The organism is Pedobacter sp. Leaf194 (assembly GCF_001423945.1).
Lineage (GTDB): Bacteria > Bacteroidota > Bacteroidia > Sphingobacteriales > Sphingobacteriaceae > Pedobacter.
This window is the reverse complement of the sequence record NZ_LMPU01000008.1, coordinates 519,045-576,715: the sequence shown is the minus strand read 5'-3', so window position 1 is coordinate 576,715 and position 57,671 is coordinate 519,045. Positions and strand designations below refer to the sequence as shown.

The following is a 57,671-nucleotide window of genomic DNA, read 5'->3' as shown; positions in this document are numbered from 1 at the left end:
GACAAGGCTGGTGCAATTCATTTGTCGTGGGTTTGGCGGGAAAGCCCTGATGTAGCCAGCAACCACGACCTTTGTTATGCGAAATCTTTAGACGGTGGCCTTACCTGGCAAAAATCTACAGGAGAAAAGTATCGTCTTCCAATTGTTGAATCCAATGCCGAATACGCCTTAAAAATTCCGCAAAAAAGTGAATTGATAAACCAGACTTCGATGTATGCCGATGCCGAGGGTAACGTTTCTATTGCCGGTTATTGGCGAGACTTGCCGAGCGAAATTCCGCAATATCATATCGTTTTTAACAACGGAAATGGCTGGAAGGTGAATGCGTTGACTTTCAGAAAAACTGCATTTAGCTTAAGCGGTGGTGGCACGAAGAAAATTCCGATTTCCAGGCCGCAGATTATCGTTTGGCCCAATGGTAAGCAATATGCTGCCGGAATTATATTCAGAGATGAGGAACGTGGCAGCAAAGCTTCAATCGCGATAAATAAAAATATTGCAGGAAATAATTGGGAGATAGAAGATTTAACCCATAAAAGCGTAGGCGATTGGGAACCAAGCTACGATACAGCGCTTTGGAAAGATAAAAAAATACTAAACCTTTATTTGCAAAATGTAATACAGGTAGATGGCGAGGGGAAAGCCGAATCAAAACCGACAGCAGTTAAGGTTTTGCAATGGGTACCAAAATTTAAAAAGTAGCATGAAGAACTTTAACATAAAAACGCAGCTTATAATCATAACTTGTTTGTGCATTTGCATGGGCTTGTTTTCAACCAAACTGATTGCGCAAACAATTAAAACGGCTACACAAAAAAATGCTGGTTATTTGTTTGTGTATTTTACCGGTAACGATAAAAAAGAGGAAGCGATTCATTATGCGTTAAGTAAAAACGGATACAGTTTTAATGCACTAAACAATGATGAACCAATAATTTCCTCGCAAAAAATAAGCTCAACAGGAGGTGTTCGCGATCCGCACATTTTGCGTGGCGCTGATGGAAAAACTTTTTATATGGTCGTTACCGATATGGTTTCGGCGAAAGGCTGGGATTCTAACCGGGCTATGGTTTTGTTAAAGTCGAAAGATTTAATAAACTGGTCTTCATCCGTTGTCAATATTCAAAATCGGTTTCCGGGTAATGAAACGCTGCTACGCGTTTGGGCTCCACAAACTATCTACGATAATGTAAAAAAGAAGTATATGGTTTACTGGTCTATGAAACATGGCACAGCGCCTGATAAAATATATTACGTCTACGCCAATGCCGATTTTACAGATTTGGAAACTGAACCCAAACAGTTGTTTTTTAGTCCTACAAACGGCTCTTGCATCGATGGAGATATCATTTACCATAACGGAAAATACAATTTGTTTTTTAAAACCGAAGGCAATGGAAACGGTATCAAAAAGGCGGTATCTAATAAGTTAACGGAGGGCTATAAGCTGGAAGATAAATACCTTCAGCAAACCACAGAAGCTGTAGAAGGGGCAGGAGTATTTAAGTTAAATAACAGTGATGACTATATCCTGATGTATGATGTTTACATGAAAGGGAAATATCAGTTTACGCGAAGCAAGGACTTAAAAAGCTTTAAAGTGGTAGACCAGGACGTTTCAATGGACTTTCATCCGAGGCATGGAACGGTTTTACCTATAACACAAGCTGAAATGGAACGATTGGTAGCGAAGTGGTACAGTGCAGAATCTGTTTTGAAATCTGCCAAGTCTAAATTCATCAAACAGCATAATATTGTTTTAGAAACCAGTAGCAAAACACTTTTCCTTCCGGTTGAATATGGCACAAACTTAAAAGCCTTCGACCCGGAATTTGCGGATTATCCTGGTGTGATGATTGCGCCAAAAGGTAAGCTGGATTTTTCTGGCGGACCCAAAAAAATAACCATTACGGTTGCTGGCAAACAACCGGTTGCCTACCATGTAGATGTAAAAGTAAATAACAATCCTGTTTTGAAAGGTTACTACGCTGACCCCGAAATATTATTCTCCAACAAAACCAAAAAATACTATCTGTACCCAACAAGCGATGGCTTTACGGGCTGGAGCGGTAATTATTTCAAAAGTTTTTCTTCAACTGATTTAGTAAACTGGAAAGATGAAGGGATAATACTCGATTTGCCAAAAGATGTAAGCTGGGCTAAGAGAAATGCCTGGGCGCCAACTATTGCGGAGAAGAAGTTAAACGGAGAATATAAATATTTCTATTATTTCACAGCGGCGCAGAAGGTTGGTGTTGCTGTCGCAGACAACCCGCAAGGGCCATTTAAAGATAGCGGGAAGGCGCTAATCGCTACAAAACCTTTAGGCGTTAAAGGCGGACAAGAGATAGATCCGGATGTTTTTACGGATCCAAAAACAGGTAAAAGTTATTTGTATTGGGGAAATGGCTACATGGCGGTTGCACCATTGAATCCGGACATGGTTTCAATTGATACAAATTTGATAAAAGTGATTACACCCGGTAAAGATTTTAGAGAAGGTACCGAGGTGTTTTATCGCAACGGTAAATATTATTTTTTGTGGTCTGAAGATGATACACGAAGCGAAAACTATCGGGTAAAATATGGCACATCAGATTCGCCTACAGGAAAAATAGCTGTTTCCGAAAATAATTTGATTCTGGCAAAAGATGCGCAACATGGTATTTACGGAACCGGACACAACAGCGTAATCCAAATTCCCGGAAAGGATGAATGGTATATTGTTTACCATCGCTTTACACGGCCAAAAGGCATAACAATGGGCGATGCTGCTGGCTACAACCGTGAAGTTTGCATCGATAAGCTGGAATTTGACGCCGATGGAAACATCAAAAAAGTGACACCAACCTTAAAGGGAATAAAACCTGTTAAATAATGAGAAAGCAAATCTATTTTAGTTTCCTGATGGTATTTTTTATAACAGGAACGGTGAATGCGCAAAAATTGCCCTTAAAAAAAGACGTTCTGGGCATCATCAACAAAGCGAATACATATTGGCAAACAAACAATAAGCCTCAGGTTCGGTCTTTTTGGGACAATGCTGCATACCATACCGGAAATATGGAGGTTGTCGCCCTCACGAAGAACGAAAGCTATCTCAAATATTCAGAAGATTGGGCAAGTCATAATCAGTGGATGGGTGCAAAATCTACGAATAAAAGTGATTGGAAATACAAGTATGGAGAAACTGACGACCACGTTTTGTTCGGCGATTGGCAGATATGTTTTCAAACTTATATCGATTTGTACCATTTAAAACCCGAAGCCTATAAAATTGCCCGGGCTAAAGAGGTTATGGAGTTTGAAATGAGTACCAGCCAAAACGATTATTGGTGGTGGGCAGATGGTTTGTATATGGTGATGCCTGTTATGACAAAACTTTATAAAACAACCGGCAATCAAAAATATCTGGATAAGCTTTATGATTATTTTAGCTATGCCAATAGCATTATGTACGATAGCGAAGCAAAACTGTATTATCGCGACGCAAAATATGTGTATCCGCAACACAAGAGTGTAAATGGCAAAAAGGATTTTTGGGCCAGGGGCGATGGTTGGGTTTTCGCCGGCTTGGCGAAAGTGCTTAAAGACCTCCCAAAAAGTGATAAACACAGAAACGAATACATTGCGAAATTTAAAGGTATGGCAGAGGCCATACACAAAAGCCAGCAACAAGAAGGCTACTGGACCCGAAGTATGCTTGATGCGGACCATGCACCCGGACCCGAAACCAGCGGAACAGCATTTTTTACTTATGGTATACTCTGGGGAATTAATAACGGATATTTAAGTAAGAAAACCTATTTCCCGGCTGCGCTAAAAGGCTGGGTTTATTTAACAAAAACAGCGTTGCAGGAAACTGGTAAAGTGGGTTATGTGCAGCCGATTGGAGAAAAAGCAATTCCGGGGCAGATTGTAGATGCAAACTCAACCGCAAATTTTGGCGTGGGTGCTTTTCTCTTGGCCAACTGCGAAATGTACAGATACTTAAAAAAGTAAAAAAAGATTATCGATATGAAAATTATAATTAAAAAGCTTTTGGTATGCCTTGTTACCATTGCTGTTATTACTCCATCAGCTTTCGGGCAGAAGAAGAAAACAAATAAACAGCCCGCTGCAGTAAGCGACAGGCAGTTTTGGCTTCAGCAAATGGACAAAATGGTAAAGCCTGTTTTGTATAATCTGGCAAAAGATAGCTTGAGAATAAATATGCCTCAGGTTACTTCTATCCATATAGATAATAAAGAGCACCGCATTAAAGTACAGTATGTTGAGGTTTTAGGCAGGGTTTTAAGTGGAATTGCGCCATGGTTACAACTTGAAGGTGGCGATGCTGCTGAAGTGGCTTTAAGAAAGCAATACCGAGCCTGGGTTATTCAGGGATTGAAAAACTCATTGGATTCAAATGCCAAAGATTTCATGAATTACGATATTGGCGGACAACAGCTCGTTGATGCATCATATGTAGCGCTGGCATTTATTCGTGCGCCTTGGCTTTGGGAAAATCTCGATAAGAAAAATCAGGAATTGATGATGAAATCTATTGTGACTACCCGGAGATTTAAGCCCGTTTTTTCGAACTGGTTGCTATTTTCTGCAATGAATGAAGCTTTTCTTGCCAAGTTTGGCTACGCCTGGGACCCGATGCGTGTTGATTACGCTTTGCAGCAAATGGAGCAATGGTACGTGGGCGATGGTATGTACAAAGATGGCAGTACGTATGCTTTTGACTATTACAACAGCTATGTAATTCATCCTTATCTGGCCACCATTTCGAGCATTATCGGCAGCAAGGTTAAAGATTACAACAGCATGTTCGAAAAAGTGAAGAAAAGGAACGAGCGTTATGCCATTATTCAGGAACGTTTAATAAATACAGATGGAACTTACCCGGCCACAGGGCGCTCAATTGTTTATCGTGGCGGCGCTTTTCATCATTTGGCAGATATGGCTTTTAGAAAGGCTTTGCCGAAACAATTAAGTCCGGAGCAGGTGCGTTGCGCTTTAACCGCAGTCATTAGAAAAACTTTAGAAAGCCCGACAACTTACAAAAATGGCTGGCTAACCATCGGCTTATATGGTTCGCAACCTGATTTGGGAGATTTTTATAACAATCAGGGCAGTCCATACATTTGCACCAATATTTTCCTGCCTCTGGGCTTACCCTCAACTGATGCATTTTGGGCTAATCCGGCAGCTAAGTGGAGTTCGCAAAAAATATGGGCAGGAGAAGATTTCCCTAACGACCATAGTGCAGATTTGAGGTAAGTGTTTGGTTTTTTTTAGCCAACCAACCGGGAGATTTTTTGCTTTAAAAAAATAAACGTACATTTTACGTTTAATTGCATTGAGGATTTGTTGAATTCGCCTGAAATAAGGTTTTTTGAGCAATTTGTAAGAATTTAACCCCTATTAATTACCGTATTACCCCTCACGCCGAAGGCTGATTTTGTAGTTAATTTGTTTAAACCAAATATATATAGATGAAAACTACAAGAAGCTTTGAGCAAACAGCTCGTTCAAGCCATGATGTTTTTGAAAAATAGACTTTCAAAAACTTTTTATACAAGCCAAATTAATTACTCAATAACTAACTAACCAAATCATCATTATGCAAAAAAATTTACTTTCACCACTTAGGTGTGTGCTTGCCTTACTGGTCATATTTCTGCTGGCAGAAATAACGCCAATGAGTGCTTTTGCTCAAACAGGAACTACAGAAGTTTCCGGCACCGTGCTCGATGCGAAGGGCCTTCCAATTCCCGGTGCAACGATTAAGAATCAAACTACTGCCAAAGTTGCTATTTCTGATGGCAACGGCCGTTACAAAATTGCCGCAGTTAAAGGCGAAACCCTTGTTTACACGTTTATCGGCTATACCGGTAAATCAGTTTTAGTTGGTAATGAGATGCAGGTTAATGTAAACCTTATCGAAGCGCCGGATAAAACACTTAATGATGTTGTTGTTATCGGTTACGGTACACAAAAACGTTCGGATGTTACGGGTTCTGTAGTTTCAGTACCAAAGGCGAGGTTGTCGCAACTACCGGTTACCAACGTTTTGCAATCTATTGAGGGTGCAGTGGCAGGGGTAAATGTTACAACAACTTCTTCAGTTCCGGGCAGCCAGCCCAGTGCTTTAATTAGAGGGCAAAATTCAATAACCGCAGGTAGCGGCCCATACGTTGTTGTAGATGGTGTGCCACTGAGTAAAACAGGTGGTTCGTTAAATGACATTAATCCGAATGATATTGCATCTGTTGAAGTGTTAAAAGACGCAAGTGCAACCGCAATTTATGGTACAAACGGTTCAAACGGTGTTATTTTAATTACAACAAAACGAGGTACGGCGGGTAAGCCGGTGATTCGCTATAGCGGTTATGCCGGTATAGATAACCTTGCGCATATTCTGGAGCCAAGAAGCGGCGCCGAATACGTACAGAAATACGCAGATTTTCTTAAGCAAACCGGGCAGGTGCAACAAAGACCTGTACCAAACATTGGTGAGCTACCAGCTTACAATGCCGGCACAACAACCGATTGGGTTAAAGAAGCAACACAACAGGGTGTAATTCAGGATCATAACGTTGGTATTTCAGGCGGTTCTCAAGATGTTAAATATTTTATCTCTGGCGATTACCTAAACCAAAAGGGCGTAATTAAAGGCTATAATTTTAAACGTATTGGTTTACGTTCTAACCTTGATGTTAACGTAACAAGTTTCTTAACCGTTGGTACTTCGTTATTTTTAACCAGCAACAATTATGATGGTGGCCGGGCAAACTTGTTGTTCGCAACAGCGATGAGTCCTTACGGTCAGGAGTATAATGCAAACGGAACGTATGCAATTTACCCTATGAACCCGGAGCAGTTATACACGAACCCATTACTTGGATTAACAACTACGCAGATTAGCAGAACCACAAATATCAATGGAAACGGCTATGCAGAAGTTAAGTTTCCTGGCGCTTTAACCGGCTTAAAATTCAGGTTAAATGCGGGCTATACTTACTTCCCCGAGAGAAGAGGAAGTTATATCGGGCGTTTGGCTAATGATTTAAATGGTACAGCAAGTAGTTTCAACGCATCTACAAACAGCTACACCATCGAAAACATCTTAACATATTCTAAAGACATTAAAAAACACCATTTCGATTTTACGGCTTTGTACAGTGCGCAGGAACGTAAATACAATTCTACCACAGCTGGTGCTGTAGGTTTTGTAAATGATGAATTGGGACTTGATAATATTGGTGCCGGCGCAACCCAAACAAGTGGTTCTTACCGCGACAGATATGGCTTGAATTCGCAAATGGGCCGTTTATTCTATTCATACGACAGTAAATATCTCCTTACTTTAACCGCACGTAGAGATGGTTCATCTGTTTTTGGGGCAAATACAACCAAATACGGTGTGTTCCCTTCCGCGGCAGTTGGCTGGAATATCATCAACGAAGATTTTATGAAAAACTCTAAAGTTTTCAGCAATCTGAAACTGAGGTTATCTTACGGTAAAACTGGTAACGAGGCAGTTGGCGTTTATAATACCATTACTACAGATGGTTCTGTACGCTATCCTTTTAACGGGATAAGTACAATTGGTGTTGTTCCAAACAACCTGGGCAATATTTCCTTACAATGGGAAACCACCAAAACGGCCAATATTGGGTTAGACTTTGGTATTCTTAATAACAGAATTACTGGCTCTATTGAAGCTTACCAGAATAAAACCAGCGGTTTGCTTTTAAACAGAAGTTTACCAATTATTACAGGATACTCAAGGGTGTTAGAAAATATCGGTAAAACAACTAACAAAGGTTTAGAAGTTAGCATCAACACGCAAAACTTTACCGGCAAGGATTTCCGTTGGGAAACGGCCATCGTTTTTGCAACCAATAAAAATAAAATCACCGATTTATATGGTGATGGTAAAGATGATTTGGGAAACAGATGGTTTTTGGGAAAACCGATTCGTGTAATCTATGATTATCAAATGACTGGTGTTTGGCAAACCGGGGAAGATGTTTCCAAACAAGACCCAACAGCGAGACCAGGTAGCTTAAAATTTGCGGATTTAAATGGCGACGGCAGAATTACAGCAGATGACAGGACCATTTTAGGTCAGATAGATCCAAAATGGACGGGTGGTTTAACCAATACGTTCCATTACAAAAATGTTAACCTGAGTGTTTTTATACAAACGGCCCAGGGCATGACGAAAAACAACCAGGATTTAACCTATGGTGATGAAACAGGCAGAAGGAATACACCAGCTGAGATAGGGTATTGGACTGCAGAAAACATGAGCCAGACAAGGCCTGCATTATCATACAACAATACACTTGGCTACGGCTACGCATCTGATGCAAGTTATACGAGAATTAAAGACGTTACTTTAAGCTACGTATTCAGTCAGAGCCTATTGGATAAACTTCACCTTGGCGGCGTAACGGTTTATGCCAGTGGCCGTAATTTGTACACTTTTACCAACTGGATAGGTTGGGATCCTGAAAATAATTATTCTTCAAGAGGTTCAGGCGATTGGACAAACAATTATCCTTTAACCAGAACTTTCGTATTGGGTTTAAATGTTTCATTACGTTAATTTACAATCATCATGAAAAAATATATAACCATAATTGCATCATTATCAGTGCTGTTTGTAGCATTTTCATCCTGCAAAAAAGCATTTTTAGATGAGAAGCCTTTTTCATCATATACGCCACTTACGCTAACAGATTCACTAGGATTTGAAGCATCATTAATTGGCTTGTACAACCACACGAGTACTCTATTTACCTGGTCTGATCAGCAAGGCTGGCCAAGCGTTTGGCAGGTTGGTACTGATGTTGCAAATGCAACGAATAACCAGCAAGGTGTCGAAATTCCATATTACAACTATGCAACGCTAACACCAACAGATAATGGCGCTGCACGTACCTGGAATAGAAATTACATCATGATTAATTTAACCAACATAATTGTAGATGGAATTGAGAACCCAAGCGTTACCACAATAAGCACAAAGGGTAAAAGCCTTGTAAATGCCGAAGCAAAATTTTTCAGAGCATACGCATACAACAATCTGGCAACTTTATTTGGTGGCGTTCCTTTAATCACCCGTGCATTAACTGGTCCGAAAACGGATTTTGTTCGTGCTCCAATAGCCGATGTAAATAATTTTATCGTTGCCGACTTACAATATGCAGTAGCAAATTTGCCTGATATCGAAGCCGTTAAAACAAATTCGAAAGGTAAAATGTATGCCAGGGCAAATAAATTTATGGCGATGCAACTGTTAGCTGAAGTTTATCTGAGAATTGGCAAACCTGATTTAGCAGAACAACAGGCGCAGGCTATCATTAGCAGCGGAAAATTTAGTTTAATCAAAAACCGTTACGGCGTAAAAACAAGTCAGGCAGGCGATTATTATTCTGATATGTTCCAGTATGGCAATCAAAGAAGAGCGCAGGGCAATACCGAAGCCATTTGGGTATTAGAACAGGAAAACCCAGCAAGTGTTGTTGGTGGAATCAGCGATAGTCCTCAACAGAGAAGGGTATTCGGCGCTGCTTATTATAACATTGCCGGTATGGCTTTAGCCGATTCGTTGGGCGGTCGCTCAATTGGCAGATTGCGTTTAAGTAATTGGGTTCTGTACGGTTTGTACAAAGGAAATGACATTCGTAATTCGCAATACAACATCCGTAGAAGGTATTATTATAACGATCCAAACCCTACTTACGCAGCAAGATTCGGTAAGCAGGTTCCTTTTACTGGTCCTGATACGTTAATTAACATTTGCCCGAGTACAACAAAATGGGGCGCTTTTGACCCAAACGATACCTTTGGTTATGCAATGATAAAGGATTTCATTTTGATGCGTTTAGGAGAAACTTATCTATTACTTGCAGAAGCACAGGTTGCGCAGGGTAAAACGAGCGATGCAGCCACAACCATTAACGTGTTAAGAACCAGAGCGAACGCTGCACAGGTTACTGCCGCCGAAATGACGAAAGATTTCATTTTAGATGAGAGAGCCAGGGAATTAATTGGCGAAGAAAACAGGAGAATGACCTTGATGCGAACCGGAACCCTTGTAGAACGTGCACTTCGTTTAAACTCGAACGATGCCTCTAAACCGATTACCGGCTTGACATCAAAGGCTTTATTATTGCCAATTCCTTTAAGCGAAATACAGTTGAACAAAGATGCTGTATTAACTCAAAACCCTGGTTATTAGTAAATATTTTGGTTAGTTTTTCGGGTCGTCTTCGGATGGCCCGATTATTTTATTCCCACCTTTGTGACTTGTCGTTTATTTATTACCCTATATTAAGGCTTATATGTTTCATCGTTTTTACTTTGTCATCAGTTTCGTGTTTTTCACGCTAATAGCAAAAAACCAGGTTTTTTCTCAGGAAACTTATCAGGATTTCAATCCCGGCAAAATCTGGAAAGATAACAACGGTGTTCATATTAACGCTCATGGCGGCGGTATTGTGTACAGCAAAGGTTTATACTATTGGTTCGGCGAGCATAAAATCGAAGGTGAGAAAGGAAACACCGCACAAGTAGGTGTTCATTGTTATTCATCGAAAGATTTATACAACTGGAAAGATGAAGGTATTGCGCTTAAAGTCTCCGATGATTTAAAAAGTGACATTGCGAAGGGTTGTATTTTGGAACGGCCTAAAGTGGTATACAACAAAAAAACAAAGAAGTTTGTAATGTGGTTTCATTTGGAGCTTTTAGGCAAAGGTTACGAAGCTGCCCGAGCAGGTGTAGCTACCGCCGATAAAGCCACAGGACCTTATACTTTTGTAAAAAGCTATCGCCCAAATGCAGACAAGCTTCCGTTTTACACAGCACAAACACCAGAAAGCGAAAAAGTGAATTGCGCCAAGCCAGCTAACAAAAGTGATGGCTTTTTCTGCCGCGATTTACCGGGTGGTCAAATGGCCAGAGACATGACTGTTTTCGTTGATGACGATGGTAAAGCCTACCATATTTTTTCATCAGAAGAAAATTTTACCCTGCATTTGGCAGAGATGACGCCAGATTATTTAGGCCACACCGGAAAATTTATCAGAATCTATGTAGGCCAGCAAACGGAGGCACCGGCGATTTTTAAAAAAGACGGGATTTATTATATGGTTGGCTCTGGTTGTACCGGATGGGCGCCAAATCCGGCGAGGTGGTTTAAAGCGAATTCTATTTTCGGCCCTTGGACATATATGGGCAACCCTTGCGTAGGCCCTGGCGCTGATAAGACTTTTGGCGGCCAGAGTACTTACATCCTTCCCGCTCCGGGCAAAAAAGATGCCTTCATCTTCATGGCCGATAAATGGGAGCCTAAAAACGCAATTGATGGCCGCTATTTATGGCTGCCGATACAATTTGATGATAATAAAATAAAAATTGAATGGTCAGACAAATGGAACCTTGGCGTCTTCAAATAGATTTTAAAGAAAAAAATAACTGAGAATACAGCTGCAATTGCGGAAGTATTTGTTAATAGAGGATTGCCCGCCCTAGTGTCAGCCTTTCATAAGTTCCAAACCTATTAAAAATGAGAAAGATACTTTTGTTTATACTGTGCTTTTATTGCTCGGTAAATGGTTTTAGTCAGCAAGTAAAGCACAGCTTTGAACTTGGTCAGAACGAGTTTTTGCTTGATGGTAAGCCATTTCAAATCATTTCCGGAGAAATTCACTATCCGAGAGTGCCGAAAGAAGCATGGCGAGAAAGGATGAAAATGGCAAGGGCAATGGGCTTAAACACAATTGGCACATATGTTTTCTGGAATTTGCACGAGCCTCAAAAAGGAAAATTCGATTTTTCGGGCAATAACGACATTGCTGAGTTTGTAAAAATTGCGAAAGAGGAGGGTTTGTGGGTGATTTTAAGGCCGAGCCCTTATGTTTGCGCTGAATGGGAATTTGGCGGGTACCCATACTGGTTGCAAACGGAAAAAGGTTTGGTTGTTCGCAGCAAAGAGTCGCAATACTTAAATGAATACAAGAAATACATAAACGAGGTTGGCAAGCAGCTTGCTCCGTTGCAGGTTAACCATGGCGGCAATGTACTTATGGTTCAGGTTGAGAACGAATATGGCTCTTACGCGGCCGATAAGGACTATTTAGACATTAACAGAAAAATGTTTGTTGAGGCAGGTTTTGATGGGCTTTTATATACCTGCGACCCTGAACCAGATATTAAAAACGGGTATTTGCCAGGCTTGCTTCCGGCTATAAATGGTCAGGATGATCCGGAACGTGTGAAAGCAATGCTCAATAAACATCACGAAGGAAAAGGGCCATACTTTATCGCCGAGTGGTATCCTGCATGGTTCGATTGGTGGGGAGCACCGCACCATACCGTCCCCGCAGAACAGTACACTGGCAAATTAGACGCTGTTTTGGCCGCCGGTATATCCATAAATATGTACATGTTTCATGGCGGTACAACAAGGGGTTTCATGAACGGCGCAAATTATAAGGATGTTTCCCCATATGAGCCGCAAATCAGCAGTTATGACTACGATGCACCGCTTGATGAAGCTGGAAATGCCACCGGGAAGTTCAGACAATTCCGGGCAGTGATTGAGAAACATCTGACAAAAGGAGAAATTTTGCCTGCAATACCAGCTCCAAAGCCTACAATTTCCATCAAGCCTTTTAAGCTGATCAGTAAGTCAAATCTGTTTAATGTGCTTCCTGCTGGGGTAAATAATGAGAAGCCTTTAACTTTCGAAGACCTAAAACAAGATTATGGTTACGTGCTTTACAGAACGAAAATATCTGGCGGCAGAAAGGGTTTACTGCAGGTGAAACAATTACGCGACTTTGCTTTGGTTTTCATCAATCAAAAACGTGTTGGCGTTTTAGATAGAAGAGTACTTTTGGATAGCCTGACATTAGATTTGCCGAAAGGGGAGGTTACGCTCGACATCTTTGTAGAAAATATGGGGAGAATCAATTATGGAAAATACCTGCTCGAAAACAAGAAAGGTGTAACCGAAAAAGTGATCTTCGCAGGGAAAGAAATCAAGAACTGGCAAATGTTCGGTTTTCCCTTCAACAACATTTCAGCAATTGCTCCGAAAAAAGCAATTGTAAACGCTCCTGAAGCACCATCTATCAGTAAAGGCATATTTAATCTGGAAAAAGTTGGCGATACCTATTTAGACATGACGGAGTGGGGCAAAGGTATTGTGTGGGTAAATGGGCATAACCTTGGTAAATATTGGTCCATCGGGCCGCAACAGACACTTTATGTGCCTAAAGAATGGTTACACGTTGGCAAAAATGAAATAGCTGTTTTTGAACTGTTAAAGCCCGGGCAGGAAATCATCACAGCAATCGATAAACCTATCCTTAATAAATTGTCGAAATAAACGGTTTGGTAATGAAATTGAAAATGCTTTTTCTGATTTCTTTGTGCTTAACGCTCAATACATTTTTGGTTTCAGCTCAACAATATCAAAAGGAGGGTTTCAAATTGGTTTGGGCCGATGAATTTGAAAAAGACGGTGTACCAGACGCTAAAAACTGGACCTATGAACTAGGTTTTGTGCGAAATGAAGAATTGCAATGGTATCAACCTGAAAATGCTTTTTGCAAAAACGGACTCCTGATTATCGAGGCCCGTAAAGAACAAAAGCTTAATCCTTTGTACGAGGAGGGAAGTGGCAACTGGCGAAAGAAAAATAAATTTATTGAATATACCTCAGCATGCTTAATTACTAAGGGCTTACAGCATTTCCAATATGGGCGTTTCGAAATGAGGGGAAGAATAGATATTTCGGATGGTTTATGGCCGGCTTTCTGGACTTTAGGCGAAAGTGGCGCCTGGCCTGCCAATGGCGAAATAGATATTATGGAATATTACCGCGGCAAAATACTAGCGAATGTTGCCTCGCTCGGCGCCGGCAAAAAACCCAAATGGTTTAGCAAAACTAAATCAACTGATGAACTTGGCGGAAAGCATTGGGCATCGAAATTTCACATCTGGCGAATGGACTGGGATAATCAAGCCATTAGTTTGTACGTAGACGATATTCTTTTGAATAAAATCGCTTTGAATGAACTGAAAAATGAGGATGGCACCAATCCCTTTATGCAAAAGCACTATTTACTGCTCGATTTAGCTTTGGGAGGCTTAAATGGTGGCAGTTTAAATGATACAAAATTTCCAAATCAATTTGAAATAGATTATGTTAGGGTATATCAAAAAAAATAAAATGAGCACCAGGCTAACCATAGTACTTTTACTTTTCACAATTTGCTCTTTTGCGCAAAAAAGAGAAGAACTTGTTGTTTCTGCAGATAAAAGCATCGCCGAAATTTCACCTTCAATGTGGGGGATTTTTTTTGAAGATATTAATTTCGCTGCAGATGGAGGCCTTTACGCAGAGTTAATCAAGAACCGTTCCTTCGAATTTGCGAATCCTTTAATGGGTTGGAGTACAGAAGGAAAAGGCAAACTGCTCGTTATAAATGATGGATTACGCAATCCGAAAAATGCCCGGTATATCTCTATCGAGCCAGATAATGCAACCTTTTCTTTAACAAATGAAGGTTTTAGAGGAATTGGCCTGCACGAGAACGGCACTTACAAGTTATCGCTACGCGGAAAGCTTGTTTCTGATACACAACCTAAAATTGTGGTTCAACTTTTAGATACAACCAATAAAATTATCTCCGAAAGAGAATTAACTGGGTTAAAGCCAGAATGGGATACTTATTCGATAGTTTTTAAATCTTCTAAAACGATTCAAAAAGCTAAGTTCCGCCTGGTGTTTAGTGGTACTGGCCTGGTAAATTTAGACATGATTTCTCTTTTCCCAACAGATACCTGGAAAGGAAGGCCAAATGGCTTGAGGAAAGATTTGGTTCAAAAGCTTGCCGATTTAAAGCCAGGTTTTGTACGTTTTCCCGGTGGCTGTATTGTTGAAGGCCGAGACCTTGCTAACCGTTACCAGTGGAAAGAAACAGTCGGCAATCCTTTCGATAGAAAAGTAATGATTAACAGGTGGAATACGGAGTTTGATTACCGTCCGGCACCAGATTATTTTCAAACTTTTGGGCTTGGCTTCTACGAATATTTTCAACTTGCCGAAGATATAGGTGCGAAAGCATTGCCCATTTTAAATTGCGGAATGGCCTGTCAGTTTAATACTGCAGAGCTTGTTGCCAACACAGAACTCGACCCTTACATTCAGGATGCAGTTGATTTAATAGAGTTTGCCAATGGAGACACGACCACAAAATGGGGTAATCTCCGTGCTAAAATGGGTCACCCTAAACCTTTCAATTTGGATAGACTTGGGGTTGGGAATGAGCAATGGGGTCCACAATATATCGAAAAGTATAAGCTGTTCGAAGCCGTTTTAAAGGCCAAATACCCAAATGTAAAACTAATTGGAGCGGCCGGCCCTTTTGCGGGTGGCGAGCTTTTTAATTTTGCCTGGGATAAGTTTAAGCTTACAAACGTCGATTTTATCGATGAACATTACTATATGGCGCCAGACTGGTTTTTGAAAAATGCTGGTCGATATGACAACTACGACAGGAAAGGACCAAGAATTTTCGCCGGCGAATTCGCCGCCCATGATAAAGAAGGTAAGGCGCCTGAATCCAGAAATACCTGGTTCAGTGCATTAACGGAAGCTGCTTTTATGACCGGCTTGGAACGAAATGCAGACCTTGTTCAAATGTCGTCTTATGCGCCCTTGCTTGCACACGTAGAAGCCTGGCAGTGGCGCCCTGATTTAATTTGGTTTGATAACTTAAGCTCCGTTGCAACGCCTAACTACTGGGTGCAAAAAATGTATTCTAACTTCAAGGGCACGAATGTAGTAAGCATTTTAAAGGCGGGCAAAACCATTATCGGAAAGGATAGCCTCTATGCAAATGCAGTTGAAGATAAGGTGAAAAAGCAGTTGATTGTTAAGCTGGTTAACACATCCGCAGTTTCAAAAGAGTACGACTTGGTAATTAGTGGGGCAAAGGGAATATCGAAAAAAGCAGTTACATACACGCTTCAGAGTGATGTACTTTCAACGATGAACAGTCTGCAAAACCCGGATAATGTTATTCCAAAAACGTCGTCAATTGATGTGAAAAATGGCAAGGCGAATGTTAAAATGCCCAAGTTCAGCTTCATTGTGATTGTTGTTTCTAAAAAATAAATTGCTATAATATTTAAAGAATGACGTTATGGTAAGGATTGGGTTCAAAATGAAGTTGTTTGCTGGCTGTGAAGCTGAATATAAAAAACGCCATGATGAAATATGGCCGGAACTGGCATCACTTTTAACCGACACAGGGATTGCCGACTACTCAATTTTCCACGACAAATCTACAAACGACCTCTTCGCGGTTTTGAAGATTGCGGATCCAACGTTGTTGGAAAAATTGCCGGCGCAGCCTATAATGCAGAAATGGTGGATGTACATGGGCGATATTATGGAAAGCAATGCAGACAATTCGCCCATTTCTATACCGCTGGATGAAGTATTCTACCTGCCATAGAGCGCTCGCTTTGTTTTCAAACTTTTAATTGCTAAGCTTCAGTTGTTTGGATTAGTTGTTATCGCCCAAACATTGCAACGTTAAGACTTAAGCGTTCGCTTATATTTTTGTTGAGATGACTTTCAGCTATTTTCCAGTTCCAGTTCCCTTCATTGGTACCGGGCGTATTCATGCGGGCCCGCTCATCCAATCCCAGAATATCTTGCAATGGTAATACGGCCAGCCAGGCAATTGATAAATAACACAAGCGCATTACTACCTCATTTATATTTTCTTCAGTAACGCTTAAACCCACATATTTTGATAATCGATTGTGCAGGGCTGCGTCCGTCTCGTTTTTAAACCAGCCCTTTAAAGTGTTGTTATCATGCGTGCCCGAATAAACGATGCAATTCGTCGACGTAAAGTTATGTGTTGCGTGGCTCGATTCTGGCAAATGTTCATCAAAGGCAAATTGAAGCACTTTCATTCCCGGCAAATTAAATTTTCGGATTAAATCGTCAACTTCTTCAGATATTTCACCTAAATCTTCGGCAATAAAAGGCAAACTGCCCAGTTCATCTTTCGCAATCTGTAGAAAATTAACGCCCGGGCCTTTAATCCACTGTCCATTTATCGCATCTTCGCTACCTGCCGGAACCTGCCAGTAAGATTCAAACGCTCTAAAATGGTCTAAACGCAGCAAATCATATAGTTCCATATTTTTCTTTAGGCGATTCATCCACCAGCTGAAATTGTCTTTTTTCATCAATTCCCAATTAAAGATTGGCATGCCCCATAGTTGCCCTTTGGCGTTGAAATAATCTGGCGGTACACCGGCAACTTGTTCTTTATTCAATTGCTCATCTAAAAGAAAGTTTTCGGGAGATGACCAAACTTCAACAGAGTCATAATCCAGGTAGAAGGGCAAATCGCCAATAATTTGAATATTTTTTTCATTGGCATACGCCTTAATTTTATTCCATTGTCTGAAAAAAATAAACTGCTGCCACTTAATTTCTTCAATCTCAAGTCCAAACTGCTCTTCAAATGATGACAACATTTTCGTTTCCCTGCGTTTAAACTGTTCAGGCCATTTGTACCATTCAGCTCCATTATGATGTTTTTTCAAGGCCGTATAGATTGCGAAATTATCGAGCCAACCCATCTCAGTTATACAAAACGATTTAAATTCCCTGTCAAGAACATCATTTTTTATGTTTTTGAAATTTGAGAAAGCTTTTTTCAACAACCTGTCTTTTAAAGCTTCTGCAATTGTAAAGTCGACGGAATCTGTAGCCTCCACGTGCTCTGCGTCGCAATCGCTTTCTGTTAAAAGTCCGTCATTAATTAATGCCTGCGGACTAATCATCAAAAAGTTACCAGCAAATGCAGAGTTACTGGAATATGGCGAATGTCCATTTTCTTTTTTGGTAGGGTTTAATGGTAATATCTGCCAATACCGCTGATTAGAATTATAAAGAAAATCAACAAATTTCTTCGCACCGGGCCCGAGGTCGCCAATACCAAAAGCAGATGGCAACGATGTTATGTGCATTAACACCCCAGCCGACCGCGAATGTTTCTTGGGCAGCAACTTTATAACCGCAACGGGTAAGTCGGCAAATAATTCGCTTACCAACAGCCCACCTTGATTGATATCCCTGAAACCTTGCTCGCCGGTAATTAAATTTTCCCAGCCTTGAGGCGCAATATTAGGCAAAACGATTCTGGTGTCGTACCATTCAACTTTTTCTGCAGCAACATTTTGCTCATCAGCTAATTTTGCGATGCCTAGAGGCGCAGCTACTATTACCCAATTATCTTTTAGCTGCTTCGCGAATGCGAAAATGTTGCCCGCATACTTTCCCTTCGTAGCCAGAGGGATGTACGTCCCGGTATCAAATAGTGCTCTTTCAGCAGCTCTAATGCGCAATAATTTGCTGGTTAAAAACAATTTAATCTTTCCCGAAAATCTTTCGTTCCAACTGTTTTCCAGATCTTTTTCTGTTTTAATCGATTGAAGTTGTTCAACACGCAGGTTATAATCTACCGGTCGCCTGTTGTCTGGATCTACTAAGCTAAGATCCCAAAGTTCAGTACCCTGATAAACATCGGGTATGCCGGGGCAGGTAAATTTCAGCAGCGTTTGAGCCAGGCTATTAATTATGGCGAAGTCGGCGATATCGGCAACGAAGCGCTCTATAATGTTCTGGCCGTTTTTATTTTTATTTAAAAGTTTTAAAACAAAATCTTTCATGTCACCCTCATAGGCTTCATCTGGCTCGGCCCAATCCGATCTTTTTTTAGCTTCTCTCAATGCCTTTTCAATAAAAGCCTGCAGCCTGCTTTCAATATCATCATCGCCGGTTCCGGGAAATGGGAGCGCCCCAACAAGATTTTGGAGAATAAAATAAACGTCGTTTTTATGTAACCACTTAAAAGAGGGGTGGTTAACTTGTAGTCTTTCTACCGATTCCTGAACTGTTTTTACGAAATTTACCCATCGGTCAGGAATATCAGTCAAGACGTTTAACCTGGCTCTTACGTCTTCGCCCTTTTTTGTATCATGCGTTGAACTGGCATTCATACTTAAGTTCCATTTGTCTTGCCGCTCGACCATCTCAGCATGGAATTCAGCAACCGAGAGGCCAAAAGCATCGGGAGCATCGCCAACCTCTGCATGCCCAACAAAGCGATTGTAAGTAAACATCAATGTATCCTCTACGCCTTTCGCCATAAGCGGGCCGGTAAACTGCATACATCGTTTATAAAAAAGCCCCAGCCTTTCATTATAACTTTTATCTGCCAGCGGCGGATTTTTTATAAATACTTCATACAAGATGTCGCCTATTGCTGTCGTCTTCTCATTTTCAATTACCGGAATAATCAGGGCTTCCACTTTACTTAATTTGGTTCCTTTTAAAGGGAAAACGTAGTCATAATAGCGGTAAACAGGCATTTCGATTAAAAATTCCGCTAGCCCAAGTTTTAGTTCTTCAGCCGTAAATCGCTCAGCCTCAATTAATTTAGATAATGTAAAGAGTTCACATAAATTATTCAGCTCGCCAAGCATGTGCTTCCATAAAATGGCAGTTTTTTTCTCACGGGTCAGCGTTTCGGCGTCAAGTTTTTTGCCAATAACATCGTCGTACAGGTTATTAAATTCCTGCTCCGATTTCTTGTTGGTAAATAGGTTATTAACCATCGAGAGAAAATCATAGCCGGTTGTTCCCTGTATCTTCCAGTCTGTTGGCAGGCTTTCTCCTGCTTCGAGGATTTTCTCTATTACAATATAAACGTCATCTCCAACCGCCTCTCTTAGTCTACCCAGGTATTCTTTTGGGTCGTAAAGGCCGTCGATATGGTCTATTCTAAGTCCCTGGAAAACTCCTTTATCAACCAGTTCGAAGATGTATTTATGGTAGGTTGCAAATACTTCAGGATTTTGAATATTCAAACAAATTAAGCTGTTTACCGTAAAAAACCTTCGGTAATTTATCCTCGAATTTGTTTCCTGCCAATTGCAAAGCCGGTAATGCTGGGCATTGGCAATTTCTTTTATAAACCCTGGCTGGTTATTTCTTTCGGCCAGGTTTTCGTTTGATAATTTTATTGCTGTTTCGAGATTAACAGGCCAATTAGAATCAGCAGTTGCGAGAAAGAATTTTCCTTCAATTTCTTTCAGTTGAATCGATTTATTATCAATCGCATCCTCTAAATCTTCGCCTAAAAATGGCACCATTAACCGGGCGTCTGCCTGCCGGAAATCAATGTCGAAGAAAGCAGCATAATCAGATTGCTCACCTTTTTCCAAAACATCCATAAGCCATTTGTTAGCATCATGGAAAGCCATATGGTTTGGAACAATGTCCTGGAGCCATTTTATTCCAGCTTGTTTAAGCCTTTCAGAAATGGCCAAAAGCTGGCTTTCGGTGCCAATTTCCGGATTTATCCGTAGTGGGTTCACCACGTCATAGCCGTGTGTGCTTCCGGGCATTGCTTCAAAAATCGGAGAAGCATAAACCGTATCAACGCCCAAATCTATTAAATAGGGAATGATTTTTTCGAAGTCATCGAAATTAAAATCTTTGTGAAACTGTATGCGGTAGGTTGAAACTGGATTATTCATTTAGTTGGAAAAAATTAAAATAGATTCAGGAGCGATGCTGATTTCGCCGTTGTGTTGAATAGCATTTGCTGTAGGCTGCGGTCCACCAAATTCTGTAGTGGCAGAATTTAGCAAAATCGACATATTGCCTGGCAAGTTTAATTGTAGATTTTGCTGATTTTTTGAAAAATTTAAAAGGCAAATAATAATTTGTTCCTCGCTCGAGCGTGTAAGAAACAAGGTATTTTTATCGGTAATTGCTCTGGCCTGCGTGTTTTTCCGATTCAAATCATTAAACGCCGCGTTTTCTTTTCTTAATCGAATAAGGGTTTTGTAATAGGCGAGCATTGTCTTATGCATGCCGGTAGCTGCTTTATTCCAATCCAGCTTCGAACGGTTAAAGGTAGCCTCATCTTGTGGGTCAGGCGCTTCACCTTCAATATGGAAAGCCGAAAACTCAGCTTTACGTCCCTTTCTTACTGCTTCAACAAGTTCCTCATCGCTGTGGCTGATAAAAAACTGGAAGGGATTAGTTTCCGCCCATTCTTCGCCCATAAAAATTAAAGGTAAATAGGGTGCACAAAGCACTGCACCGGCCATAACTTTCAACATCTCAAAACTTACGAGTGTCGATGTTCTTTCGCCAAGCATCCTGTTGCCAACATGGTCATGGTTTTGTGAAAACACGATAAACTGTTCGCCGGGGTTTTCAGTTTCCACCCCAAACTTTTTTTTACGATGTTCCGAATACTGGCCGTTGTACACATAGGCATCATTGTAGGCTTTTGCTAAATCTTCAATACCATTAAAATCAGCGTAGTAACCTGTTTTCTCTTGTCCGGCGGCCACCCGCAGGGTATGGTGAAACTCATCTATCCATTGGGCGTCCATGCCATAGCCGCCCTGTTGCTGCGAGTTGATGTAGCGGTTATCATTTAAATCGAGCTCAACCATTAAGTGGTAAGGCCGGTTGTTTTCTGTAGCAAGTTTATCTACGTGTTGCTTTAGCTCTGCCAGGATATGTTTCGGACTGAAGTCTTTTATCGCATGAACGGCGTCGAGTCTAAGTGCATCGATATGAAAATCACGAAACCACATCAGCGCATTCTCAATAAAAAATGTTCTGACGCCATCGCAATAGGCGTCATCAAAGTTTATTGCATTGCCCCAGGGTGTATTGTACTTTTCGGTGAAATAGGCTCCAAAATCATTAAAGTAATTTCCTTCGGGACCAACATGGTTATAAACAACATCCAAAATAACCGCAAGGCCTTTGTTATGGCAAGCGTTTACCAGTTTCTGTAACTGTTGCGGGCCGCCATATGTATTTTGTACAGCGAAAGGAAAAACCCCATCGTAACCCCAGTTTCTGTTGCCAGAAAACTGGCTTACAGGCATAATTTCAATGGCAGTTATTCCTAATTCTAAAAGGTAATCAAGTTTGTTTATAACCGATTCAAAATCGCCCTCAGGCGTAAAAGTGCCGGTGTGAATCTCATAAATAATATAGTCTTTTACCGCTATCGGCTTCCAATTCTGGTCTGTCCATTCAAACCGGCCCAAATCGAAGGCTGTAGAGTCTCCGAAAATTCCATCATGTTGATATATCGAGGCGGGGTCAGCACGCTTTAGTTTAGCATTATCCGCATCAGTGTTGCTCTCAAGTTCAAAACTGTACGCATCGAAAGGCCGGATTTGCTCTGTCTTTAAATACCAATAACCATATTCTTTCGCTAGCATATCCAGGCGATGTTCGGTTTTTTGAATGCAAATATTAACCTTATTCGCATTAGGGGCCCAAAGCCAAACCTCAGCGAAGCCATCATTAAAGTTTAAACCAATTTTCCTTCTAAGTAAATCTATCTGCATTGATATTTCAGGTTTTAAAAAGACAACAAAATTAAATGGTCAAAGTTCGACAGTAGAAAGACATTTTTTTGTGAGGCTTTGCCTTTAGAATACTTAACAAGCTGGATAAAAGTGTAATAAAGCGGCGCTTTAATTTTCTTTACATATTAACACGCTAAATTGAATTTTCTTGTTGTAAAGTTCTATATTTGCCGCTGATTGTTCCCATAGTTCAATGGATAGAATTGTGGTTTCCGGTACCACCGATGGGGGTTCGAATCCCTCTGGGAACACTTTTTTAAATGCCCGGAATAGACTTGAACCGGTTTTTTCATAAACCAGCTAAGACACTCGGAGAAATTCTTCTAATTTTTCGTACTTACACAAACGGCACTACCGCAGGCAAGGCTTTGTAGCCTGCCTAACCGTTTAAAATTTACGCTCAATCAAAATAAAAAAATTAATTAATTGAAACTAAAGCAACCTGTTATTTGCTTCATTAAAAACAGTTTCAAAAGTTGGGAAAATTGGCTTTTTAAAAAATAAAAACGCACCTTTGCGAACCGTTTACAGAGGTTTAGGCATGTAATAAAAATTGGTTGTTTATGGAAGAATTGGTTGTAGAAGAGATTCAGGAACTACTTGATAAAGAAGATGATAAGGCGTTAAAGCGTTATCTGGACGAACTGAATATCTCGGATGTAGAGCAACTAATAGACGAACTTCCGCAATGTGCCGCTAAATTCATAGAAACAATCTCCTTAAACCGGGCGGTTAATGTATTCAGGATTCTGGATTTTCCTACGCAGGAACGTATAATAAAAAAACTTTCGGGTAATAAGCTGAATCAAATTATAAAAGATTTGCCACCTGATGACCGTACAGCACTTTTTAGTGAATTGAAGGGTGACGTAGTGAAGAAGATGATCACGCTCCTTCCTCCTGAAGAACGCAAAGAATCTTTGGCACTTTTAGGTTATAAAGAAGACAGTATTGGGCGGTTAATGACGCCAGATTACATCGCTGTAAAGCCTGAATGGACCATTTCTCGTGTGCTGTCGCATATAAGGCGGTATGGAAAAAACTCTGAAACGATTGATGTTGTTTACGTAATTGATAAAGATGGTACCCTGCTGGATGACATCAGGATTAGAGAGGTTTTGCTGGCAGACCCTGATGCAATTATTGGCGAGTTAACCGATAAACGTTTTATTGCGTTAAAAGCCAACGACCCGCAGGAAGATGCCATCAATATCTTTAGAATGAATAATCGGGTGGCTTTACCAGTGGTTGATGAAAACAACATTCTATTGGGTATCGTAACCGTTGATGATATTTTGTGGATTGCAAACGAGGAGTATACCGAGGATATGCATAAAATTGGTGGTACGGAAGCGCTCGATGAGCCTTACCTGGATACAACCATCTTTAATCTGGTAAAAAAACGCGTGGGTTGGCTTGCAATTTTAATGATTGGAGAAATGCTTACTGCCACGGCAATGGGGTTTTTCGAAGGTCAAATACACAAGGCAACCGTGTTGGCGCTTTTTATTCCGCTCATAATTTCTTGCGGAGGTAATAGCGGCTCGCAGGCTTCTACCTTAATAATCCAGGCGATGGCTTTAGGAGAAGTTACGATTAAAGATTGGTGGCTTGTTATGCGTAGGGAAATAATATCCGGCTTTTTACTGGGTTTGTGTCTGGGTTTAATCGGTTTCTTGCGCATTCTGGTGTGGCATGTTGCCGCCCCAAACGTTTACGGTGAACATTGGATTTTGATAGCCGCTACAATAAGTGTATCGTTGGTTTTTGTCGTATTGTGGGGCTCTTTAAGTGGTTCAATGCTGCCTGTTTTGCTTAAAAAACTAGGTGCCGACCCTGCAACTTCTTCTGCTCCGTTTGTTGCAACCCTGGTTGATGTAACCGGATTGATTATTTACTTCAGTTTTGCTGTATTATTTTTAAAAGGCGTTTTACTTTAAGGTTTTATTTTATGCAAAAGATTACCACATTATTTACCGATATAGGCGGTGTTTTACTTACCAATGGTTGGGACAGAAAGGCGAGGGGCGAGGCAGCGGTTTTATTTAACCTCGATTCTGTAGATTTAGAAGAACGCCATCACCTTACGTTTGATACTTATGAAGTTGGAAAATTAACACTCGATGAATATCTCGAAAGAATTGTTTTTTTCGAGGAACGTTCGTTCTCTTACGATGATTTTAAGGGATTTATGTTTAAAAAATCATTGCCTTACAACGATATGATTGCACTAATTTGCGACCTTAAGCAGAAGTATCACCTAAAAGTTGCAGTAATTAGTAACGAAGGGCGGGAGCTAAATCAATACAGGATTAACACTTTTAAGCTTAACGAGTTTGTCGATTTCTTCGTTTCATCCAGTTTTGTTCATTTCCGGAAACCGGATGCTGATATTTTCAAAGTAGCAATTGATATTTCGCAAAGCGATGTAGCTACAAGTTTATATATTGATGACAGGATGCTGTTTGTACAGGTTGCAGAAGGTTTGGGTTTAAAAGGTATTCATCATAGCACTTACGAAGATACCAAAGCTCAATTGGCGGCCTACGGCCTCGAAGTTTAATGTTTTAAAATTTTAATGGGCTACAGCCTCAAAAAATTTACACATAAAAAAAAGCCACTTCATTCGAGTGGCTTTTCTTTTTCGATTGCTTTACAGGTTATACATTAAACCTAAAGTGCATAATATCTCCGTCTTCCACAACGTAAGTTTTTCCTTCAACACCAAGTTTTCCAGCATCTTTACAGGCGTTTTCCGAACCAAGCGTTACAAAGTCATTGTATTTAATAACTTCCGCACGGATAAATCCTTTTTCAAAATCTGTGTGAATTACGCCAGCCGCTTGTGGAGCGGTAAAACCTTTGGTAATTGTCCAAGCCCTAACCTCTTGTACCCCCGCAGTAAAGTATGTGTACAGGTTTAACAATTTGTACGCGGCACGAATTAATTTATTTACGCCAGATTCTGTCAGCCCTAAATCAGCCAAAAATTCCTGACGTTCTTCATAACTTTCCAATTCCGCAATTTCTGATTCGATTTTTGCAGATATTACCAGCACTTCCGCATTCTCGTCTGCAACGTTAGCTTTAACTAAATCAACGTATTTATTTCCTGTTATAACAGAGGCTTCATCAACGTTACAAACATACATTACCGGCTTTTGAGTAAGCAAGCCTAAATCTTCAATAAAATCGAAATCATCCTGACTTAAAGCGACAGTACGTATAGATTTGCCACTTTCTAAATGCGATTTCACAAGTGTTAAAATTTCATAGGTACGCTTTGCATCTTTATCGCCACCTGTTTTAGCCATTTTTTCAACCTTTTGAATGCGCTTATCTACCGTATCCAAATCTTTTAGTTGCAGCTCAGTATCAATAATTTCCCTGTCCCGAATCGGGTCAACAGAACCGTCTACATGGATTACATTTCCATCATCAAAGCACCGTAAAACATGAATAATGGCATTAGTAGCCCGGATATTCCCTAAAAACTGGTTACCTAAACCTTCACCTTTTGATGCGCCTTTTACCAGACCTGCAATATCAACAATTTCGATAGTATTCGGCTGAACTTTATTTGGCTTAACCAATTCGGCAAGTTTAGTTAACCTATCATCAGGTACCGTAATTACGCCAACGTTAGGCTCAATAGTACAGAAAGGAAAATTCGCCGCCTGCGCCTTTGCATTTGATAAACAGTTAAAAAGTGTCGATTTGCCAACATTTGGTAAGCCGACAATACCACATTGTAATGCCATTTAAATTATTTGATTTTACGATTTACGATTTACGATTTACGATTTCACCTTTCACCTTTCACCTTTCACCTTTCACCTTTCACCTTTTTCAGGCGGCAAAGATAAGGTTTTAATATGTTTATTTAAAGGTTGGAATTTGTTGCGGATGGATATTTTATCTAAGTTTAGCCAAAATTACGGATTACAGACATGGAAGATTTTGAACAAACGCCTCAGGAGGTTAAATTGATAGTTACCGAAGAGATGAGAAGTTACCTCTACGAGATAGCCAAATGGGCGAGATTTTTGTCGATAGTTGGGTTTATTTTATCTGCTTTTTTAATAATTGGTTCCTTTGGAATAGGTGCTGCCTTAACAGCTAACCCAGCAATGGTTGCGCAATTGGGTCCATTGGCTGGCGCCGGTGCATTCGGGGTTACCATTGTTTACCTCATCCTGGCATTGATGTACTTTTACCCTAGTTTATTGCTCTTTAGATTTTCAAATAAGGGTAAACAAGGCGTTTTATATGGCGACCAGGAAAGCTTGAACGACGCGATGATGAACATGAAATCCCTGTTTAAATTCTGGGGCATATTTACAATTGTTATCATGATCTGTTACTTTCTTTTTATCCTTCTTTTCGCTGCAAGTATGGCCAGGGGTTAACTATTTATAGTATCTCTGAATCCCTTCTGGTTGTTTCCAGCCAAAGTTCGGCTCATAGTGGTTCCATAAAAGGTTGCTTAGTTTTCGAATCATTGTCCACCCTTCGTTGCTATAATTCCATGAAATATCTTGCTGATTTTTTGTGTTAATACAGAAAACGTAATCGCCGTGCGGGGCATTAACTAAACAAACTTCAGAGCGTGCAGCATCTACGGCTCCGGATTTTGAGGCAACCTGAACGGTTGGCGGAATCTGCGAGAGCGCCTCACTGTCCCAGTAAATTCTAATCAGATTTCTGTAAATCCGTTCTGACGCGGCAGGGTTTATCATTTTTCCATCTCTGATTAATGCTAAAAGTGTAGCCATTTCTTTGGGTGTTGTTTGGCCCCAGCCATATTTCTTCTGGTTATCTTTTCGCCCAGGGGTGCGCGAATTAACCCGGGTATCTTTTAAACCGTTGTTTGCCATTACTTCGTTTATTGCCGTACCCGTTCCTGCAAGCAGTTGCGCCCATAAGCTCGCAGTATTGTCGCTGGTAGTAATCATCAGCATCAACACCTTACTCAACGAAATTTTTTCGCTATCCTTGAACGAGCCCAGAATATCTTCTCCGGCATAGAGGAGGCTGTCACAATACATCAATTGTGCATGATAATCCAATTCGCCTTTTTCAATTTTATTAAAAACACCGCAGGTTATTGGTACTTTAATCATGCTCGCCGTAGGAAAAATTGTATCGGCATTTATTGATGCTGTTTTACCGGTTTTTAAATTTTTAACATAAATGCCAACATCCCCTTTAAAACCTTTAACCAACTCATTTAGCTTTAACTGAAGCTTTTGATCTGATTTTTCCTGCGCGTAAGATGCAATGCAATTTGAAATTATAAGAAACAAAAGAGTCAACTTTTTCATTTTTGGGAATTTAGGCATAAAAAAAAGTCCCGATGGGAATCGGGACTCATTATTGAAATTATATTTACTTAAAAAGAAAAATCATCGCTTGCTTTGGTACTGTGTTCGCCGTTTTCAGAGTATTCGTAGCGTTTTTCAACAACATCCTGATGAGTTTTAATGTATTCAACAGTTTCTGTTAAGCCTTCTGCAAATTTTTCGAAATCCTCTTTGTATAAAAAGATTTTGTGTTTTACAAATACGCCGTCTTCTAATCTTTTCTTGCTCTCGGTAACTGTTAAGTAATAATCACCCGAACGAGTAGCCTTCACATCGAAAAAATAAGTTCTCTTACCTGCTCTTACTTTCTTTGAAAAAACTTCTTCTCTCTCTTTATTGTCGAATTCTCCCATGGTTGGTATTGATGTTGGTTTTTGGTTTCGGTAAATATAAAGCAAATATTTAAAGTTCAAAATAGAATTAACACAATTTAAATACTTCTGCTTTCTTCCTCCAAAAGCTGGTTATTATAAAGCTCTGTATATGCGCCATTCAGAGTAAGTAATTCATTATGTGTACCTTGTTCTATTATTTCACCTTCATCAAGTACCAGAATTTTATCAGCATTTTTAATTGTCGAAATGCGGTGTGCAATAAGAATACTGGTTTTTCCCCTCATAATCTTTCCCAGGTTTTGTAGAATTTCTTCTTCTGTTTTGGTATCCACGGCCGACAGACAATCGTCAAATATTAGAATTCTGGGCGATTTAATTAATGCTCTGGCAATAGATACACGCTGTTTTTGTCCGCCTGAAAGGGTAATTCCCCGCTCGCCAAGCATGGTTTGAAACTTTTCATCAAAATCGATAATGTTGTTATAAACAGATGCATTTTTTGCAGCATCGTAAACCTCTTCATCGGTAACGGTGTCCAATCCAAAAGCGATGTTATTCTTAATGGTATCAGAAAAAAGAAAAACTTCCTGAGGTACAAAACCAATCTGATTTCGATAATTTTTAAGGTTTAGCGATTTAATATTTTCGCCGTCGACATTAATTGAGCCATTTTCAACGTCATACATCCGCATAATTAAGTTGGCCAAAGTTGATTTACCCGAACCGGTTTTGCCAATAACCGCTACAAATTCGCCACTATTGATTTCGAAATTAACATTTTTGAGTGCCTGTATACCTGTATCAGGATAAGTAAAGCTAACATTGTTAAAACGAATGTTTCCATTCAAAGATTTCTCAACCGAACTGGTTGATTCGATATCTGAAGGAATATCCAGAAATTCGTTAATTCTTTTTTGCGATGCAGCGGCACGCTGAATTAACGAGGTAACCCAGCCGAGCATCGTAACCGGAAAAGTTAACTGATTGATGTAAATAATAAATTCAGCGATGTTTCCGGCTGTGATGCTTCCGTTCATAACCTGTACACCACCTATATATATGGTAAGAATTGTACTTAAGCCAATTAAAAGAAGCATTGTTGGGTAGAAAAGTGCGGATACCTTAACCAGGCTCATCGAGTCTTTTTTGTATTCGTTGCTCTGAATTTCAAACATGTTCCGGGTGTAATCCTCACGAACGTAAGATTTTATAATTCTGATGCCTGAAAACCGTTCCTGAACAAAGCTTGACAAATCTGATAACCGTTCCTGGATTTTCCCGCTTTTTTTAAAAATCAGCGTGTTAACGTAATAAATGATAATAACCAGAAAAGGAAGTGGTAACAGGCAATAAATGGCGAGCTTAGAGTTCACATCAAACATCGACCAGATAATCAGCACCGATAAAACAAATGTGTTTATGGTATACATTATTGCCGGTCCAACATACATTCTCACCCGGTTCACATCTTCGGTAGCCCTGTTCATCAAATCGCCGGTATTGTTCCTTCTGTAAAAACCCAAACTTAACTTTTGATAATGCTGGTAAATATCATTTTTCATATCGAATTCTATGTGCCTCGACATGAGAATAATTGTTTGGCGCATGAAAAACAAAAACAAACCCCGCAAAATATATAATGCCACTACTAAAAAGCCAAAATAAAGCAGGCTGTTACTGAAGATATCATAGATAACCTGCTGGCGATTAAAGCCCTCAAACAGGGCATAAATCTGTATGTTTTCGGTTATCAAATCGAAGGCATAACCAATAACCTGGGCCGGTACAACACCAAAAATATTCGAGATAACAACGAAAATGCTTCCTGGTATAATCCACCATTTATATTTTAGGAAGTATTTATTTAATCGACGCAGGTGTTTCATACTCCACAAACTTAGCCAATGAGAAACAAATTTTGTTATAGTTTAGTTAAAATCATGTAATAATGGTTTTTTATTTTAATTTTGCAGCAGGTTAGCCGAACGTTCATTATGCCAGCAAATTCTTCGTCAGATTCATCCATTTTAGAGCAATTAAGTGCTTACGGGCATAAAAAATTGGTTTTCTGTAATGATGCCGATTCAGGTTTAAAGGCGATAATTGCAATCCACGATACCACTTTAGGGCCTGCTTTAGGCGGAACCCGCATGTGGAGTTATTCAACAGAAGCTGAAGCCCTCCAAGATGCCTTGCGTTTATCAAGAGGCATGACTTACAAATCTGCAATTACAGGTTTAAACCTCGGCGGGGGTAAAGGTGTTATCATCGGCGATTCGAGAAAAGACAAAACAGAAAGCTTAATGCGTAGTTATGGCAGGTTTATCAAAAACCTGAACGGCGAATTCATAACTGCTGAGGAGATGGGTACGAATACCCGCGATATGGAATACATCCGCATGGAAACCAATCATGTAACGGGCGTTCCGGAATCACTCGGAGGCGCCGGCAATCCGGCTCCTTTTACAGCCCAAGGCGTTTATTTAGGCATTAAAGCTAGTGTTAAAGAGGTTTTTGGAACAGATATGCTTGCCGGTAGAACTATTGTTGTACAAGGAATTGGCAACGTTGGTGAGCATTTGGTTGCCTTACTAAGAAAAGAAAATGCCGAAGTTTTAATAAGTGATATTAACCAGGAGCAATTAACTTATGTTGCACGCAAGTACAAGGCAAAACCAATAGACGCCGACAAAATTTTTGGTTTGGATGCCGATGTTTATGCACCATGCGCCATGGGGGCAACAGTAAACAACAAAACTATTGAGCGCATGAAGTTTGCAATTATTGCCGGCTCAGCAAACAATCAGTTAAAAGATGAAGTTTTAGATAGTGAGTTATTGATGAAAAAAGGAATTCTTTTTGCACCTGATTATCTGATAAATGCTGGTGGATTAATTTCATGCTATTCTGAACTTACTGGCTTTGGAAAAAAACGCACTGTGCAACTTACCGAACACATTTACGATGCTACAAGAAACGTTATCAAGCTGAGTAAAACTGAAAACATAGCCACAAACATTGCCGCAAATCGGATTGCAGAAAAACGAATTGCAGATATAAAAAAAATAAATTCGACATATTAAATATTTATTAACCGGTTCTAGAAACCACACTCGTTCTTACATTCATGTTAAACAGAAGGCACTTAAGAATTAAAGCTTTGCAGAATATTTTTGCATGGCACATGGCAGACAAAAAAGACATTAAAGGAGACCTTAAAACTTTAATGCAAAGTATTGATAGCGTGTACGAAATGTACATCTGGATGCTTTCGTTAATGGTAGAAGTTACCGAATTTACTGCTAACGACGCAGCGGAACGTGCAAACAAGCACATAAAAACCGCAGAAGACATGAACCCGAACATGAAATTGTTGCACAATAAGTTTAGTGTGTTGATGCAGCAAAATCCAGAATATGTATCGTCGGTTAAAAAGTATAAGGTAGATTGGGGTTTCGATCCTGAAATTCGCAAAACAGTTTACAATTCTTTAAAAGCATCAAAAGAATATGCTGATTATCTTGCAGATCCGAACGAAAGTTTGGAATCATCGAAAGATATCATCAAATATATCTTCAGAAAAATTATCTTAAAAAATCAAGGTATTATTCAGGTTTTTGAAGAGAAATTTATCAACTGGCAGGTTGATCATGAAGTGATGAAAGGGATGGTTGCAAAAACCCTGAAAAATTTTACGCATGATGATCCTTTCAAAAATAAGCTTACAGAAATTAGCGCTGATTGGATTGAAGATAGCAAATTCGTTCAGGATTTATTTGTTTATACCCTCCAAAATGATGCGAAATATCAGGAGATGATTGCCGAAAGAACAAAAAACTGGGAATCTGAACGTATTGCATTGATGGATACAATTTTAATGAAAATGGCCATCTGTGAACTTCTGAATTTCCCGTCTATCCCGGTAAAAGTAACCATTAATGAATATCTGGAGCTTTCAAAAGATTACAGTACGCCGAAAAGTAATTCGTTTATAAACGGTATTTTAGACAAAATTTTAGGCGACCTGAAAAAGACAAATACAATTAAAAAAATTGGTCGCGGATTAATTGAAGAATAAAATGAAAAAATTGTTCATACTCGCATTAGCTGCATTATCTTTTACAGCTTGCCGAAATGCAAATAATGGTTCTACAGAAGGGTCGAATGTTTCAGTTGGTAATACTGCTTCAAAAGTAGCACCTGCAGATGCTGCGGTTTTAACCTTTGAACGTGAAATCTACGATTTCGAAAAAATAAAGCAAGGTGAAAAAGTTCAGCATGAGTTTAAATTCAAAAATACGGGTAAAAGTCCGCTAATCATATCAAATGCAACAGCAACTTGTGGTTGCACCATTCCTGAAACACCTAAAGAACCAATTTTACCAGGAAAAGAAGGTGTTATCAAAGTTGTTTTTAATAGCGAAGGCAAAATGGGAATGCAAGATAAGGTTGTTACGGTAACTTCTAACGCCAATCCGAATGTAAGCACGGTACATCTTGTTGGCGAAGTTTTAGAGACAAAATAATTGATTAACAAAAATAATCATTCACTAAAAGTTAATTAAATCAAAACAAATAAATAAAATGATATCAACAGTAATTTTACAGGCAGCAGGTGGTGGTATGTTGGGTACAATTGTGCCGATGGTACTTATCATGGTAGTTTTCTACTTTTTCATGATTCGCCCGCAAGTTAAAAAAGCAAAAGACCATAAAAAGTTAGTTGCCGAACTCGGCATTGGCGATAAAATTGTAACTACAGCAGGAATTCACGGAAAAATTGTTGGCGCTAATGACACAACTTTTCTTATCGAAACAGAGGGTGGTGGTAAAATCAGATTCGATAAATCTGCGATTTCGTTAGATGCTACCAAGGCATCGACAACGCCGCCAAAAGCTTAAAAGAAATTTTAATTCAATCAACAGGCAGTCTCGAAGTTTTCGAGACTGTTTTTGTTTTACTACATTTGATTAAATGACATTTCAAATTGTTTATGCCCTTCATCAGACTAACTAAAATAGAGAGAAGACGCGTTTTAAGCTTGTTAGCTTGCTTATTCCTTGCTATAGCTGCGTGGTTTTTTATGGCCTTAAACAATAAGTATGTTTACACAGCGAAAACTGTTTTGATATACAAAAACTTCCCTCAAAACCGTGCATTTCATCCATTACAACCCGATACAGTTGATTTACAAGTTGAAGGAACAGGCTGGCAGTTACTTTTTGCCAGGCTCAGAATTAACCCGCAATCCATCGCGGTAAATTTAAGTCAGTTAAGTACAAAAGATTTTGTGGTTTTTTCTGATCAGCTTTATAACATTAATAAACAGCTGGAAAGCTCGCAGAAAGTTATTTCGGTTAAACCCGACACGCTTTACTTCGATTTTACCAAAAGAACAGTTAAAAGGGTGGATATAAAACTGATTCAAAAAATCGATTTCGCAAATCAATATGGCATAGCAAGCGCAATTAAGCTCAGTCCGAGTTACGTTACAGTAACCGGCCCAATTGATGAGCTAAAGAAGATAAACGAATGGTCTACCGATACGTTGAAGTTGACAAATGTACAAAGCAGTACCACTGTTCGCGTTAACATGCAGCATAGCTTACACAAAAATGTGAACATCTTTCCGCCATCGGTAGAGGTTAAACTGCCAGTGGATGAATTTACTGAAAAGACACTCGAAATTCCTTTAAAAATTATAAATAACAGGAATTACAACAGCATCAAACTTTATCCAAAAAAGGTAAAGGTTACGTTTTTGGTTGCTTTAAGTTATTTTGCGCAGGTTGATGAAAGTTTTGTTACGGCCACTGTCGATGCCGATGAATGGTCTGATTTACACCACAGCAAGCTAACGGTTAGGCTTACCGAGTTCCCTGATTATTGCAAGCTTGTAAAAATAAGTCCGTCAAAGGTAGATTTCGTAGTAGAAAAATAATGTATAAAGTAGGAATAACTGGTGGAATTGGTAGTGGCAAAACAACGGTTTGCCAGGTATTTGAAGTGTTGGGCATACCCGTTTTTTATGCAGACACTGAAGCAAAAAACATTATGGTTACAGATGCTTTGCTTATCGAAGGCGTTAAATCGACTTTTGGCAAGGAAAGCTATTTAGAAGACGGAAAGCTAAATAATAAGCACATTGCGGGCATTGTTTTTAATAGCGATGCAGAACTGGCAAAGCTAAATGCCTTAGTTCATCCCGCAGTTTTCAGGGCTTTCGATGCCTGGGCAGCGAACATTAATCCAAAAGTTCCTTATACCTTAAAAGAAGCTGCTTTACTTTTTGAAAGTGGTTCTTACAAAATGTGCGATACCAGTATATTAGTTTCGGCACCAATGGATGTAAAAATAAGCCGGGTAATGCAACGCGATAATTTAACTGCGGAACAGGTTAAAGCAAGAATGGACAAACAAATGAGCGATGAAGAAAAATCTGCAATGGCCAATCATTTTTTAATAAATGATGAAATGCACTCCATTATAGCACAGGTTTTAAAACTGCACGAACACTTTTTAAAAGTTGCAGCAGGTGCTTAGCTTATATTCGAAAAATTTAATCTCCAATCCAGATGGCTGGCCCAAAACAATCCCTGTGTTTTTCTTAAATATTACAAATCCTGATAAATGATTTTAGACGACTTTATTACCATTACACCAACAGGATTATATTGCATTTACGGCGATTTTTACCTCGACCCGCAACAGCCGGTAAAGGAGGCCGTAGTTTCTCATGCGCACGGCGACCATGCCATCGGCGGAAGCCAGAATGTTTACTGTACAGCGGCAACTGAACGATTTATGAAACATCGTTACCGTAAGTTTGCCGCAGTCGATTTCCATATTAAAAAATACCATGATACTTTTAAGATAAAAGATGTAACAATTAGTTTTTACGCCGCCGGCCATATTTTAGGCTCGGCACAAGTTTTAATGGAGTATCAGGGTGTAAAATATTTGTATACTGGGGATTATAAAATTGAACCAGATGCCACCTGCGAAGCTTTCGAATTTGTTGAGGCCGATGTTTTGATTACGGAAAGCACTTTTGCAAATCCTGAAACCAGGCATCCGTTGCCGGTTGATGAAATAAAAAAACTGAACGAAACCAATGCAAATATTATGCTGGGTGCTTATGCGTTGGGTAAAAGCCAGCGAATAATTCAATTGTTAAATGAACATTGTCCGACAAAAAATGTGATGGTTCACCACAGTATTATGCCTTTTGTAAAAATCTATGAGGATTTTGGAATTGAACTTGGTAATTACAAAATGTACGATAGAAAGGTGATGAAGCGAAACCATGAACATCAGGTTTACATCGTTCCGCCGATGGTTTTCCATAGCTACCACAAGGCGATAAATGTTGTTCGGGCTTTCGCATCAGGCTGGAAAAATCTCCAGCAGCAAAATGGCATCTCGCTCTATATTTCTGACCACGCAGATTGGGATGCGATTTTAGTAACGATAGAGCAAGTAAAGCCAAAGCAGGTTTGGACCCTGCATGGTGATGGAAAACAGTTAAAAGCACATTTTGCCGGTAGGCTTGAAATTAAAATATTGAATGAATAATAAAATCGTTTAATTGAAGATTGTAACTTAAAATAATTGACTGGTTCAAAAATGGGTTGTTAAATTCAATCATTCAATAATTAAAAATATGAAAGAGGGCGAGGATTTTTACTTCAACGAAGATGGATTCATGGTTTTTACAGAAGCGTATCACCTAAAGCGTGGTTATTGCTGTAAAAATAAGTGTAAGCATTGTCCCTGGGGATATGGTAAAACAAAACAGAAAAAATAACAGCTGATTGCGTGCAACAGCTTGAGCTTTTAGCAACCGAATCGGGTTAATCGAAATCCATCAACATCAGGTAAATGTTAATGTGCATGGCCGGCAAAAAAGCCAATAAGTGCAACACCGATTCCCAGCAAAACAGCAATCATTTTACGGGTATTAATTTTGTGGTCAGCGCTTGATTCGAATAAAATTGTGGTGGAAATATGTAAGAATATACCGATAACAATGCCCATTATTTTATTAAAATAAGCATCAATACCCCCAATAGTTCCGTTGCTTAATCCAACACTTACATAAAAACCAAGTGGTGCCATTACCGCAAAAATTAACAGGTATAAAATGATGCTTCCCTTTTTGAAGTGGTTTTGCATTAAAATACTGGCAAGGGCAAAAGCTGCCGGAATGTGGTGTAGGGAAATCCCGAAAATAAGCTCATTATGCTGATCTTTTGCGAGCGGCATGCCTTCTAAGAAAGCATGTAGGCATAAACTTATCATTATCCCGAATGGAAAAACATGTCCATCGTGGTGTTTATGGATATGGCCATGTTCAACGCCTTCCGAAAACTGTTCAAGGAATATTTGAAGCAAGAAGCCAATTAAAATAAATATACCAATTTGCCCTTTATCCGGACCGCTGTAGGCATCGGGAATTAGGTGTAAAACCGTAATTGCAAAAAGGTAAGCGCCACTAAACGATAAGATTAGTTTCAGCAATTTAGACTTATCACTCTTAACCAAAAAAATGGCTGAGCCGCCTAAAAAAGCGCAGAAAAAAAGTACAGCAAATTTCCAAGCTTCCATTAAAATTCGGGTTGTAGTTTCTTAAATATTCTCGAACATATAAAACCAATTATCGTTCCGAGTAATGCACCTGCAGTAACATCAACAGGATAATGTACGCCAACATACACTTGGGCAAAGCTTATTATTGCTGCCCAAAACAGTCCAAGAGGTAAAATTGGTTTCCAACGGTTATAAAAAATGCAGATTAAAAGCACAGCTAATGCAAAATGATTTGTGGCATGTGCTGATGGAAAGCTTAAGCCGCTACCGCATGGAACACGATGGATAATATCATTTGCCAAACTAAAATCGTTGCATGGTCTAACACGTTCTACAAAGGGCTTAATCAAACGCGATGCAACTGAATCGCTCAGGGCAAATGTAAAAACCAGCATCCCAATAATGTAAAATCCCCGTTTTTTATATTGTTTAAGGCAGAAAACTATGATAAAAATATATAATGGCGACCAAAAGAAACGGTTGCGCATTAAAGGCATCAGCCAATCGAAAAAGCCGTTTGAAAGCCCGCGATGGATTTTCAAAAAAAGCTCGATATCAAATTGCTGAATGCTTTCTATCATGCTTTTTTGCAAACTAAAATTAAACGGTCAGCGTTTTCTTTATAAAAATCATCGAGAGCATAGCTTCCGAACGATTTCTGAATAACCATCCCTGCTTTTGACAGCATTCTTTGAAAATCGTCCAAAGTAAAAGCCTGTACACGTTCTTCAAAATTGTAAATCTTGCCTTTATCATCAAACGTTATTTTTTTGATGATTTTTCCATCAACAATATTTTTAGTAATGTTAAAGGTAATGCCATCTAGAGATTTTGCCTCGCAATGATTTAAATTTCTTATAATTTTTTCGGTATTGAAATAATCTATCACCAAAGTACCGTTAGCCTTTAAGCATTTTCTAAAAGTTTTTAGGGCATTTACGTGGTCCTTTTCAGTATCAAAATAGCCAAAACTGGTAAACAAATTCAGGGCAACATCAAAATAGTTGATGTAAAACAGCCTGCGCATATCGTGTACAAGAAAATGCAACTTGTCGTTTTCAAATTGCTTGGCAAATTTTATGCTCTGTTCCGATAAATCGATTCCGGTTACATCAAACCCTTTCTTGTTTAAATAAATGGAATGCCTGCCTTTGCCACAAGCAATGTCGAGCATTTTGGAGCCGGCTTCAGGATTAAGGTATTCTGTTAACTTATCAATGAAAAACTCGGCTTCGGCATCGTTTCTTTGTTGGTAAAGAATATGATAATATGGCGAATTAAACCAATATTGAAACCACTTACGTTGCATATAAAAAAGCCTTTTGTTTTGGAATTTGCAAACTTAGATAAAATTGATTTAAACCATGTACTTTAATTTCACCGCTAAGCAATTTTATAATTGTCAGTTCAAAAATTGTAGTTCTCAAGTTAGCTGATAATCTATTACCTGGCTGCAACACAATTGGGTTCAATTTTTTTTGTAAATCAGCGTTCAGTTTTTCATTGCGATTACAGCCCTGCCATTCGCTGTAGCCCTCGCCCGAAAACTCGGGGCTGCCGCTGCTGCCAGGTTTAATAACAATGGCTTGCATTAGGGCAGTGATAATAAGAGTTATGGTGTTGCTTGCAGACTTAATTTCTCTAAACCCGACTTAGTGGAAAACCCGCAAGGCGAGGAACGAGATGAGGATTTGAATCGAGGGCGGGGCTGCTTTAGCCGAAGTATTGCCGCAATTGCTTTCCAAGCAAATAAAAAATCAGTCACACGTTTGAGTAAACCCAGCAACTGAATTTCTATTAAATACATCGTATAAATGGATATAAAAGCAATGTAATTTAACTTGTAAAACCCATTCCCGATACCCGCTGTCTTGTTTTTTTTGTTATTTTTGTACCTCAAATTAAAATACGAAGAGTGACTCTAATAAAATCGATTTCAGGAATACGTGGAACCATTGGTGGACAGGCAGGAAACGGCTTAACACCGATAGATGTAGTAAAATTTACAGCCGCTTTTGGTAGCTGGGTAGTGCAAAAAACAGGGAACAAGAGAATCGTTTTAGGTCGCGATGCACGTATTTCCGGTGAAATGGTTAACAATCTGGTTATCGGAACCTTGCAAGGTTTAGGTATTGAAGTGATTGATTTAGGGCTTTCAACTACCCCAACGGTAGAAGTTGCGGTGCCCGACGAACAAGCCGGTGGCGGAATAATTTTGACAGCGAGCCATAATCCAAAACAATGGAATGCCTTAAAATTGCTAAATGCAAACGGAGAGTTTATTAGCGATTTGGATGGAAAAGAAGTTTTGGATTTAGCCGAAGCAGCTGCTTTTGAATTTGCCGAAGTTGATAAGTTGGGAAAAGTAATCAAAAACGATACTTACCTGCAGAAACATATAGATAAAGTTTTGGCTTTGCCCTTAGTAGATGTAGAGGCCATTAGAAAGGCAGATTTTAAAGTTGTTATCGATTGTGTAAACTCAACGGGAGGAATTTTTATACCTGCGTTGTTAAAAGCCCTGGGTGTAAGTCGCGTTACCGAATTGTACTGCGAGCCGAATGGTCATTTTCCACATAATCCGGAACCACTTCCGGAAAATTTAACCGAAATTTCAAAAGAAGTTCAAAAACAAAATGCTGATTTAGGCATCGTTGTAGACCCAGATGTTGACCGTTTGTGCTTCGTAAATGAAGATGGCAGCATGTTTGGAGAGGAATATACGCTTGTTGCTGTTGCAGATTACGTATTGAAAAATACACCTGGAAATACGGTTTCTAACCTTTCATCTACCCGTGCTTTGCGGGATGTAACTGAAAAGGCTGGTTCGGAATATAATGCATCGGCCGTGGGAGAGGTGAACGTGGTCAATAAAATGAAAGAAACCAACGCAATCATCGGTGGTGAGGGTAACGGCGGTATTATTTATCCTGAATCTCATTACGGTAGAGATGCTTTGGTTGGCATTGCATTATTTTTAACACACCTGGCTAAGTTCGGCAAATCAATTTCGGTGTTAAGAAGCAGCTATCCTCAATACCACATTTCTAAAAATAAAATTACGCTAACACCAGAAATGGATATCGATAATTTATTAAAGCAGGTTGAGGAAAAATATAAAAACCAGCCATATAGTACAATTGATGGATTAAAAATTGAGTTCGATAAAACGTGGGTACATTTACGCCGCTCAAACACTGAGCCTATTATTCGCATTTACAGTGAAGCCGAAAACGAAACCATCGCAGAAAACTTAGCTAATAAAATCATTTCCGATATCAAGGAAATACTTAAACTGAACTAGCACATGAAAAGAGTTTATTTGGATAATGCCGCTACAACGCCTCTTGATAAGGATGTAATTGCTGAAATGACCAATGTGATGGAAAACTATTTTGGCAATCCCTCGGCTATTCATGCACTTGGCAGAGAAGTTAGAACCCTGGTCGAAAAGGCAAGAAAAACCGTGTCAGGTTTGCTTGGTGCGTCGCCATCCGAGATTTTTTTTACTTCGGGGGGCACCGAAGCTGATAATACGGCAATTCGTTGTGGCATTTCTGCCTATGGTATTAAACACGCAATTACCTCCAAAATCGAGCATCATGCCGTTGAGCATACCTTAAACATGATGCTCAAAAATGGTGAAATTGATAAGCTGAGCTTTGTTAATATTGATGAAAAAGGTAACGTAGATTACGCTCACCTCGAAGAACTGCTCCAAAATAATGAACGTACGTTTGTATCATTAATGCATGCCAATAACGAATTGGGTACTTTAACCGATATGGTAAAAGTTGGTGATATCTGCGAAAAATATAACGCAATTTATCATGCAGATACGGTACAAACCATGGGCCATTACGTGCATAACGTGCGTGATTTGAAAGCTCATTTTATTGTTTGTGCAGCGCATAAGCTTCATGGCCCGAAAGGTGTTGGCTTTTTGTATGTAAATAGCAATATTAAAATTCCGCCGATGATTTATGGTGGCGCTCAGGAGCGTAACATGCGTGGCGGAACGGAGAATGTCTACGGGATTGTTGGTCTGGCGAAAGCCCTGGAAATTGCTTACGCAGAGATGGAGCAACATCAAAATTACATTCAAGACTTAAAAAATTATTTAAAGGAAGCTTTAATTGCCGAAATTCCAGGTATCGCTTTTAATGGTGAAACTGATGCGGATAAAAGCCTTTACACGGTTCTGAACGTGTCCTTTCCCGAAATGGATATGGCAGATATGTTGCTTTTTAATCTGGATATAAACGGCATTTGTGCGTCAGGTGGCAGCGCCTGTTCGTCTGGCTCCAATATTGGCTCGCATGTGTTAAATGGCATAAAGGCCGACCCAAATCGTCCTTCTGTTCGTTTTTCTTTTAGCAAGTATACCACAAAAGAAGAGCTCGATTACGTTATTGAAAAAGTTAAAATGGTGGTTAAACAGAATGCCTTAGCTTAAAAATATCATTAACCAAATAGGAACAGTCCCGGAGCAATTCGGGACTTTTTTTATGATGTAAATTTTAATTGTTTCATTTAGGTTATCTAAATATTGTTGCAGATTTTTTAGCTTTTGAAAAGCAATTGCAGTTCAATTATTTAAGTCAGTCCTGCTTTTTGTTCCAACAAAAGCAGAAAAAGCTTTTGGTTTCCACGTCAATCAGGTTTAGGAAACAAAGGTTTTAGGATGTTCATGTCGATTTAAAAAACCTTGTTAGCTCACATGCATTTCATTGCCGTCGACTTTAGTCAACGGAACCCTAGTAAGCATGGCAATGAATTTAGTTCCGCAATTGTAGAATGTTAAAATTAGTTTGAAAAGCTTTGCTAGCGCATATGCGTTTCACCGCTGTAAACTCCATTGCCGTTGACTTTACTCAACGGCGTTTATAAACCCTTGCATTTTTCAAAACAAAAAGCTATATTTAGGTAAGATAAAGGCCATCCGAAGGCCAATAGACAACTGTTCCGCAACGAAACCTTATCAAAATCCACTTGGTATAAGGTAAAGAAAATTTTTCTGATAACTTTTTAAATCCCGCCGGAGGGATAAAGTGTCTTTTCGAAAAAAAATTTTAATCCTACAAAAGCAAAAAATGCTTTGATAAAACTAAATGTTATGGAAAATCAGGAAACAACTCCGCAATCAGCAAATCTCGAAGAAGAGAGAGCACTAAATGGCAGAAAACACATCTACAAATTCATTCTGCTGCCTTTCTCTTTTGAATCCTCTCATCATTTCAACAAAATTCATAAGCGAAAATTTAATTCGTTCGGCTGTATACACGAATTTCGAAAACTGTCTGGCTCCATGTTGTAAAGCGAATTGTGGTTGCTTTTTAACTCTTTTCAAAAAGGGTAAAGAATTTCTATGCAAAAAATCATTCCGGGAAGTGCTAATAAAAACAATATTATTTTTCGTGTGTTGCTATAATACATCAAAATGAATTACCATGGAAAATAATAAGGAAAAAGGAAAAGTTATTCAGAATGACTTACTAAATAACGAAGTGGAAGATGTAAGAGAACATGATTCTCTTGATAACAATAAATCTTCGAAACAAGGTACTAACCTATTTGATAAGGACAAAAATCGAAAAAACAACGCATTTGGTCCGGGCCACGAACCAGGAACGATACCAGGTTCGGGTATATAATTACGTGTTTTTTTGATTAAAAATTATTAGATTTAAGCCACAGCATTAGTTGTGGCTTTTTAAGTTAACCGAAAAATGGAAAGACGACATTTTATTAAGAATTCTGCACTGGCCATGGCCTTATTATCAATTTATAAAACAGATGTTTTTGCTCAGCAGGAAATGATGCGGGAATACAATTTTAAACCGTTGCGAAACAATGTTGGTGTCTTCACTGAGCAGGGTGGTACAATTGGGTGGTTAAATTCTTCAAATGGCTTTGTTGTAGTCGATGCGCAATTTCCAACTTCGGCACCACACGTTATTGATGAATTAAAAAAGCTTGGTGAAAAACCCTTTAAATATTTAATTAATACACATCATCATGGCGACCACACCGCTGGCAACATTGTTTTTAAGGGAATTGCCGAGAAAGTTGTGGCCCACCAAAATTCCTTGGCAAATCAAAAACGGGGTGCAGAAAAAGCGAATAATCTGGATAAGCAACTGTTACCCGACACCACTTTTGGAACAGGTTGGAAAGCGCAGGTTGGCGACGAGAAAATCAGCGCATATTACTATGGTTCGGGCCACACCAATGGCGATGCCGTTTACCACTTCGAAAATGCAAATATTGTTCACGTTGGCGATTTAGTTTTTAACCGTAGGTTCCCGTACATTGATAGAGAGAACGGGGCGCATATTGGAAACTGGATTACTGCATTGGATAAAATTCAAAATCAGTTTGATAAGGATACCATGTTTATCTGGGGCCATAGCTTAGATCCTGAAAAAGTAACCGGAACAAAAGCTGATATTAAAGCATATCAGGAATACTTAAAGAACTTAATGGCATATGTTGGTAGCGAAATTAAATCAGGAAAATCCAAAGAGGATATCTTAAAAGCGACAACGATTCCAAACGCTCCGGAATGGAAGGGAGATGGTATTCAAAGAAGTTTGACTGCTGCCTACGATGAACTTAAAGGTGCTTAACATTTGCCGCAGATTTTTAAATTAATTCAAAATCTGCGGCAACATCTTTCCAAATATATCTTCAATTTATAAACGTTCTATATTTAAAATAAATCTAAATAGCTGGCTCAAATCCGCTACATCTCTGCCCTTATCTGTTATATTTGTGTTACACAAAATCCAATATCAGATATGGATGATTTTATAGCCGCCCGCTCTCAAATGGCCTTATCGCTAGGCTTTCACATTGTATTTTCTTGCATTGGTATGGTAATGCCTTTTTTTATGGCAGTTTCGCATTACAAATGGCTCAAAACAAATGATGAGTTATACCGGAATTTAACCAAGGCCTGGAGCAAGGGTGTAGCAATTTTCTTCGCAACAGGCGCAGTTTCCGGCACCATGCTTTCATTTGAGCTCGGTTTGTTATGGCCAAAATTTATGGAACACGCCGGACCAATTTTCGGTATGCCATTCTCACTGGAAGGAACTGCCTTTTTTATCGAGGCGATTGCATTAGGATTTTTCTTATACGGCTGGGATAAGCTGAACAAATGGTTTCACTGGTTTACGGGGATGGTTGTTGGCGTAAGCGGACTCGCATCGGGGATTTTGGTTGTTGCGGCAAACGCCTGGATGAACAGCCCTTCTGGTTTCGATTATGTAAATGGAGCCTACCTTAATGTCGACCCGATACAGGCAATGTTTAATAAAGCATGGTTTTCGCAAGCCTTGCATATGTGTCTGGCTGCTTTTACCGCAACAGGCTTTGCGGTAGCCGGCGTTCATGCGTTAATGATTTTACGGGATCAAAATAAGGCATTCCACCTAAAAGCTTTTAAAATTGCCGCAGTTTTTGCCTGCGTCGGTGCGATATTGCAACCCCTAAGTGGCGATATTTCGGCTAAAGATGTAGCCAAAAGACAGCCTGCCAAGCTTGCCGCAATGGAGGCATTATACAAAACTGAAAAACCTGCGCCGCTTTTAATAGGCGGAATTGTTAATGAAAAAGAGCAAACGGTAAAAGGCGCAATAAAAATTCCTGGTGCATTAAGTTTTCTTGCTCACGGAAATTTTAAAGCAGAAGTAAAAGGACTGGATAAAATTCCGGAGAAGGACCGCCCGCCTGTAGCCATAACACATTATACCTTTCAGATAATGGTTGGAATTGGGACATTTTTAGCGTTGATTTCACTTGTATATTTCGTTAATCTATTGAGAAAGAAATCACTTTTAGATAAGCCCTGGTTGCTGAAACTCTTCGTTTTAGCTATCCCGCTTGGTTATATTGCGCTGGAAGCAGGCTGGGTGGTTACGGAGGTTGGGCGCCAACCTTGGATTATTTACGGCGTAATGCGGACTAAAGACGCCATAACACCAATGCCCGGAATAGCTTATTCATTCTATATTTTCACAGCAATTTATTTGTCGCTGAGCTGTATTGTAACTTTTTTACTTTATCGTCAAATTAAAATGGTGCCGGTGCTTTATAGCAAAACTGAATCAAATAATCATTAACGAAAGAGGAGATGAGAGATGCAGATAGCCTTTTAACTTCAAAAAAATTAGGTGGTTTTTGCGTTTCTCTACTAAAAAATCTCTGTAATTATTTTCTATATGGAATACGTGGTAATCGCTTTTTTATGTTTGGGCATTCTGCTTTACTTTTTATTGGGTGGTGCGGATTTTGGCGCAGGAATCATCGAACTTTTTACCTCAACAAAAAACAGAAGCAGAACGCGGAAAACAATGTACCAGGCAATCGGACCTGTATGGGAGGCGAACCATATGTGGCTCATAATTGCCATTGTAATTCTTTTTGTTGGCTTCCCGCACATTTACACTACGATGTCCGTTTATCTTCATATTCCGTTGCTCATTATGCTTATTGGCATTATTGCTCGCGGTACGGCCTTTGTTTTTCGCCATTATGATGCAATTAAAGATGATATGCAATGGCTTTACAATCGTATTTTCAGGTATTCCAGCTTTATTACGCCACTTTTCTTAGGTATTATTGCAGGGAGTGTAATTTCTGGCCATATCGATACAGAAGCTACAGACTTCGCGTCTGCATATATTTTTAGCTGGTTAAATTGGTTTTCAATTGCCGTGGGACTGTTTACCGTTGCGCTTTGCGGCTTCCTCGCGGCTGTTTACCTAATCGGAGAAACCGACGATGAACACGATAAACGCAGGTTCATCAAAAAAGCAGAATACATGAATATCGCTGCAGTTATTTTTGGTGCGATGGTTTTCATTGCTGCACAACTTGATAATATTCCGCTAATGGATTGGCTTTTTCGAAACACCGTTGGCTTAACGGCTATCATACTGGCAAGTATCTCACTAGTTTTACTCTGGTATTTGCTTTTAAAAGGTAAAACAAAAGTGTTAAGAATATTGGCCGGCTTCCAGGTAACCATGATTTTGTTAGCCATTAGCTATGCACACTTTCCAAATTTCATCAGGTTAAAAAATGGTAGTGCAATTTCCCTATTCGAAACTATTGGGCCAGAGAAAACAATTTACAGCCTAGGTTTAGCCCTATTATTGGGTAGCGTTTTAATTCTGCCCTTTCTGGGTTACTTGTTTTACAAATTCCAGAAAAAAGAGGAGTAGAATTCCTTCCCTTCATTGCAGACACTAATTTTTTATTAGGGTGTAGACATGTATTTAGTTAATTATTTGGAAAGCAATTGCAGTAATTCTTAGGCCTCGAAAGTCCCGCTATCGTTGCAATTTTTTTTAACTTCTGTCGGCTTACAAAAATTCGCTACTACGATGTGAACAACTGAGTGTTCTTTTGCGTTAGAACGACAAAAAAATATTTACACTTTATCGGGTTTATTCTTCAAGGACAATAGAAATAACCAAGCACCATTTCACAAAAAGAGCATCCATTTCTGAATGCTCTTCTCATCTATAATTTGGTTATAAGCCGCCTTTTCGTGTCGCTTTTTTAGCTTCTGGCCAGGCAACCTGCTTTCCTGTGCGTTCGTTTACCGGCAAATCTGTTGCTTTTTCAGTCGATGTTTTTTCAGCGTCTTCGCAAGCCATATAAACCATAATCGCAGTTAGAATCACGTTGCTCCGAATTTCGTCGAAAACTAATTTATCGTAACTGTCGCGATTTGTGTGCCAGGTATATGTTCCGTAGTCCCAGCTTGTTGCGCCTAATGAGTAACCGAGCGCTCCGGCAGCCACAAAAGATGCAAAGTCAGAACCGCCTGCACCTGGCATTCCAGGGAAGCTTGTTTTAATCTGGTTTTTAATTGTATCCGGCACCGCCGATAACCAACGGGTTATGTAGTCCTTTGATTTTGCAAAACCTTGTCCGCCGATGTTAACCACTCTACCCGTACCATTATCCTGGTTAAACAGCGCTTGCAGGTTGCTAACAATTTCAGGATGATCTTCTACAAAAGCCCTTGAACCGTTCAGTCCTTGTTCTTCACTTCCCCAGTGCCCAACTAAAATTGTACGTTTAGGGTTAGGATAAAATTTCTTCAAAATACGCATCGCTTCCATCATTAGGATTGTGCCCGAACCATTATCCGTTGCCCCACTTGCTGCATCCCACGAATCAAAGTGGGCTGAAAGCATTACGTATTCTTTTGGCTTTTGCTTGCCTTTAATTTCAGCAATGGTATTAAAAGTTGGTACTACGCCTAGTTCTTTAGATTCTGACTCGATTTTTAACATAGGTTTATTTCCATTCGTTGCCAGGCGGTAAACTAAACCGTAATCCTCAACAGACAGATCTACTGTTGGAATTCTTGTAGTATTTGCCCCGAAAACTTTATCAACACCAAAGCCTTGCGACCAGTTGTTAATTATAATTCCGGCTGCGCCAGCATTCTCAATGGCCAACGCTAAATTTTTTGCGTTTAAGCCAGTTTTAGCCATACCGGCGGCCCAGGCCCTTGCTGCATCTGCCTTTTCTTTTTTGAATTTTTCAAATAAATCTTTAGTTGCAAATTCCTCCCAGTTCTTTTCTGGCCTGCCAGAAATTTGGTTCATGGAAATGAGTACCAATTTGCCTTTTACAGTTGGCAGCCATTTTTGGAAAGCAACAGAATCGGTTATCGCTGGTAAAACTATTGCCTCGGCATTAATGGCTTTTCCATTGGTAGAAGGACTCCACGCCAGCTGTGTGCCCTCCAAAGTTCTTAACCTTGGACTAATCAAATCGATGTGAGTAACGCCACGTTCCCAGCCACGCCATTCGCCCCATTTCTCATTCTTTGCAGATATGCCCCAATCAGCATATTTTTTCACTGCCCAATCATTTGCCTGTTTCATTTGTGGCGAACCCACCAAACGCGGTCCGACAACATCCAAAAGTTCATGAGCGAGTTTCTCAAGTTGCGAATTTTCATTCACTTCTTTAACAATGTTGTCTATCACTTTTCTGTCTTGAGCGAAAACAAAAGAGGATGTAAATAGAAGTAAAGTTGGAAATAGTAGTTTTTTATTCATTTCAGTTTGCTTATTTGATAGGCTAATTTAAGCAATAACGGGGTGGGAGTGGCGATGTTAATGGAAATGTTGCAGATTAGCGGTATTCAACACCTGTGGAAACGCTATTAATCGTTCTTATGGAAAATAACAAGGAATTTATTTTGCAACGTTAGCGGCGGGCGGCAATTGGGTTAGGCTGCCACAACCACGAATTGCTGAACCGCGTAATCTAAACCTGATTGCCGCGGGTAGCTACCGATTTTTTCTAATCGGTACTACAAGCAAAAAGCAGGACTGAAATAACCCAAGTTATTCAAGCCCTGCTTTTAATATTATTTTTAAATTGATTAGCCAATTTGCTCAATAAACGAGTGACTAATAACTTATTGACCAATTAATCAGGCAATTGTACTAATGAACTAATGACTATTGAACCAATAAACCAATAACTATTGAACTATTGAACCAATGACAAATAAACCAAGTTAGTTATTCATCATTTTTAAAAAGGCACCCAATTTTGCTTTCATTGCTCTTCTATCTACAATGAAATCAAGAAAGCCGTGTTCTAAAACAAACTCTGAAGTTTGGAAGCCTTTAGGTAAATCTTTTTTAATGGTTTCTTTGATTACTCTCGGGCCTGCAAAGCCGATCAAAGCGCCTGGTTCGGCAATGTTTATATCGCCTAACATCGCGTAAGATGCGGTAACTCCGCCTGTTGTAGGGTCGGTAAGCAAAGAGATATAAGGTATTTTTGCCTGGCTTAATAAAGCAAGCTTTGCCGATGTTTTAGCCATTTGCATTAGTGAAAATGCAGCCTCCATCATCCGTGCACCGCCACTTTTAGAAATCATTAAAAACGGAATTTTGTGTTTAATGCTGTAATCGATTGAGCGGGCAATTTTCTCCCCAACAACCGAGCCCATGGAGCCACCGATAAAGGCAAAATCCATACAGGCAATTACCAACTCCTGGCCTTCCATTTTACCCACACCGGCACGAATGGCATCTTTTAAGCCGGTTTTAGCCTGGCTTTCAATAATTCTTTCGGTGTAGGGTTTGTTATCATTAAAATTTAAAGGGTCGCCTGATGTTAGGTTGGCGAACAGCTCTTTAAATTCATTGTTGTCAAATAAAACTTCGAAATATTCTTTAGAACCAACCCTCAAATGGTAATCGCAGTAGTGGCAAACGTATTTGTTTTCCTGTAATTCTGTTTGATGTAGTGGTTTTTTACAGTTAGGACATTTATTCCACACGCCATCCGGTGCCTCTTTCTTCTCTTCTGTTGTGGTAATGATACCTTTATTTTCTCTCTTAAACCAAGCCATATAATTTTTTAAAGAATTGGATTGCAAAGAAACGAAAAATATAATCAACTTCATCAATTACAAAGGCTCAAATTACCAAGAATAGTCAAATCTCAGGTTTCAATTGCCTAAGTGGCTTTATTGGTCTGCAGCGTTTAAAAAGTGATAATGCAAATTTCGATTTTTTGATAATGTGTCTTTCTTACACTAAGCATAATGTCTTTTTTACACTAAACAGGCCTTATTTGGTTGTTAGGCAAATAATTCTGTTGTTACAAAAGCTTAAAATGTTATTTTTTTTTATAACTTCGGACTTAATAAAATTAACAAGAGATGAGTTTAAAAGGCTACAAAGGCGTAATTTACGGAGATGCCGTTCAAGAATTGTTTGAGCAGGCTAAAAAACATCAGTTTGCATTACCAGCTGTGAACGTAACCGGTACAAATACGGTTAATGCGGTATTGGAAACTGCCAAGGCAGTGAATTCGCCAGTTATGATTCAGTTATCTAATGGAGGTGCGCAATTTTATGCGGGTAAATCTTTGGATAATGAGAAATTACAGGCGTGCATTTTAGGTGCTGTATCGGCGGCTAAACATGTGCATTTATTGGCAGAACATTATGGTGTTGCCGTGGTTTTACATACCGACCACGCCGCTAAAAAATTGTTGCCTTGGATTGATGGCCTTTTAGACCACGGTGAAAAATTCTTTGCTGAAACCGGAAAACCGTTATTTTCATCACACATGCTCGACCTTTCAGAGGAGCCTATTGAGGAAAACATGGAAATTTCTGCTAAATATTTTGCCCGCATGGCAAAAATGAACATGACTATTGAAATTGAGCTTGGTGTTACAGGTGGTGAGGAAGATGGCGTGGATAACAGCGATGTGGATAGCTCTAAATTATATACCCAGCCAAGTGAAGTTGCTTATGCTTATGAAGAACTGAGTAAAGTTTCTCCACGTTTTACGGTTGCGGCTGCATTTGGTAATGTACATGGTGTATACAAGCCAGGTAATGTGAAATTGCAACCGGTAATTTTGAAAAATTCTCAGGATTTTGTTAAAGAGAAATTTAATTTAACTGCCGAGAAACCAATCAATTTCGTTTTTCACGGGGGCTCAGGTTCATCTCAGGAGGAAATAAGAGAAGCAATTTCTTACGGTGCTATTAAGATGAATATCGATACCGACATGCAATGGGCATTTTGGGAAGGTATTTTGGAATATTACAAAAAGAATGAAGCCTTCCTTCAGGGCCAGATTGGTAACCCGGATGGCGAAGATAAACCTAATAAGAAATATTACGACCCACGTGTTTGGTTACGTAAAGGCGAGGAGACTTTCGTTAAGCGCTTAACAACAGCTTTCGAAGATTTAAATTGCATTAACGCTAACGAAAAACTGTAAATACAATCCGTTTTAGGTTGCGATTAGGCATCAGAAAACGATTATGTTGAGAATAAATTTAAAGCGCTATAGGTTGTAAAACTTATGGCGCTTTCGTTTGTTTAATGCTATATTTAAGCAAACGAAATGTGATGACAAAATCGAGTACTGATTCCAAAAAAAACAATTTTTTTGAGAAGTTTGCCAATGCTGCAACAAAGTTTACAGGCAGTTCTGTTGCCTTTATTTCTGCCACAGCAATTGTAATTATCTGGGCCGTTACCGGGCCTGTTTTCCACTATTCTGAAACCTGGCAGTTGGTCATTAATACGGGAACAACAATTATAACTTTTTTAATGGTGTTTCTGATTCAAAAAGCACAAAATAAAGATGGTAAGGCCATACAATTGAAACTGAACGAATTAATTGCGGCGCAACAGGGTGCAAGCAACCGTATGGTTGATATTGAAGATTTAAGTGAAAGAGAGTTAGATCAGTTGCATAAATTTTACGTTACAATTGCTACTCTTGCAAAAAAAGAGGCCGATATTCATTGTTCGCATTCGATAGATGTTGCGAAAGAACTGAATGAGATAAAGTTGAAAAATAATAAACATTTTAAAAGCCATAAACAATGAGTTTGCTAGTTCAAAAAGTTAACCATCCTGAAGATTTAGATAAGGTATTTGCTATACGTAAAATTGTATTTGTTGATGAACAAAATTGTCCACCGGAATTGGAGTGGGAACATGAAGATGAATCGGTGCATTTTTTGGCTAAGCAAAACGGACAACCATGTGGTGCGTGCAGGTGGCGTAAAACGGATTTAGGCTACAAGCTTGAACGATTTGCCGTGCTTAAAGAGTTTAGAGGCCAGGGTGTTGGCCGTGCTTTAATTGCAGAAGCACTTTCCGATTTACCTGAAGATGCACATTATATCTATTTGAATTCTCAGCTCGATGCCATGAGTTTATACGCCAAATTTGGTTTCGTAGCCGAAGGTGAGCAATTTGAAGAAGCAGGAATTCAGCATTTTAAAATGGTTAAAAAGGTTTAATCTGATTTTAAAGTCATTGCCAGGCACGAAGCAATATTCATGCAGTCTAGGTTTACCTCAAGTTTACACATGTAAATTTGAGCGTTAAAATTCTGCCGCAAGAAATTAAGTCTCCTCGTCATTGGCGAGGAGTGCATCAATAAAAAGCACTATACAATCGCAGGCAGGCAGGAAGTCAGTGATGGCTGTTAAAAAATATCCTAAAACCTGCAAATCAATTCGTACCCCAATTTAAAAGTTCGATAATTTATTTATCCGAATATCTTACCCGATAAATGCATCGCTTCATCCCACTTCTCCATATTAAGATTAAGTGCGGCGCCTTTGGAGTTTAGATAGCTAATAACGTCTTCGGTAGCAATATTTCCTGTTAAATCATCTGCAGCCATCGGGCATCCGCCAAAGCCTTTCAATGCAAAGTCTATCCGCGTAACCCCGGCAAGATATAACGCTTCGATTTTCTCCGAGCGCTGGTCAGGGGTGGAGTGCAAATGAACACCGATTTCGGTTTGGCTGAATTTTGTAATCAGCTTTGGCAAGATGTTGGCGATTGTCTCGGGTGTCGAAACGCCTACTGTATCAGCAAGAGAAAGTATACTAACACCTTTTTGTACCAGGATATCGGCCCATTGCTCTACAATTTCATAATTCCATTCATCGCCATATGGGTTTCCGAAGCCCATTGAAAGGTAAATAACAGCAGTTTTATTGTTTTTGGCACAATGTGATAACATGTCTTCAACCGTGTTTAAAGATTGTGCTATGCTCGAATTGGTGTTGCGCTGCTGAAAGGTTTCTGATATGGAAAAAGGGAAACCCAGATAACTGATTTGTTCGTGCTTAACCGCATCTTCTACACCCCGCAAATTTGCCACGATTGCGAGGAGTTTAGTAGACGTATTGCTTAAATTTAATTTGTTTAATACTTCCACTGTATCTGCCATCTGCGGAATCGCTTTCGGTGAAACAAAACTTCCAAAATCAAGTGTGTCAAAACCAACTTGCAGTAATAAATTCAAGTATTCCGCTTTCAATTCAGTTGGAATGAAATCATGTAAACCTTGCATGGCATCACGCGGACATTCTACTAATTTAAATTTTTTTAGGCTCATGATTTCTGGTTAGTTAGCCGAAATTGCGTAAAGTTTTTTGCAAAAGAAAGCGGGACGTCCAAAACATTTGCTCAGCTCGAACTTTCCCTTAACGAACAACGAACAACGAACAACGAACAACGAACAACGACTAATGAACTTCCTTCACGCTTGGCACTTCTGCACGGTAATCAACGCTTCTGTCTTTTGCAAATGTTCTTATGATTAAACGCGTTCCTCTATCGTAGCTAAAGTAGCTCCAAAGCCAGTTAATGAACACGATAATCTTATTACGGAAACCAACCAAGGTCATTAAGTGTACAAACATCCAGGTAAACCAGGCAAAAATTCCCTGAAAATGGATTTTGCCGATATCTACAACTGCTTTGTTTCTGCCAACGGTCGCCATAGAACCTTTATCGAAATACTTAAATTTCTCTAATGGTTTATTTTTTACAATGTTGATTAGGTTTTTGGCTAAATGATGTCCTTGCTGGATAGCCGCAGGAGCCACTCCGGGATGTCCGTTTGGCGTTTCTTCATTAATTATTGCCGCAACATCGCCAATTGCATATATGTTTTGGTAACCAGCCACTAAATTCTGCGTGTCGGTTTTTAACCTTCCACCACGCACAACCTCCGCTTTATCTAAGCCCGCTAACACTTCTCCTTTTACACCGGCACTCCAAATCACGGTCGAGCTCAAAATTGGCGCCTTATCTTGCAGTGATAGGGTAAGGCCGTCATAACCGAGAACTCTTGTTTCATTCATGACCTGAACACCCATCTTAAGTAAAAACTCTTTAGATTTTTGCTGTGCCTGAGGAGACATCGGGCCTAAAAGTTCCGGAGAATTTTCGATTAAATATATGTTTACCTTGCTTAAATCCATTTCGGGATAATCGTTCGGTATAACGTGTTTCTTGAGCTCAGAAATCGCTCCGGCAGTTTCTACCCCGGTTGGGCCACCACCAACTACTACAAAGTTCAACAGGGCATTTTTTTTATCGGGGTCCTTTTCAATAAGTGATTTTTCAAAATTCTGCAGAATTAGACTTCTCAAATCCAAAGCTTCGGGAATTGATTTCATTGGCATAGAATTCGCCTCAATCTCCTTATTCCCAAAAAAGTTACTGGTTGAACCGGTCGCTATTACCAAGTAATCGTAACTCACCTTGCCAATATCAGTAATCAGACAATTTTCTGCAGCATTTACTTCAGTGACTTTGGTAACCCTGAAAACTAAATTATCCTGTCCTTTAAAAATTTTGCGCAGCGGGAAAGCAATTGAATCGGCTTCTAAACCGCCAGTGGCTACCTGGTAAAGTAATGGCTGAAAGGTATGGTAGTTATGTTTATCTAACATTACCACCTGAAAAGGCTTGTTTTTCAATCGTTTAGCTAACTCAATCCCGCCAAATCCGCCGCCAACTATAACTACTCTTGGGTATTCGCTTTTAGGAAGTTGTAAATCCATTTTTTATTGGTTTATCTGATATTAATCTAACAAAAAGATAGCCAAAAGGTTTAAAAACGACGGCTAAAACCTTAGTAGGTCTACAGGTACGTTATTATAACTTTTACATGACCAAAGGATTTTTTCAAGCTTTCCCGTTTGCGGATTGGCTGCCCATATTCGAGTCTTAGTGACATTTTTCGATGGATGATTGATGGCAGTAACTGTCACATTTACCCGCTGGGTAAAGAATTGGAAAGTGATTAAAAAATATGGGTAAAGTATTGCCCATATCTTTAGCCAAACAACGCCCCTCAAAAACCATCCGCTTTTTACCTCGCATCACGAGCAAAAAAAAACGCCTTCCCGTAAAATCGGGAAGGCGTTTGAAATATCTAAAGAACTTAAATCTTACTTTTTCTTCTCTGCAGAACTACCCAAATCTATTACGATAGGCGTAGAGATACACAATGATGAATACGTACCAATGATACGACCAATAAGCAATGCAAAGATAAATCCGCGGATGCTATCGCCACCAAAGATGAAGATTACCAATAACACGAAAAACACTGTTAACGATGTTAGAATGGTACGACTTAAAGTACTGTTCAATGCGAAGTTAATTAAGTTGTTACGTTCTTCGCCATGTAAATCATCTTTACCGGCTTCTTTCAGTTTCTCACGTATACGGTCGAACACAACAACTGTTTCTGTCATGGTATAACCCATTACAGTTAAAATCGCTGCAATAAAATCCTGACCAATTTCCAATGAGAATGGCATTACACCATCTAAAATTGTATAGAAAGAAAGTACCATTAAAACATCATGGAATAATGCGATAACCGCACCCAAACCGTATTGCCATTTCTTGAAACGGATAACGATATAAATGAACATGAACAAACACGAAATCAATACCGCGTAGAATGCGCCGTTCACGATATCACTTGCAATGATAGGCGTTACTTTTTGCGAGCTTACAATCTCGTATTTCGAGCCTGATAAACCTTTAGTTAGTGCGTCTTCTACAACTTTATCCGTTTTGGGGTCTTGGTCTTCAATGTGGAAGGTAGTGGTAATTTTAACCTGGCTATCTTCACCAGCAGTTTTTACCTCAGGCGTTTCGTTTCCGAAAACCGGGTTTAACTTTGTTTTTAAATCTTCCGTATTTACTGCCTTATCGAAGTGTACAAGGTAAGTTCTACCTCCTTTAAAATCTACACCTAAATTTAAACCACCATTTTTAAAGTACATACCAATACCTGCAACAATAATAACTGTTGAGATTACATAGTAAATTTTACGGCGGCCAACAAAATTAAAAGCTAGATTCTTGAATGCGTTACGGGTAAAGTTATTGTCGAAACTTACCTCAACTTTACGGTTTAGCAATGAATCAAAAACCACTCTCGATATCGCGACAGCAGCAAATAATGATGAAAGAATACCAATACACAACGTGGTTGCAAAACCCTGAACCGGGCCACTGCCAAATACATAAAGAATAGCACCTAGTATAAATAGAGTAACGTTCGAGTCAATAATTGAAGGCATTGCATGTTTAAAACCTTCTTTAATTGCAGCAGCAGTATTTTTGCCATGCGCAAGTTCCTCACGTACACGTTCGAAAATTAAGATGTTTGCATCAACCGATAAACCAATGGTTAAAACAATCCCGGCAATACCAGGTAAGGTTAAAACTGCACCAAGTGATACCAAAATACCAATGATGAAGAATAAGTTTAATAGTAAGGCGAAATTTGCAACCCAACCTGCCCGGTGGTAATACAACGCCATGAAGATTAAAATTACGATAAAGGCAATTACAAAAGAGATTAAACCATCGTGAATAGCCTGTGCACCTAAGGTTGGACCAACAACGAAGCTACCCGCAATACGAGCAGGTGCGGGTAATTTACCAGCCTTTAAAATGTTCGATAAATCTTTGGTATCTTCTTGAGTAAAGTTTCCTGAGATTGAAGAAACACCATTTGGAATTTCGTTTTGAACTGTAGGAGCGGAGTAAACCTGATTGTCTAATACAATTGCAATAGATTTTTTATTCTGGGCATCAGCAGAAGCCTCAGCAGTAATTTTTTTCCATTTCGCAGCGCCTTCGCTGGTCATGTACATGGTTACTTCTGGCTTACCTTTTTGGTCAAAGTCGTTACGTGAATCACTTACAGCATCGCCACCTAAGTCTGGTTTGCCATCAGCGCTTACAACTTTAATCGCATAAAGTTCGAAAACCTTAGAACCTTCCATTGGTTTAACGCTCCACATAAACTTCATTGTAGAAGGAATGGCAGCGGCAACCTCCGGCATTCTGAAATATGAATTTACTTTTGCAGTATCTTTTTGTGCAACCCAACCAACAATTGGTCCCGGGCGCAACGCAGGCTGTCCGTTTTCTGCCTGATAAGTAGGAATACTTAAAATAGAGAATAAAGGATTTGATTTTGCAATCTCAGCTTTAGCTGCAGTAGAATCTTTTTTACCTAAGCCAGCAAGTTTTCCACCTTTGGTGGTATCTGTAGCAGACTTTTCTAAACCTGCCAGTTTTCCACCTGCAGCAGGCGCAGCAGTTGTGTCTTTAGCAGCAGCAACCGGGGCGGCATCTTTTAGTGTAGACGCTAAAGTTTTATTAATATTTTCAAGCAATGAAACAACTTCCTGAACCTGATAAACCTGCCAGAACTGCAATTCAGCAGAACCTTGCAATAATTTATAAACACGTTCTTTATCCTGAATACCCGGCATCTCAATTAAAATGCGGTTACTTCCAGGTTGTTTCTGCATGTTCGGACTTACAACGCCAAAACCATCAATACGCGAACGTAAGATTGTGAATGAGCGGTCGATAGCGCTTTCGGCTTCTTTTGATAAAAAGCTTTGAACCTCGCTATTTGAAGCGTTTGGTTTTAACTGCGATGCATTATCCTGATTTGAGAAATAATCTGCAAGTTTTACACCCGGACTTAATTTTTCAAATTCATCAACAAATAATTTGATGTAATCTTTACCACCGGCGTTTAACTGAGCTTGAGCATTTTGCAATGCTTTGTTGAAATTAGCATCATTTGTGTTGTCTGCTAATGATTTTACCAGTTCCGATAACGATATTTCCATCGTTACGTTTATACCACCTTTTAAATCGAGGCCTAAATTGATCTCTTTCGATTTAACAGACTGATAAGTGAAACCCAGAACAGGGTATACTTTCTCAGTGCTCATCGAATCTAAATAAGCCTTTTCTTTGGCTAAATCACCTTTCGCATAGTTTTTTGCGTCTTTCTCTACCTTGGATGCTACCAAAGTGAAAGAAAGTGCATATGCACAAACGATAGCCAATACTATCGCTATAAACTTAATAAAACCTTTTCCTTGCATTGTTTGTTTAAAATAATTTGTCTTTCGCTGTTTTTTAACAAGTCGGCAAATCTAATTAAATTTTTAAATTATAGAACCCCTTAATTGA

47 protein-coding genes and 1 tRNA gene (1 of these 48 only partly in view) are annotated in these 57,671 nt (G+C 39.4%); 33 read left to right on the top strand and 15 right to left on the bottom strand.

Going from position 1 to position 57,671, the window contains the following annotated elements:
- The 11 genes from ASG14_RS10150 to rhaM all read left to right on the top strand — a co-directional run.
- Positions 1 to 702, top strand: partial view of a BNR repeat-containing protein gene (locus ASG14_RS10150; RefSeq protein WP_235528559.1) — the 3' portion only. 639 nt of this gene lie to the left of the window's left edge; the window shows 702 of its 1,341 coding nt (coding positions 640-1,341); its start codon lies off the left edge, out of view; it ends in the stop codon at positions 700 to 702.
- 1 nt (position 703) lies between these two features.
- Positions 704 to 2,878 (top strand): family 43 glycosylhydrolase, encoded by a 2,175-nt coding sequence (locus tag ASG14_RS10145; protein WP_082491502.1) that lies wholly within the window; start codon positions 704 to 706, stop codon positions 2,876 to 2,878.
- Positions 2,878 to 4,002: a glycoside hydrolase family 88 protein gene (locus tag ASG14_RS10140; protein WP_056870928.1), complete on the top strand. Its 1,125-nt coding sequence runs from the start codon at positions 2,878 to 2,880 to the stop codon at positions 4,000 to 4,002. Before ASG14_RS10145 ends, ASG14_RS10140 begins: the two co-directional genes overlap by 1 nt.
- A gap of 15 nt (positions 4,003 to 4,017) precedes the next feature.
- Entirely contained in the window at positions 4,018 to 5,271 is a 1,254-nt protein-coding gene (locus tag ASG14_RS10135) for a DUF2264 domain-containing protein (protein ID WP_056870927.1), read from the top strand.
- A gap of 343 nt (positions 5,272 to 5,614) precedes the next feature.
- Positions 5,615 to 8,608: a TonB-dependent receptor gene (locus tag ASG14_RS10130; RefSeq protein WP_056870926.1), complete on the top strand. Its 2,994-nt coding sequence runs from the start codon at positions 5,615 to 5,617 to the stop codon at positions 8,606 to 8,608.
- A gap of 12 nt (positions 8,609 to 8,620) precedes the next feature.
- Positions 8,621 to 10,246 (top strand): RagB/SusD family nutrient uptake outer membrane protein, encoded by a 1,626-nt coding sequence (locus ASG14_RS10125; protein WP_056870925.1) that lies wholly within the window; start codon positions 8,621 to 8,623, stop codon positions 10,244 to 10,246.
- Positions 10,247 to 10,349: 103 nt separating this feature from the next.
- Positions 10,350 to 11,465, top strand: a complete 1,116-nt coding sequence (locus tag ASG14_RS10120) for a glycoside hydrolase family 43 protein (RefSeq protein WP_082491500.1) — start codon at positions 10,350 to 10,352, stop codon at positions 11,463 to 11,465.
- 110 nt (positions 11,466 to 11,575) lie between these two features.
- Positions 11,576 to 13,402 (top strand): beta-galactosidase, encoded by a 1,827-nt coding sequence (locus tag ASG14_RS10115; RefSeq protein WP_056870924.1) that lies wholly within the window; start codon positions 11,576 to 11,578, stop codon positions 13,400 to 13,402.
- 11 nt (positions 13,403 to 13,413) lie between these two features.
- The gene (locus ASG14_RS10110) at positions 13,414 to 14,247 is read left to right on the top strand and encodes a family 16 glycosylhydrolase (protein WP_056870923.1); all 834 of its coding nucleotides are present in this window, start codon (positions 13,414 to 13,416) and stop codon (positions 14,245 to 14,247) included.
- A 1-nt stretch (position 14,248) separates the two neighbouring features.
- On the top strand, positions 14,249 to 16,198 hold the full coding sequence (locus ASG14_RS10105) for an alpha-L-arabinofuranosidase C-terminal domain-containing protein (protein WP_056870985.1): 1,950 nt from the start codon (positions 14,249 to 14,251) through the stop codon (positions 16,196 to 16,198).
- A gap of 28 nt (positions 16,199 to 16,226) precedes the next feature.
- On the top strand, positions 16,227 to 16,541 hold the full coding sequence (gene rhaM, locus ASG14_RS10100; RefSeq protein ID WP_056870922.1) for an L-rhamnose mutarotase: 315 nt from the start codon (positions 16,227 to 16,229) through the stop codon (positions 16,539 to 16,541).
- Positions 16,542 to 16,599: 58 nt separating this feature from the next.
- On the opposite strand, the gene treY is transcribed toward rhaM, so the two are convergent.
- Together treY and treZ are read right to left on the bottom strand one after the other, a co-directional pair.
- Positions 16,600 to 20,652 carry a malto-oligosyltrehalose synthase gene (gene treY / locus ASG14_RS10095; RefSeq protein WP_056870921.1) on the bottom strand — a complete coding sequence of 1,351 codons (4,053 nt, stop codon included), beginning with the start codon at positions 20,650 to 20,652 and terminating at the stop codon, positions 16,600 to 16,602.
- Positions 20,653 to 22,500, bottom strand: coding sequence for a malto-oligosyltrehalose trehalohydrolase (treZ, locus tag ASG14_RS10090; protein WP_056870920.1), 1,848 nt, complete (start codon positions 22,498 to 22,500; stop codon positions 20,653 to 20,655). It lies immediately after the preceding gene.
- Positions 22,501 to 22,700: 200 nt separating this feature from the next.
- Between treZ and ASG14_RS10085 the strand changes: the two genes are divergently transcribed.
- From ASG14_RS10085 to ASG14_RS10075, 3 genes are all read left to right on the top strand, one after another.
- Positions 22,701 to 22,772, top strand: a tRNA-Arg gene (locus ASG14_RS10085).
- A gap of 312 nt (positions 22,773 to 23,084) precedes the next feature.
- On the top strand, positions 23,085 to 24,461 hold the full coding sequence (gene mgtE / locus ASG14_RS10080) for a magnesium transporter (protein WP_056870919.1): 1,377 nt from the start codon (positions 23,085 to 23,087) through the stop codon (positions 24,459 to 24,461).
- An 11-nt stretch (positions 24,462 to 24,472) separates the two neighbouring features.
- Positions 24,473 to 25,084, top strand: coding sequence for an HAD hydrolase-like protein (locus ASG14_RS10075; protein WP_056870918.1), 612 nt, complete (start codon positions 24,473 to 24,475; stop codon positions 25,082 to 25,084).
- Positions 25,085 to 25,181: 97 nt separating this feature from the next.
- Here the strand turns inward: ASG14_RS10075 and ychF are convergent, their stop codons facing one another.
- Complete coding sequence (ychF, locus tag ASG14_RS10070) at positions 25,182 to 26,282, bottom strand: redox-regulated ATPase YchF (RefSeq protein ID WP_056870917.1); 1,101 nt, start codon at positions 26,280 to 26,282, stop codon at positions 25,182 to 25,184.
- 189 nt (positions 26,283 to 26,471) lie between these two features.
- Between ychF and ASG14_RS10065 the strand changes: the two genes are divergently transcribed.
- Positions 26,472 to 26,930: a DUF5362 family protein gene (locus ASG14_RS10065; protein ID WP_056870916.1), complete on the top strand. Its 459-nt coding sequence runs from the start codon at positions 26,472 to 26,474 to the stop codon at positions 26,928 to 26,930.
- Here the strand turns inward: ASG14_RS10065 and ASG14_RS10060 are convergent, their stop codons facing one another.
- The 3 genes from ASG14_RS10060 to ASG14_RS10050 all read right to left on the bottom strand — a co-directional run bounded on the left by ASG14_RS10060 (position 26,931) and on the right by ASG14_RS10050 (position 30,105).
- Positions 26,931 to 27,845, bottom strand: a complete 915-nt coding sequence (locus ASG14_RS10060; RefSeq protein WP_056870984.1) for a serine hydrolase — start codon at positions 27,843 to 27,845, stop codon at positions 26,931 to 26,933. It lies immediately after the preceding gene.
- Between the two features lie 68 nt (positions 27,846 to 27,913).
- Positions 27,914 to 28,237, bottom strand: coding sequence for a DUF3276 family protein (locus tag ASG14_RS10055; protein ID WP_056870983.1), 324 nt, complete (start codon positions 28,235 to 28,237; stop codon positions 27,914 to 27,916).
- Positions 28,238 to 28,314: 77 nt separating this feature from the next.
- On the bottom strand, positions 28,315 to 30,105 hold the full coding sequence (locus ASG14_RS10050) for an ABC transporter ATP-binding protein (RefSeq protein WP_056870915.1): 1,791 nt from the start codon (positions 30,103 to 30,105) through the stop codon (positions 28,315 to 28,317).
- A 108-nt stretch (positions 30,106 to 30,213) separates the two neighbouring features.
- Here ASG14_RS10050 and ASG14_RS10045 point away from each other — a divergent pair, with 108 nt between their 5' ends.
- The 8 genes from ASG14_RS10045 (at position 30,214) to ASG14_RS20395 (ending at position 36,027) form a co-directional block, all read left to right on the top strand.
- Complete coding sequence (locus ASG14_RS10045) at positions 30,214 to 31,302, top strand: Glu/Leu/Phe/Val dehydrogenase (protein ID WP_056870914.1); 1,089 nt, start codon at positions 30,214 to 30,216, stop codon at positions 31,300 to 31,302.
- A gap of 44 nt (positions 31,303 to 31,346) precedes the next feature.
- Positions 31,347 to 32,297, top strand: a complete 951-nt coding sequence (gene nusB / locus ASG14_RS10040; RefSeq protein ID WP_056870913.1) for a transcription antitermination factor NusB — start codon at positions 31,347 to 31,349, stop codon at positions 32,295 to 32,297.
- Position 32,298: 1 nt separating this feature from the next.
- Positions 32,299 to 32,745 (top strand): DUF1573 domain-containing protein, encoded by a 447-nt coding sequence (locus ASG14_RS10035; protein ID WP_056870912.1) that lies wholly within the window; start codon positions 32,299 to 32,301, stop codon positions 32,743 to 32,745.
- Between the two features lie 58 nt (positions 32,746 to 32,803).
- Positions 32,804 to 33,121 (top strand): preprotein translocase subunit YajC, encoded by a 318-nt coding sequence (gene yajC / locus ASG14_RS10030; RefSeq protein WP_056090684.1) that lies wholly within the window; start codon positions 32,804 to 32,806, stop codon positions 33,119 to 33,121.
- A gap of 92 nt (positions 33,122 to 33,213) precedes the next feature.
- Positions 33,214 to 34,161 (top strand): YbbR-like domain-containing protein, encoded by a 948-nt coding sequence (locus tag ASG14_RS10025; RefSeq protein ID WP_056870911.1) that lies wholly within the window; start codon positions 33,214 to 33,216, stop codon positions 34,159 to 34,161.
- Entirely contained in the window at positions 34,161 to 34,763 is a 603-nt protein-coding gene (gene coaE, locus ASG14_RS10020; RefSeq protein WP_056870910.1) for a dephospho-CoA kinase, read from the top strand. Before ASG14_RS10025 ends, coaE begins: the two co-directional genes overlap by 1 nt.
- A gap of 87 nt (positions 34,764 to 34,850) precedes the next feature.
- Entirely contained in the window at positions 34,851 to 35,795 is a 945-nt protein-coding gene (locus ASG14_RS10015; RefSeq protein WP_056870909.1) for an exonuclease, read from the top strand.
- A gap of 88 nt (positions 35,796 to 35,883) precedes the next feature.
- Complete coding sequence (locus ASG14_RS20395) at positions 35,884 to 36,027, top strand: DUF5522 domain-containing protein (RefSeq protein WP_162238727.1); 144 nt, start codon at positions 35,884 to 35,886, stop codon at positions 36,025 to 36,027.
- A 77-nt stretch (positions 36,028 to 36,104) separates the two neighbouring features.
- On the opposite strand, the gene ASG14_RS10010 is transcribed toward ASG14_RS20395, so the two are convergent.
- From ASG14_RS10010 to ASG14_RS09995, 4 genes are read right to left on the bottom strand one after another with little or no spacing between them, the layout of a single operon-like run.
- A complete protein-coding gene (locus ASG14_RS10010) occupies positions 36,105 to 36,827 on the bottom strand; it encodes a ZIP family metal transporter (protein ID WP_056870908.1) in 723 nt (240 codons plus the stop codon).
- Positions 36,827 to 37,390 (bottom strand): phosphatase PAP2 family protein, encoded by a 564-nt coding sequence (locus tag ASG14_RS10005; RefSeq protein WP_056870907.1) that lies wholly within the window; start codon positions 37,388 to 37,390, stop codon positions 36,827 to 36,829. Before ASG14_RS10005 ends, ASG14_RS10010 begins: the two co-directional genes overlap by 1 nt.
- Positions 37,387 to 38,118 carry a bifunctional 2-polyprenyl-6-hydroxyphenol methylase/3-demethylubiquinol 3-O-methyltransferase UbiG gene (locus ASG14_RS10000; protein WP_056870906.1) on the bottom strand — a complete coding sequence of 244 codons (732 nt, stop codon included), beginning with the start codon at positions 38,116 to 38,118 and terminating at the stop codon, positions 37,387 to 37,389. Before ASG14_RS10000 ends, ASG14_RS10005 begins: the two co-directional genes overlap by 4 nt.
- Positions 38,108 to 38,401, bottom strand: a complete 294-nt coding sequence (locus ASG14_RS09995) for a hypothetical protein (RefSeq protein WP_056870905.1) — start codon at positions 38,399 to 38,401, stop codon at positions 38,108 to 38,110. Before ASG14_RS09995 ends, ASG14_RS10000 begins: the two co-directional genes overlap by 11 nt.
- 323 nt (positions 38,402 to 38,724) lie before the next feature.
- Between ASG14_RS09995 and glmM the strand changes: the two genes are divergently transcribed.
- The 7 genes from glmM to ASG14_RS09960 all read left to right on the top strand — a co-directional run bounded on the left by glmM (position 38,725) and on the right by ASG14_RS09960 (position 46,039).
- On the top strand, positions 38,725 to 40,113 hold the full coding sequence (gene glmM / locus ASG14_RS09990; protein ID WP_056870904.1) for a phosphoglucosamine mutase: 1,389 nt from the start codon (positions 38,725 to 38,727) through the stop codon (positions 40,111 to 40,113).
- Positions 40,114 to 40,116: 3 nt separating this feature from the next.
- Complete coding sequence (locus tag ASG14_RS09985; RefSeq protein ID WP_056870903.1) at positions 40,117 to 41,265, top strand: cysteine desulfurase family protein; 1,149 nt, start codon at positions 40,117 to 40,119, stop codon at positions 41,263 to 41,265.
- Between the two features lie 660 nt (positions 41,266 to 41,925).
- Entirely contained in the window at positions 41,926 to 42,126 is a 201-nt protein-coding gene (locus tag ASG14_RS20255; RefSeq protein ID WP_157274893.1) for a hypothetical protein, read from the top strand.
- Positions 42,127 to 42,259: 133 nt separating this feature from the next.
- Positions 42,260 to 42,463, top strand: a complete 204-nt coding sequence (locus ASG14_RS09975; RefSeq protein WP_056870901.1) for a hypothetical protein — start codon at positions 42,260 to 42,262, stop codon at positions 42,461 to 42,463.
- Positions 42,464 to 42,538: 75 nt separating this feature from the next.
- Positions 42,539 to 43,438 (top strand): MBL fold metallo-hydrolase, encoded by a 900-nt coding sequence (locus tag ASG14_RS09970; RefSeq protein WP_056870900.1) that lies wholly within the window; start codon positions 42,539 to 42,541, stop codon positions 43,436 to 43,438.
- 171 nt (positions 43,439 to 43,609) lie between these two features.
- Positions 43,610 to 44,935: a cytochrome ubiquinol oxidase subunit I gene (locus tag ASG14_RS09965; RefSeq protein WP_056870899.1), complete on the top strand. Its 1,326-nt coding sequence runs from the start codon at positions 43,610 to 43,612 to the stop codon at positions 44,933 to 44,935.
- Between the two features lie 99 nt (positions 44,936 to 45,034).
- Positions 45,035 to 46,039, top strand: a complete 1,005-nt coding sequence (locus tag ASG14_RS09960) for a cytochrome d ubiquinol oxidase subunit II (RefSeq protein ID WP_056870898.1) — start codon at positions 45,035 to 45,037, stop codon at positions 46,037 to 46,039.
- Positions 46,040 to 46,351: 312 nt separating this feature from the next.
- On the opposite strand, the gene ASG14_RS09955 is transcribed toward ASG14_RS09960, so the two are convergent.
- Positions 46,352 to 47,899: a M20/M25/M40 family metallo-hydrolase gene (locus tag ASG14_RS09955; RefSeq protein ID WP_056870897.1), complete on the bottom strand. Its 1,548-nt coding sequence runs from the start codon at positions 47,897 to 47,899 to the stop codon at positions 46,352 to 46,354.
- Positions 47,900 to 48,366: 467 nt separating this feature from the next.
- Complete coding sequence (accD, locus tag ASG14_RS09950; protein WP_056870982.1) at positions 48,367 to 49,212, bottom strand: acetyl-CoA carboxylase, carboxyltransferase subunit beta; 846 nt, start codon at positions 49,210 to 49,212, stop codon at positions 48,367 to 48,369.
- 312 nt (positions 49,213 to 49,524) lie between these two features.
- On the opposite strand from accD, the gene fbaA reads away from it, so the two are divergent.
- From fbaA to ASG14_RS09935, 3 genes are all read left to right on the top strand, one after another.
- On the top strand, positions 49,525 to 50,604 hold the full coding sequence (fbaA, locus tag ASG14_RS09945; protein ID WP_056870896.1) for a class II fructose-bisphosphate aldolase: 1,080 nt from the start codon (positions 49,525 to 49,527) through the stop codon (positions 50,602 to 50,604).
- Positions 50,605 to 50,735: 131 nt separating this feature from the next.
- Positions 50,736 to 51,221, top strand: a complete 486-nt coding sequence (locus ASG14_RS09940; RefSeq protein ID WP_056870895.1) for a low affinity iron permease family protein — start codon at positions 50,736 to 50,738, stop codon at positions 51,219 to 51,221.
- Positions 51,218 to 51,640, top strand: coding sequence for a GNAT family N-acetyltransferase (locus ASG14_RS09935; RefSeq protein ID WP_056870894.1), 423 nt, complete (start codon positions 51,218 to 51,220; stop codon positions 51,638 to 51,640). Before ASG14_RS09940 ends, ASG14_RS09935 begins: the two co-directional genes overlap by 4 nt.
- A gap of 251 nt (positions 51,641 to 51,891) precedes the next feature.
- Here ASG14_RS09935 and ASG14_RS09930 read toward each other — a convergent pair whose 3' ends face one another.
- The 3 genes from ASG14_RS09930 to secDF form a co-directional block, all read right to left on the bottom strand.
- Positions 51,892 to 52,752 carry a hydroxymethylglutaryl-CoA lyase gene (locus ASG14_RS09930; protein WP_056870893.1) on the bottom strand — a complete coding sequence of 287 codons (861 nt, stop codon included), beginning with the start codon at positions 52,750 to 52,752 and terminating at the stop codon, positions 51,892 to 51,894.
- A 130-nt stretch (positions 52,753 to 52,882) separates the two neighbouring features.
- On the bottom strand, positions 52,883 to 54,208 hold the full coding sequence (locus ASG14_RS09925) for an NAD(P)/FAD-dependent oxidoreductase (protein ID WP_056870892.1): 1,326 nt from the start codon (positions 54,206 to 54,208) through the stop codon (positions 52,883 to 52,885).
- A 390-nt stretch (positions 54,209 to 54,598) separates the two neighbouring features.
- Complete coding sequence (secDF, locus tag ASG14_RS09915) at positions 54,599 to 57,583, bottom strand: protein translocase subunit SecDF (RefSeq protein WP_056870890.1); 2,985 nt, start codon at positions 57,581 to 57,583, stop codon at positions 54,599 to 54,601.
- Positions 57,584 to 57,671: the final 88 nt, after the last annotated feature.

Coding starts and splice junctions, on each gene's coding strand:
- ASG14_RS10145 (WP_082491502.1), top strand. CDS start 704: ATGAAGAACTTTAACATAAAAACGCAGCTTATAATCATAACTTGTTTG.
- ASG14_RS10140 (WP_056870928.1), top strand. CDS start 2,878: ATGAGAAAGCAAATCTATTTTAGTTTCCTGATGGTATTTTTTATAACA.
- ASG14_RS10135 (WP_056870927.1), top strand. CDS start 4,018: ATGAAAATTATAATTAAAAAGCTTTTGGTATGCCTTGTTACCATTGCT.
- ASG14_RS10130 (WP_056870926.1), top strand. CDS start 5,615: ATGCAAAAAAATTTACTTTCACCACTTAGGTGTGTGCTTGCCTTACTG.
- ASG14_RS10125 (WP_056870925.1), top strand. CDS start 8,621: ATGAAAAAATATATAACCATAATTGCATCATTATCAGTGCTGTTTGTA.
- ASG14_RS10120 (WP_082491500.1), top strand. CDS start 10,350: ATGTTTCATCGTTTTTACTTTGTCATCAGTTTCGTGTTTTTCACGCTA.
- ASG14_RS10115 (WP_056870924.1), top strand. CDS start 11,576: ATGAGAAAGATACTTTTGTTTATACTGTGCTTTTATTGCTCGGTAAAT.
- ASG14_RS10110 (WP_056870923.1), top strand. CDS start 13,414: ATGAAATTGAAAATGCTTTTTCTGATTTCTTTGTGCTTAACGCTCAAT.
- ASG14_RS10105 (WP_056870985.1), top strand. CDS start 14,249: ATGAGCACCAGGCTAACCATAGTACTTTTACTTTTCACAATTTGCTCT.
- rhaM (WP_056870922.1), top strand. CDS start 16,227: ATGGTAAGGATTGGGTTCAAAATGAAGTTGTTTGCTGGCTGTGAAGCT.
- treY (WP_056870921.1), bottom strand. CDS start 20,652: ATGAATAATCCAGTTTCAACCTACCGCATACAGTTTCACAAAGATTTT.
- treZ (WP_056870920.1), bottom strand. CDS start 22,500: ATGCAGATAGATTTACTTAGAAGGAAAATTGGTTTAAACTTTAATGAT.
- mgtE (WP_056870919.1), top strand. CDS start 23,085: ATGGAAGAATTGGTTGTAGAAGAGATTCAGGAACTACTTGATAAAGAA.
- ASG14_RS10075 (WP_056870918.1), top strand. CDS start 24,473: ATGCAAAAGATTACCACATTATTTACCGATATAGGCGGTGTTTTACTT.
- ychF (WP_056870917.1), bottom strand. CDS start 26,282: ATGGCATTACAATGTGGTATTGTCGGCTTACCAAATGTTGGCAAATCG.
- ASG14_RS10065 (WP_056870916.1), top strand. CDS start 26,472: ATGGAAGATTTTGAACAAACGCCTCAGGAGGTTAAATTGATAGTTACC.
- ASG14_RS10060 (WP_056870984.1), bottom strand. CDS start 27,845: ATGAAAAAGTTGACTCTTTTGTTTCTTATAATTTCAAATTGCATTGCA.
- ASG14_RS10055 (WP_056870983.1), bottom strand. CDS start 28,237: ATGGGAGAATTCGACAATAAAGAGAGAGAAGAAGTTTTTTCAAAGAAA.
- ASG14_RS10050 (WP_056870915.1), bottom strand. CDS start 30,105: ATGAAACACCTGCGTCGATTAAATAAATACTTCCTAAAATATAAATGG.
- ASG14_RS10045 (WP_056870914.1), top strand. CDS start 30,214: ATGCCAGCAAATTCTTCGTCAGATTCATCCATTTTAGAGCAATTAAGT.
- nusB (WP_056870913.1), top strand. CDS start 31,347: ATGTTAAACAGAAGGCACTTAAGAATTAAAGCTTTGCAGAATATTTTT.
- ASG14_RS10035 (WP_056870912.1), top strand. CDS start 32,299: ATGAAAAAATTGTTCATACTCGCATTAGCTGCATTATCTTTTACAGCT.
- yajC (WP_056090684.1), top strand. CDS start 32,804: ATGATATCAACAGTAATTTTACAGGCAGCAGGTGGTGGTATGTTGGGT.
- ASG14_RS10025 (WP_056870911.1), top strand. CDS start 33,214: ATGCCCTTCATCAGACTAACTAAAATAGAGAGAAGACGCGTTTTAAGC.
- coaE (WP_056870910.1), top strand. CDS start 34,161: ATGTATAAAGTAGGAATAACTGGTGGAATTGGTAGTGGCAAAACAACG.
- ASG14_RS10015 (WP_056870909.1), top strand. CDS start 34,851: ATGATTTTAGACGACTTTATTACCATTACACCAACAGGATTATATTGC.
- ASG14_RS20395 (WP_162238727.1), top strand. CDS start 35,884: ATGAAAGAGGGCGAGGATTTTTACTTCAACGAAGATGGATTCATGGTT.
- ASG14_RS10010 (WP_056870908.1), bottom strand. CDS start 36,827: ATGGAAGCTTGGAAATTTGCTGTACTTTTTTTCTGCGCTTTTTTAGGC.
- ASG14_RS10005 (WP_056870907.1), bottom strand. CDS start 37,390: ATGATAGAAAGCATTCAGCAATTTGATATCGAGCTTTTTTTGAAAATC.
- ASG14_RS10000 (WP_056870906.1), bottom strand. CDS start 38,118: ATGCAACGTAAGTGGTTTCAATATTGGTTTAATTCGCCATATTATCAT.
- ASG14_RS09995 (WP_056870905.1), bottom strand. CDS start 38,401: ATGCAAGCCATTGTTATTAAACCTGGCAGCAGCGGCAGCCCCGAGTTT.
- ASG14_RS09985 (WP_056870903.1), top strand. CDS start 40,117: ATGAAAAGAGTTTATTTGGATAATGCCGCTACAACGCCTCTTGATAAG.
- ASG14_RS20255 (WP_157274893.1), top strand. CDS start 41,926: ATGGAAAATCAGGAAACAACTCCGCAATCAGCAAATCTCGAAGAAGAG.
- ASG14_RS09975 (WP_056870901.1), top strand. CDS start 42,260: ATGGAAAATAATAAGGAAAAAGGAAAAGTTATTCAGAATGACTTACTA.
- ASG14_RS09970 (WP_056870900.1), top strand. CDS start 42,539: ATGGAAAGACGACATTTTATTAAGAATTCTGCACTGGCCATGGCCTTA.
- ASG14_RS09965 (WP_056870899.1), top strand. CDS start 43,610: ATGGATGATTTTATAGCCGCCCGCTCTCAAATGGCCTTATCGCTAGGC.
- ASG14_RS09960 (WP_056870898.1), top strand. CDS start 45,035: ATGGAATACGTGGTAATCGCTTTTTTATGTTTGGGCATTCTGCTTTAC.
- ASG14_RS09955 (WP_056870897.1), bottom strand. CDS start 47,899: ATGAATAAAAAACTACTATTTCCAACTTTACTTCTATTTACATCCTCT.
- accD (WP_056870982.1), bottom strand. CDS start 49,212: ATGGCTTGGTTTAAGAGAGAAAATAAAGGTATCATTACCACAACAGAA.
- fbaA (WP_056870896.1), top strand. CDS start 49,525: ATGAGTTTAAAAGGCTACAAAGGCGTAATTTACGGAGATGCCGTTCAA.
- ASG14_RS09940 (WP_056870895.1), top strand. CDS start 50,736: ATGACAAAATCGAGTACTGATTCCAAAAAAAACAATTTTTTTGAGAAG.
- ASG14_RS09935 (WP_056870894.1), top strand. CDS start 51,218: ATGAGTTTGCTAGTTCAAAAAGTTAACCATCCTGAAGATTTAGATAAG.
- ASG14_RS09930 (WP_056870893.1), bottom strand. CDS start 52,752: ATGAGCCTAAAAAAATTTAAATTAGTAGAATGTCCGCGTGATGCCATG.
- ASG14_RS09925 (WP_056870892.1), bottom strand. CDS start 54,208: ATGGATTTACAACTTCCTAAAAGCGAATACCCAAGAGTAGTTATAGTT.
- secDF (WP_056870890.1), bottom strand. CDS start 57,583: ATGCAAGGAAAAGGTTTTATTAAGTTTATAGCGATAGTATTGGCTATC.